Source organism: Brevundimonas sp. AVps31 (genome assembly GCF_058681355.1).
The window spans coordinates 1610997-1665887 of the sequence record NZ_CM178736.1 but is presented as its reverse complement, the minus strand read 5'-3'; the positions used below and the strand labels follow the sequence as shown (position 1 = coordinate 1665887).

The window sequence follows — 54891 nt, the reverse complement described above, 5'->3', positions numbered from 1 at the left end:
GGCCTCGACCCGGCCGCCGTCGTCCGACAGGCGGCCGCGGGCGACGGCGGTGGCGTTGCCCCCCTCGCGGGGTTCGGCATAGCTCCAGTAGATCAGGCGGTCCTGGGCGAAGGTCGGGCCGACAACCACGTCCAGAAGGCCGCCCTGCCCCCGCGCATCGACGCGCGGCAGGCCGGTGACCGGTTCGCCGACCTGCCCCTCGGCGGTGACGATGCGCAGGCGGCCCGGCTTTTCCGTCACCAGCCAGCGGCCGTCCGGCAGCGAGGCCAGCCCCCAGGGATGCTCCAGCCCCGAGGCCACGACCGTATGGGTCAGGGCCGCTTCGGTCCGCACGCCCGGCGCGCGGGTCTGGCCGGCGAAGGCGGGTTGCTGGCGGGCGCCGTTGGCGGCGCGGGTCTCCAGCGGCGCGGCCGCCTGACCGGCGGAAGCGGCGTCATCCTGCCCGTTGGCGCCGCAGGCGGCGGCCAGGGTCAGGGTCGAGACAGTGACGGCGAGGGCGATCAGACGCATGGCGAAACTCCCGGAAAATCAGTCGGCCGCGAAACGGCGCAGCTCTCGTTACAGTTCCCCTGATCGACCGTCACGGCGATGCGGCGGATCGCCCCGTCGCAGACAGTGTTCAAGGCGACTTGATCCCGCCCCGTCTCGCCTTTATAGGCACGCCTCTTCTTCGGCGGACAAACCAGTTCCCGCCGGAACTCGACTGACGGTTCGTCAAACGGGGCTGGGTAGCTCAGCTGGTTAGAGCGGTGGATTCATAACCCACAGGTCGGCGGTTCGAGCCCGCCTCCAGCCACCATCCCTTTGTTTCAGATGAAGTCGCCGTCGCCGGGCGTCCGTCCTGTTCGTGACGCGTCCGCCACACCGCCAGTCCCTTTTCTTATGTGATCGCCGTTTCGCGGATGACGAGGCCGATTTCGGGTTGCGCGCGACCGCGCGAACACGTGGTTTCACCCCCCTGCAGGTCGGATCGGGATCGGCCGGCGGACGCCCGGGGGGAAGCCATGCATCACGCGATGAATACGTCTGAAATCTTTCTGATCGCGATGCTGATCATATTCACCGTGCCCTACCTCGTGTGGCGCGGACTGAAGACCGAGTATTACGCGCCCCTGGTGGTGGTGCAGATCATCGGCGGGATCCTGTTGGGGCCCGGCGTTCTGGGCGCCGCGTTCCCGGCCTATTACGACTTCGTCTTCAACCCGCAGGTCATCACGGCGCTGAACGGCATCGCCTGGTGGGCCGTGATGATCTTTGTCTTCATCGCCGGGATAGAGCTGGATCTGAAGCAGGCTTGGGCGCGCAAGGGCGAGACCAGCGTGACCGCCGGCTTCGCCCTTGTCACACCGCTGGTGTTCGGGGCCGTCGCCGCCGTCGGCATCCTGCAGTTCCCCGGCTGGGTCGGCGAGCGCGGTCAGGACTGGCAGGTGCTGCTGGGCATCGGCATGGCCTGCGCCGTCACCGCGCTTCCGATCCTGGTGCTGTTCCTGGAGAAGCTGGCGGTCCTTCGGCAGCCGCTGGGGCAGCGTATCCTGCGCTACGCCAGCCTCGACGACATCGCCATCTGGGGCGTGCTGGCCCTGATCATCATGGACTGGGAACGGGTCAGCCGGCAGGGCGGCTTCCTCGTCGCCTTCGTGGGGGCGGCCTGGGCCGTGCGCTGGGTCATGAAACGCATCCCCGAGACGGATCGCTGGTACGTCTCGTTGATCTGGCTTGCGGCGTGTGGCTTCGCGGCCGACTGGGCCGGGCTTCACTTCATGGTCGGCGCCTTCCTCGCGGGGGCCGTGATCGACAAGGCGTGGTTCGACGAAGCGCGGATGGACCTGTTCCGAAATCACGTCCTGCTGGCCATCATGCCCGTCTTCTTCCTGTCCACGGGACTGCGGACCCAATGGGATGTCGGCGGCGTGGCGGTGTTCGCCGTGGCGGCCGTGCTGCTGGTCGCCTCGGTGGCGGGCAAGCTGGCGGGCGTCCACATCGCCGGCCGTATCCTGAAGTGGGAGAAGGGCGAGGCCTCGATCATCGGCTGGCTGTTGCAGACCAAGGCCCTGATCATGATCATCTTCGCCAACATCCTGCTCGACAAGCAGATCATCACCAACGAGACCTTCACGGCCCTGCTGCTGATGGCGGTGGCGTCGACGATGCTGACGATCCCGATGGTGACGCCGAAGTTGAAGAAGCTCGCCGGCCTCATCACCCGGGACTGAGCCGTCGGGCGAGACGGAACCGCGAGCGCGCCGCGCCGCTGTGGCCGGGTGCGGTCCTGAACCCGACGGACGGACCCGCGGCGGGCGGTAACTGGCGAGAGGCTTCCTGATGGCGCCGCGATTGAAGGTCTTCACCTGGTCGGACGGCTTTCATTCCCATCCCGTCGCGGTCAGCTCGCGTGCGAAGGCGCTGGCGGCGTGGGGCGTGGAGCAGGACCTGTTCAAGTCCGGCTATGCGCATGAAGTGACCTCCGGTCCCGATTATAAGGCGGCGCTGGCATCGCCGGGAGAGGTCCTGCGTCGGGGCGAGGCGATCGATGTCGGGAAGATCAGTCGCGCGCGAAAGCCTCCGAAACCGAGCGGCCCGACCGCCGCGCAGGCCGCGAAGGTGAAGGCGCTGGAGGCTGACCTCGCGGCGCTGGACCTGGCCTGGCAGGCCGAAGAAGCGGAGCTGGATGAGGCGCGGCGCGTGCTGGAGCAAAACGCCCGGGAGGCGACCGAGCGGCAGGAGGCCGCGCGCGCGGCGCTGCTGCGGAAGCTGGCGGGCGCGCGCAAGGCGGCCGGCGGCTGACCCGGGACAGCGGCCGCTCGACCCGTGACGTAAGGCCGCGATGACACCGCCCGGAGGGGCCCCCTCGCGGCGAGAGGCCCGCTCGGATACCGCCGCTCTCAAATATTCACCCACAAGTGAAGAAATCTCGCGACGCGCTTGATCCTTTTGGCGAACTTATGCGTATCGTGTCGGGCAGCCGACTTTTCCATCAGCACGGTCGGTTGTCAGGCGGTCCGTTCCGAACTCGCGAGCTCCGGGTCGGGCCGCCACCGGGTCAGCTAAGTTCGCAAGCTGACATAGGAACAGCTCCACCGTGATCGGCGTTTGGGGCGCATGACACAGTTCCGATCCCATCCTGTCGAGCGCGCGTTTGAACTGGCCCGGACCGGTTCATGGCGCAGTCGTAGCGAAATCGCGCGCGCCATGGAGAAGGAGGGGTACACGATGGCGGACGTGAACCAGCTGGAAGGCACCTCCCTGACCCGGCAACTGAACGGCCTGTGCCGCGAGGCGCGGGCGCGTCTGGAAGCGGAACACCCCAAGGACGCCGCGGCCTAGGCTTCGAGCGACGGGCCCCGGCGACGGGGCGTCGATCCCGTTCAGGGCCTGGCGCTCGTTTGGGTCGGCCACAGCGGGCGGCGAGAGCCGATGTGCGAAATTTACGACCCGCTGCGGCTTGCGACGACTAACCGTTTGCGGAACCGCCTCCTATATCCGTGACGCATTCCGGAGGCCGTCCCGCAGCCTCCTTCGACCTGCTGGAGCCCTTCCCCATGAAATCCTTCGGATATGCCGCACCGGCGGCCGACAAACCGCTCGCCCCGTTCAGCTTCGAGCGCCGCGAGCCGCTGCCGACCGACGTGGCCATCGACATCCTGTATTGCGGCGTCTGCCACTCGGACCTGCACACCGCGCGCGGCGAGTGGGGCGGCACCCAGTTCCCCTGCTGCCCGGGCCACGAAATCGTCGGCCGCGTGAGCGCGGTGGGCGGCGAGGTGAGCCGCTTCAAGGAAGGCGATCTGGTCGGCGTCGGCTGTATGGTCGACAGCTGCCGGACCTGTCCGTCGTGCGTGGCGGGTGAAGAACAGTACTGCACCGGCACCGGCATGGTCGGCACCTACAACGGCCCGGACAGGCATCTGGGCGGCCACACCTTCGGCGGCTACTCCAAGCATATCGTGGTCGATCAGGACTTCGTGCTGAGCATCGGCCATGACGAGAGCCAGCTGGCCGCCGTCGCGCCCCTGCTGTGCGCCGGCATCACCACCTATTCGCCGCTGCGCCACTGGAAGGTCGGACCGGGCCAGAAGGTCGGCGTCGTCGGCCTGGGCGGACTGGGCCATATGGGGGTCAAGCTGGCCGCCGCGATGGGCGCGGAAGTCTGGGTCTTCACCACCTCGCCGGACAAGGCGGCGGACGCCGAACGTCTGGGCGCCAAGGGCGTCGTCCTGTCGAAGGACAAGGCCGACATGAAGGCGCACATGGGCAGCTTCGACTTCATCCTGAACACCGTCGCGGCGTCGATCAATCTGGACCCCTACGTCAACGCCCTGAAGCGGGACGGGACGATGGTGCTGGTGGGCGTGCCCTCCGAGCCGCATCCGTCGCCGTCGGTCGGGGGGCTGATCTTCGGCCGCCGCGCCATCGCCGGCTCGCTGATCGGCGGCATCGCCGAGACGCAGGAGATGCTGGACTTCTGCCGCGAGCACAACATCGTCTCGGACGTCGAGATCATCCCGATCGACCAGATCGAGACGGCCTATGACCGCATGATCAAGGGCGATGTGAAGTTCCGCTTCTCCATCGACATGGCGTCGCTGGAAGAGCCGGCGGCGTAACCGGGTCGCACCCCGCAACCGGTCAGGGCGACGCTGCGTTTACCGCTCAGGTTCAACGCTGAAAGGGAAAATCCCATGCGCATCCGTATCGCCGGCCTGACCGCCATCGCCGCCCTGTCGCTGGGGGCAGCCGCCTGCACCGAGGCCGAACAGGATCAGGCCCAGGCCGACGCCGAGGTGGTCGGCGAGAAGGCCGGGGACGTAGCCGCCCAGGCGGGCGAGGTCATCGAGGCCGGCGCCATGAAGGCCGCCCAGGCGACCGAAGAGGCCGCGGGCAAGGCCGCCGACAAGCTGGAAGACAATCAGGCGGAGGCCGCCGCGGAGGGCCGTCCGGGCGCGGTCAATCCGACCACGGACCAACGCGTCCCCGCCCCGGCCAACTAGGCGATCAGGCCGGCTCCGCCAGCAGGGCGTCGATCAACGCCCGGGCTTCGGGGCTGGCCCAGTCCGCCTCGCCCGAGAAATGGGCGCGGATCCGCCCCTGACGGTCCAGCAGGATCGTCTGGGGCATCTTGCCCTTGCCCGGCAGTTCGAAGGGCAGCTGGAATTTCGGGTCGCTGTACATCGGCAGCGGCTCGTGGACGTCGATGAAGCTCCTCGCGTCGGCGATGGCGTCGTCCGTGGCGTCGACGTTGATCGGCAGGACCATCACGTCCCGCCCGGCATAGGTTTCCGCCAGGCGGGCCAGGGTCGGCATCTCGGTGCGGCAGGGCGCGCACCACATGGCCCACAGGTTCACCACCACCACCTTGCCGCGGAAGTCGGACAGGCGCGTATCAGCCCCGTCGCGGGTCTTGAAGACATAGGCGGGGGCGGGTTCGAGCGCCGCCGGGGTCTCGAGCCGGGCGATGGAGCCGGTGGCGAAACGGGCCAGTTCGCTTTTCGCGGGCGGTTCCGGCGCAGTCCCTTTGTCGAGCAGGGCCGGATTGGCGTATAGCAACGCCGCGCCGCCGATCGCCCCGATCAGCAGCACGCCCGCAACCGCGCCGATTATCGCCTTCGAGATCTTCATGCCCGACCAGACGCCCTCCGATCCCGTGACCAAAGCCCCGCAGGGGGCCAAAGGTCAAGACATGTGGGGCGGACGCTTCTCGGCAAAACCGGCCGAAATCATGCAGGCGATCAACGTCTCGATCGGTGTGGACCAGCGCTTGTGGGCCCAGGACCTGGCCGGGTCGCGCGCGCATTGCCGCATGCTGGCGGCGCAGGGGATCATCGAACAGGCCGACGCCGACGCCATCCTGGGCGGGCTGGACGCCGTCGAGGACGAGATCCGCGCCGGGACCTTCCCCTTCCGCGACCAGTTCGAGGACATCCACATGAATGTGGAGGCCCGGCTGAACGAGCTGATCGGCGAGCCGTCGGGGCGGCTGCACACGGCGCGCAGCCGCAACGATCAGGTCGCGACCGACTTCCGCCTGTGGGTGCGCGACGCCTGCGACCGGCAGGTGGTGCAGCTGAAGGGCCTGCAGAAGGCCCTGCTGGCGCGCGCCGAGCAGCACGCGGGCGACCTGATGCCGGGCTTCACCCACCTGCAGACCGCCCAGCCGGTGACGCTGGGCCACCATCTGATGGCCTATGTGGAGATGTTCGGGCGCGACGCCTGGCGCTTCGCCGACGCGCGGACCCGGATGAACGAGAACCCGCTGGGCGCGGCGGCCCTGGCCGGGTCGCCCTTCCCCATCGACCGGCATATGACGGCCTCGACCCTGGGCTTCGACCGGCCGATGGCGAACAGCCTCGACGCCGTGTCGGACCGCGATTTCGCGCTGGAAAGCCTGGCCGCAGCCTCGATCTGCGCCGGGCACCTGTCGCGTCTGGCCGAGGAGATCGTGATCTGGATGACGCCGATGTTCGGTTTCGCCAGCCTGCCGGACGACCTGACCACCGGCTCGTCGATCATGCCGCAGAAGCGCAACCCGGACGCCGCCGAACTGGTGCGGGCCAAGACGGGCCGGATCATGGGGTCGCTGGTGGCCCTGTCGACGGTGATGAAGGGCCTGCCGCTGGCCTATTCGAAGGACATGCAGGAAGACAAGCCGCCGGTGTTCGAGGCCTTTGATGCGCTGGATCTGGCCCTGGGAGCCATGACGGCCATGGTCGCGGCCCTGATCCCGAACACGGAAAAGATGGCCGCCGCCGCCGGCGCGGGCTTCTCGACCGCCACCGATCTGGCCGACTGGCTGGTGCGCGAACTGAACCTGCCGTTCCGTCAGGCGCATCACGTCACCGGCGCGGCGGTGAAGCGGGCCGAGGCGCTTGGCGTGGACCTGTCGCAATTGCCGCTGGAAGAATTGCAGAAGCTGCACCCCGGCGTGACGGAAGGGGTGTACAAGGTGCTCACGCCTGAGGCTTCCTGCGCCAGTCGCCAGAGCTTCGGTGGCACCGCGCCGGAACAGGTTCGCGCGCGGATCGCTGAGTGGCGGATGCGTCTGGCGTAAAGGGGTTGAAGATGAAAAAGCTGGTTATCGCGGGCGTCGCCGCCCTGATCGCGGTCTCCGCCGCTGCCTGCGGCCGGATGGCCGATCTGGATGCGCCGCCGGCAAAACGCACGGAGCGTGGCATGCGCAGCGACCGCGCGCCCGGCCTGCCGGAGCCCGCCACGGTGAACCGTCCGAACCGCGAGATGCCCATCGACGGCGGCCCGGGCTCAAACCCCTTTGACGGCGCGGGCAACACCCCGCGCTGATCCTCTCCCCGGGATCCTGACTTGAACCATTTCGACCTGATCGACGGCGAACTCCACGCCGAGGGCGTCGCCCTGTCCGCCATCGCGGAGGCCGTCGGCACGCCGGTCTATGTGTATTCGACCGCGACCCTGACCCGCCACTACAGCCTGCTGCGCGCGGCGCTGGACGACCATCGGGGCGCACTGGGCGACAGCCTGATCGCCTTCGCGGTCAAGGCCAACTCCAACCTCTCGGTGCTGGCGACGCTGGCGAAGCTGGGCTGCGGCGCCGACACGGTGTCGGAGGGCGAAATCCGGCGAGCGCTGGCGGCGGGCGTCCCGGCTGACAGGATCATCTTCTCGGGCGTGGGCAAGACCGACGCCGAACTGGCCTTCGCCATCGAAACCGGCGTGCGCCAGATCAATGTGGAGAGCGGCGCGGAGCTGGATCGACTGATCGCGGTCGCCGCGGACAAGGGCGCATCGCCTTCGATCGCCGTTCGGGTCAATCCGAACATCGGCGCGGGCGGACACGCCAAGATCACCACCGGCGGGGCGACCGACAAGTTCGGCGTGCCGGTCGGGGAGGCGATCGACCTCTATGTCCGCGCCACCGCCTCGCCGCATGTGACACCGGTCGGACTGGCCTGCCACATCGGAAGCCAGATCACCGATCTGGGGCCCATGGAAGCCGCCTTCCGCACCATTCGCGGCGTCACCGGGACCCTGCGAGCCAAAGGCTGCACGGTCACCCGGCTGGACCTCGGCGGCGGACTGGGCGTGCCCTATCACGGCCAGACCGACCTGCCCTCGATCGCCGACTACGCCGCCCTGTGCGCGCGGGTTCTGGACGGGCTGGAGGTCGAGGCGGCCTTCGAGCCGGGTCGTCTGCTGGCCGCCAACGCGGGCGTGCTGGTCAGCCGCGTCATCCAGGTGAACCAGCGCGCGGACGGACGACGGTTCCTCGTTCTCGATGCGGGCATGAACGACCTGATGCGGCCGGCCCTGTACGACGCCTTCCACGATCTGGCGCCGGTGTCGCCGCGCGTGGGCGAGGCCGGGCTTTACGACCTTGTGGGGCCGATCTGCGAGTCGACGGACATCTTTGCGCGGGATCGCCAATTGGCGCCGCTGCAGGCGGGCGATCTGGTCGTCTTCCTGAGCGCCGGCGCCTATGGGGCCGTGCTGTCGAGCGAGTACAACTCGAGGCCGCTGGTGGCGGAAGTGCTGGTCGACGGGGAGCGCTGGGCCGTGGTGCGCCCTCGCCCGAGCTACGACGAGATGTGGGCGCGGGAGCCTATCGCCGCGTGGCTGTCCGCCTAAGGTTCAGATAACGCAGCTTGATTTGACCCATCAGCCTCAAAGGACGAGATTCCTTAACCTCCGCCGGTTACCGCTATCAGACTGCGAGGAGTGGCGTGATGACCTGTACGGGCTGCAAGGACGGGGCCGGTTTCGACCTGGCCATCACCATGGCGTTCCAGCCCATCGTCGATGTGACGACGCGGACGGTCTTCGCCTATGAGGCCCTGGTGCGCGGTCAGGACGGCGGCGGGGCCGGTGCGGTCCTGTCGCAGGTCTCCGCCGACAACCGCTACGCCTTCGACCAGCTGTGCCGCACGACCGCCATCGGTCTGGCGGCCGATCTGGACATGGCCGCCTCAGGTGCGAACCTGTCGATCAACTTCCTGCCGAACGCCGTCTACGAGCCTCGCGCCTGCATCCGGGCGACCCTGGCCGCCGCCATGCGCACGGGCTTTCCGGTGGACCGGATCATCTTCGAGTTCACCGAGGAAGAGGCGCTCGACACCAATCACATCCTCAACATCCTGCGCAGCTACCGGGCCATGGGGTTCAAGACCGCCATCGACGACTTCGGCGCCGGCTTCGCGGGCCTGGGTCTGCTGAGCAAGTTCCAGCCGGACATCGTCAAGCTGGACATGGCGCTGATCCGGGATATCGACACCGACCGGGTCAAGCGGACGATCGTTCGCAACACCCTGACCATGCTGCGCGACCTCGACATCATGCCGGTCTGCGAGGGCGTCGAGACGGTCGGCGAATACGAGGCGCTGAGCGATCTCGGGGTGTCACTGATGCAGGGTTACCTGCTGGCCAAGCCGGCGGTGGAGGCCCTGCCGCCGGTCGCATGGATCAATCCGGTCGACAGCGTCGCCCGTCGGGCCTGACCGGCCCTCAGTCCAGCGCGCACACATCCGGCAGGCCGCGCAGCGCCCCCGCGTGATCCAGCCCGTAGCCGACGAGGAAACGGTTCGGGGCGTCCCAGCCGACGAAGTCGGGCTCGGGCGCGCGCGGCAGGGGCCAGGGCTTTTTGGCGAAGACCACCGTCAGGACCTCCGACGCGCCCTTTTCCTTCGCGATGCGCACGGCCTCGGCCAAGGACAGGCCGGTGTCGAAGACGTCGTCGATGATGAGGACGCGACGGCCCTCGATGGAGCGCTGGAAGTCTGCATAGACGTCGATCTTGCCCCGGCTGTTCTGCTCGTCGCCATAGGAGGCGAGCCACAGGGCGTCGAAGCGGACATTGCGGCCGATGCGCGACAGGGCGCGGGTCAGGTCGGCGGCGAACCACAGGCCGCCGGTCAAAAGCACGGCGGCGACGGTCTCGTCATCGATGACGGGGGCGATCTGTGCGGCGAGGTCGGCGACGATGCGTTGCACCTCCGCTTCCGGGAGCAGCACGGTGGGCGTCGTCGGGGAGGTGTCAGCCATGACCCGCCGATACCGCCCGAGGGGCGTGCGAGTCGAGAGGCCTTGCGTGTCCATCTGTCGAAACCGGGATCGCTTCGACCGGGGCGAGGCCCGACTGCGCCGGGCCGCCGGGGGTCAGGGCAGGCCGGAGGCCGGAGTCTTCCGCGACCGCGACCGCGTGATCGACCGCCGGCGTGTGGGTCGCGGGTGCGTGCGGGGCCGGCGAATGATCACCGGCCGGGGCGCGGGCCGGGGCTGCGTGCGACGGCGCCGGACGGCGCGCGGGCTCGTCCAGAACGAAATTGATGTCGATGCCCTGACCGCGCGCGCCGGGGTCGGGGATGATGGCGGCGAAGCCCTGCACCTTGCCCGGCAGAACCGGGGCGGCGTCGATGCGGACGATGGCGTGGCCGATCTCGGCGCCGTGGGCGTCCAGCAGGGCGATGCGGACCGGCGGGGCGATCCGCTCATTGTCGCGCACATTGCGCAGGGCGCCCGAGACCAGCACCTTGCCCGGGTCGTTGGGCAGGGGCTTGGCGGTCAGGGCCTCGAAATCCAGCCCCGTGGGGTTCACGGTCAGGCCGACGGCGGCGTAGGCGGCGGCGGTGCGGGGGGCCATCTCGACCACCTCGACCCGGAACAGCCAGGCGGCGCCCAGCAGGGCGGCGAAGCCCGAGGCGACCCCCGCCCAGACCACGCCATGGGTCGCGGCGCGGCGCAGACGCCGCTGCTGCTCGGCGCGAGCGCGGAAGGCGCGGGGCAATTCGGGGGCCGGGGTCTCGGCCAGTGATTCGGCGGCGTCGTCGCGACGGCCGAAGCTGACGGGCTCTTCCGCGGCGGTGGCGGTCAGTTCCAGCGGTTCGTCGAGGGTGGCGCGCCAGGTGTGTTTGCAGGTCTTGCAGCGCACGGTCCGGCCGCCGGCCCCGATCGCGTCATCGGGGGTGAAATAGCTGGTGGCGCACGACGGGCAGGTCAGTATCATAGGCGCCGACTGCGAGGCTCTTCGCCCCTCCCCCGTTCGCGGCCCGGCCGCGTCCTGATCCAGAATTGATGTCCGTCCAGCCCCGTCGCGCCGCCGATGCCGCCTCGTCGCCCCCCACCGTCCGCCTGCGCGGCGTGGGTTTCGGCTACGTGGAGACGCCCGACGTGCTGCGGGACGTTAACCTCACCTTGCCTGCCGGCTCTTTCCACTTCCTTACCGGGCCGTCCGGGGCGGGGAAGTCGACGCTTTTGAACCTGCTGACCCTGGCCGAACGGCCACAGTCGGGGACGCTGGCGCTGTTCGGGGAGGACGCCGGTCAGGCGCGGCGGTCGGACCTGCCCGCCTTCCGCCGCCGGATGGGGGTGGTGTTCCAGGACTTCCGCCTGCTGGATCACCTGAGCGCCTGGGAGAATGTCGCCCTGCCGCTGCGGCTGGCGGGGCTGAAGGTCGCCGACTATGCCGACAATGTGCACGAGATGCTGGAGTGGGTCGGGCTGGGCCAGAAGCTGGACGCGCGGCCCGCGGCCCTGTCGGGCGGCGAGAAGCAGCGGCTGGCCATCGCCCGCGCGGTGGTGACGGGGCCGGACCTGATCGTGGCCGATGAGCCGACGGGCAATGTCGATGCGGCCATGGCCGGGCGGCTGCTGAAGCTGTTCCAGTCGCTGAACCGGCTGGGGACCACGGTGCTGATCGCCAGCCATGACGCCGCCCTGGCCGAGCGGTCGGGCGCGACGGTGCTGACGCTGGACAAGGGCCGGATCACGGGAGGGGCGGCATGATCGGACGCTGGTTCCCGCAACGGTCGCCCATCCTGCCGCGCGACACCGGGGGCGAGCCCTGGCTGGCGGCGGTGATCGCCGTGCTGTGCTTCCTCGCCTGTCTGTCGGCGGTCGGGGCGCTGGCGGCGGATCGCGCCGCCCATGGCTGGGCCCGGGCCCTGGGCGCCGAGGCGACAGTGCAGGTGCGACCGCGCGTGGGCGAGACCGGCGACGCCGCCGCCGCCCGCGCCGCCGAGACCCTGGCGGGCGTAACCGGGGTGGACGAGGCCGAGGCCATGGATCGCAAGACGGCGGAAGACCTGCTGCGGCCCTGGGTCGGGGACGCGGTCCTGCCCGACCTGCCCCTGCCCTATCTGGTGACGGTGCGGCTGAACCGGGACGCCCCGGCCAGCGCGGTGACGTTGAGCCGCGAGCTGGCCCGCGCCGGTCTGGACGCCAGCGTGGACGACCACAGCCTGTGGCGCGACGAGGCGGAGCGGTCAGCGGGTCTGATCACCGTTCTGGCGGTGCTGGCCTTCCTGCTGACGGCGGGCGCGGCGGGGGCGGCCGTGGCCTATGCGACGCGCGCCGGGATGGCGGCGCAGGCGGCGGTGATCGCGACCCTGAGCCTGAACGGCGCCTCTGACGAGCGGATCGCCGGCCTGTACCAGCGTCGCTACGGCCTGCTGGCGGCGGGGGCCGGAGCGGCGGGGGCCCTGGCGGCCATGCTGACGTCGTCGGCCCTGCGCCTGCTGGGCGGCAGCGAGGGTCTGTCGCCCGCCTTGCCGGTGGCCTGGAGTGACATTCTGATCCTCTCGCCATGTCCGCTGCTGGCGGCTACGGTGGCGCTTGTCGCGGCGCGCTTCACGGCGCTGGCGCGGCTGAAACGTCGGGGGTAGGCTAAGGGCATGAAGTTTCTGACTTTCATCGCCATTCTGGCGTTGATCTGGTTGATCGGCCTGTTCGTCTTCGCCGAACGGGTGCGCGGCTACACGCCCGCCGAGGAGCCCGCGCGCGCCGACGCCATCGTCGCCCTGACCGGGCCGTCGGCCGAGCGGGTCAATGCCGCCATCCGCCTGCTGGAGCAGGACAAGGGGCAGCGGGTGCTGATCTCGGGCGTGAACCGGGAGGTGCGCCGACAGGAGCTGCGCGCGCTGACGCCGGGCTCGAACCGCCTGTTCAACTGCTGCGTCGACCTGGGCTTCGAGGCGGAAGACACCATCGGCAATGCGCAGGAGATCGCCGCTTGGGCCGACGCCAAGGGCTATGACAGCCTGATCGTGGTGACGTCCGACTATCACATGGCCCGCGCCCTGACCGAGATCCGGGCCGCCGCGCCGGGGGTCGAACTGACGGCCTATGCGGTCGAGACCCCGTCGCTGGACAATTCGCGCTGGTGGCGGGCCGCCGTGACCGCGCGGCGCATGACGCTGGAATATATGAAATACCTCGCCGCCCTCGGCCGCGTCGCCGTGGGCAAGGTGAGCGGCGAAGGCCGCCCGGCCGCCGACGCCGCGACAGAGGCCGCGCCGCAAGAAAAGGCCGCCTGATTTGACCACCGTGCGTTCGCTCGTCTTCGTCGCCTGGCTGTATCTGTCGATGGCCCTGTTCGCGGTGGGCCTGTCCCCCGCCCTGCTGCTGCCCTACCGCCCGGCCATGTGGGTGATCCGCGGCTGGGCCAAATTCGTGCTGTTCGGCCTGCGCTGGATCGCCGGGGTCAAGGTCGAGTTCCGCGGGCTGGAGCACCGTCCCGACGGCGCCACCCTGATGGCGGGCAAGCACCAGAGCATGCTGGACGTGATCGCGCCCTTCGCGGTGCTGCCGGACAACTGTTTCATCATGAAGAAGGAGCTGATGCCCCTGCCCTTCTTCGGCTGGTTCGCGTGGAAGACGAAGATGATCGCCGTGGACCGGTCGGCCCACGCCAAGGCGCTGAAGGACATGGTCAAACAGGCGCGGGCCCGGAACGCCGAGGGCCGCCAGATCCTGATCTTCCCGGAGGGCACCCGCGCCGAGGTCGGCGCCGCCCCGGACTACAAGCCCGGCATCGCCGCCCTGTACCGCGACCTGGACGTGCCCTGCACCCCGATCGCCACCAACTCCGGCGTCCACTGGCCCGCCCACGGCTTCCGCCGCTACGCCGGGACGGTGGTCTATGAGTTCCTGCCGGCCATCCCGGCGGGCCTGAAGCGGGCGGAGTTCATGGCGCGACTGGAAGAGGCCGTGGAGACGGCGAGCACGGCGCTGCTGGTGAAGGCGCCGGGCTGATGTGGCCAAATGGTCGCAAGGGCCGCTGGTGATGATCCGGGGTGGAGCCGCAGGCGTATCCGGGCATTCCGCAGTCTGATCCGAACCCGAGGCGCTCCATGACCCTTCGCTTGTCCCTGTCCGCTGTCGCCCTCACGGCCGTGCTGGCCGCCGCCTCGGGCGCCGCCGCCCAGACCCAGCCCTATGAGAGGGTCGGACCGCAGCAGGACTGGACCGTCGATCTGGGCGTGGGCGTGATCTACAGCCAGGATTCCGCCGGCGACACCGGCGGCCAGACCAACGCCCTGCCCTATATCGCCGCCAACTGGCGCGACCGGGTCTATTTCAGCCCCTTCGAAGGCCTGGGCTGGAATGTGGTCAGCACCGACACCTTCCGCGCGGGCGTCCAGCTGCGGCCCCGGTTCAGCCCGGACGATATCGAAGGCCTGACGCTGGAGCGGCCGGACTTCGGCGCCGACGCCGCCGTCTATGCCTACCAGCGGCTGCCCGGGAACATCGTGATCGGCGGTCGCGTCAGCCGCGACATCAGCGATGTCAGCGAGGGCACGGAGTATCAGGCCTCGATCGGGCATCAGCGGATCACCCCGATCGGCGTGCTGAACGCCAGCGCCTATGTGCGCGGCGGCGACCGCAAGCTGGCGGACGCCTACTATGGCGTCTCGACCGCCGAGGCGACGCTGAACGGCATCAGCGCCTATGCGCCGGACGGCGACCTTCAGGGCGCCGGCGTGAATGCGGTTCTTGTCGCGCCCCTGAACCCGCGCTGGGCGATCGGCGGACTGGTCAACTATGAGCGCCGGCTGGGCGACGTGGCCGATAGCCCCCTGTCGCAGAACGACGACAGCTGGCGGGTCGGGACCTTCATCGCGCGGCGTTTCGGGAGCTAGCGCAGCGTCTCCCACGCCAGGGCGTGCACCTTGTCGCGGCCGAGGGCCGCGACCATCGGCGGGTCTGTGAACAGGCCCGCCACGGCCTTGTGCCGCACATCCAGTCCGCCGGTGAAGGCCCCGAAGGCGGGCATGACCAGTCGCTGTCCGTCCGTTACGAAACAGGGACGGCGCACGCCACGGCCGTAGGCGGCGACGCGGGCGGCGGGGTGCAGGTGGCCGGCGATCTCGCCGACCGCCTGGCCCGGTTGGGGTTCGTGGATCAGGCGCAGGGCGCCGAGGTCCATCGTGGTGACGACGCGGCCCGGCAGGGCGTCCAGCGCGCCTTCCAGCGCCACCAGATCGTGATTGCCCTCCAACCAGACCCAGTCCCGCCCGGTCGCGAGCCGGGCGACGCGCTCGCGATCCTCCGTGGACAGACGACCGATGGCTTTCGAGTCGTGGAAGCTGTCGCCCAGCAGGACGATGCAGGCGGGGTCCAGCGCCTCGATCTCGGCCTCCAGCTTGGCCAGGGTGGCGGGGCTGTCGTAGGGCGGCAGCATCTGGCCGCGCGCGGCGAAGGCCGAGCCTTTCTCGAGGTGCAGGTCCGAGGCGATCAGGGTGCGGTGCTCCGCCACCCACAGGGCGCCCGAGCAGCGCAGCACGCAGGCCTCGCCCGCCACGCGCACCTTCAGCCCGCCGCAGGGATGGCGGAAGGGGGACAGGGTCTGGCGCAGGGCCGCGTTCATGCCGCCCCCTCCAGCTCGGGCGGGGCGTCGGCCATGATCTCGGCGATCAGGGTCTCCTCGGCGAAGTCCATGGCGCTGGCGTCGAGGATCATTTCCGCCGCGCCGCCGCCGACCCGCTCACGCCCGATCTGGACCAGAACGGGCACGCAGAAGGGCGAGGGCCGCTCCAGCGGCTGATGCACGATCTGCCCCTGGATGCGGGAGAGCAGCTGGCCCAGCCGCGCCACGTCCAGCAGGCCCGAGGCGGCGTCCGCCCGGGCGGTGCGCAGCAACAGGTGGTCGGGCTGGTGGCGACGCAGCACGTCGTAGATCAGGTCGGTCGAGAAGGTCACCTGCCGCCCGGTCTTCTCGGCCCCGGGCTGGCGCTGCTCGATCAAGCCGGAGATCAGGGCGCAGTTGCGGAAGGTGCGCTTCATCATGAAGCTCTCCTCCAGCCAGCTTTCGAGGTCGTCACCCAGCATGTCGGCTTCGAACAGGGCGTCGAAATCCAGCCGGTCCATCGGCTTGATCGCCCAGATGGCCAGCGAATAGTCGGTGACGACGAAGCCCAGAGGCCCCGCATTCATCCGGTCCAGCCGCTTGGTCAGCAGCATGGCCAGGGTGGTGTGCGCCAGCCGGCCCTCGAACGGGTAGCAGACCATGAAATGGCGGCTGCCGCGCGGGAAGGTCTCGATCAGCATCTCGCCGGCGCGCGGGATGCGCGACCGCACCTCCTGCAGCTCCAGCCATTCCTGCACATCGGGCGGCAGGACGCGCCAGTGATCGCGATCCTGCACCATGTCGCGCACCCGCTCGGCGAGGGAGGTGCCCAGCGGGAATTTGGAACCGCCGTAGGAGGGGATTTTCGGATCCTTGTCGACCGCCGGACTGACGAGGGCGTCGGTGCCGGTGATGCCCTGGAAGGCCCAGACCTGACCGGCGAAGACGAAGGTGTCGCCGGGCTCCATCTGTTCGAAATACCACTCCTCGGCCTCGCCGATCTTGCGGCCCCCGATCAGGTGCTTGCCGCCGGCGCGGCGCGAGGCGACCTTCACATTCAGATTGGCCGCCGAGACGATGGCGCCGACATTCATGCGATGGCTCTGGGCCAGCTGGGCGTTGCGCACCTTCCACCGACCGTCGGCGGTGCGGACGATGCGGGCGAACCGGTCGTAGGTGCGCAGGGCGTAGCCGCCGGTGGCGACCAGATCGACGACCTCCTCGAAGCTCTCCCAGGTCAGGCCGCGGTAGGGGCCGCAGGCGGAAACCTCCGCATACAGATCATTCAGGTCGAAGGGCTCGGAACAGGCGCAGCCCATGACGTGCTGGGCCAGGGTGTCGAGGGTGCCGATATGGACCGGCTCCCAGTCGAAGGCGTTCTCGGCCACCGCTTCGCGCGCGGCCTGGCATTCCAGCATCTCGAACCGGCTGGCGGGGACCATCAGGGCGCGCGACGGCTCATCCAGCCGGTGATTGGCGCGACCGATCCTCTGCACCAGACGGCTGGCCCCCTTGGGCGCCGCCAGCTGGATGACCAGATCGACATCGCCCCAGTCGATGCCGAGGTCCAGAGTCGAGGTGCAGACCACCGCCCGCAGGTCGCCCCGCGCCATCGCCGCCTCGACCTTGCGCCTCTGCTCGGCGGCGAGGGAGCCGTGGTGCAGGGCGATGGGCAGGCTGTCGTCATTGATGGCCCACAGCTGCTGGAAGACGAACTCGGCCTGCCAGCGGGTGTTGACGAAGATCAGGGTCATGCCCGCGCCGCGGATGGCGTCATAGACCTCGGGCACCGCATGGACGCCGGTATGGCCCGCCCAGGGCACATGGCCCTCGCTGACCAGGATGTCGATCACAGGCGGGGCGCCGGGATCGCCGAGGACGATGGCGACGGGGGCGTCCGGCGCGGGCTTGAGCCACCCCGCGATCATCTCCGGATCATCCACCGTCGCCGACAGCGCCACGCGCCGCATCTCCGGCGCGAACTTCTGCAGCCGGCCCAGACCCAGCGACAGCAGGTCGCCGCGCTTGCCGCTCCAGATGGCGTGGACCTCGTCCAGCACGACGCATTTCAGGTCGGCGAAATAGGCCCGCGCGCCGTCCCAGGCGCAGAACAGGGCCAGTTGTTCGGGCGTGGTCAGCAGGATGTCGGGCGGGAAGTCACGCTGGCGCTGGCGCTTGGACTGTTTGGTGTCGCCGGTGCGGCTTTCGACGTGGATGTTCAGCCCGATCTCGCGGATGGGCGTCATCAGGTTGCGCTCGACGTCAGTGGTCAGGGCCTTGAGCGGCGACAGATAGAGGGTGTGGACGCCGCTACCCGGCCCGTGCGGCGGACGCGGCCCGCGCTCCGCGAGGTCGATCAGCGACGGCAGGAAGCCCGCCAGCGTCTTGCCGCCGCCGGTCGGGGCGACCAGCAGGGCGTGCGATCCGGCTTCGGCCGCCGCCACCATCTCGAGCTGATGCCGTCGCGGCGACCAGCCGCGCGAGGCGAACCAGTCGGCGAAAAGCGGCGGAAGCGTTGCAGGACCGGCGGGTGGCGTCACGTAGGCGATATAACATGTTCCCGTTCCGTTTCACCTGTTTGTCGACTATCTAAAGACCGTGTCCACCGACTCCCTCACCGCCTCCGCAAGCTTAACCGGCGACGAGCCGTGGCTGGCCCTGCCGGCCGCACTCGCCGTGCCGCCGGGCGCGGGGGCCGTGTGCGATGAGGAGGGCGCGCGAAAGATCGGGCGCGGGGCCGCCGAGGGGACCTTCACCACCGGCCCCGTCATGGTCGCCCACGCCAGTTTGACGGCGCGGCGGCTGGGCATTTCGCCGCCACCCCGGTCGAGCGACCTGCTGGACGTGCTGGAGCTGTTCGCCTTTGTGCGGCCCGCGAAATTCTGCGCCCCGTCCCCGACGGGGCTGGCCCTGGCCATGGGGCAGTCGGAGCCCAAGGGGGCGGAGGCTCAGGCCCTGGCCCTGCGCGTGGCCGCCACCGGCCTGCTGAAGGAACTGGCCGACCCGACCTATCCGCAGCGGGAGGACGCCTTCACCCTGAACGAGACCCTGTCGCGGGCGGGCTGGAGCTGGTCGTGGCGGGTGGCGGGCGCCCTGCAGCATCAGCCGCTGCGGGCGCGCGCGCATCGCGGGTCGGGGCTGGATGTGTGGTCGCGACTGGCGGAGTGGGAGGACGAGGCGCCGCGCGGCGAGGCCGGCTCGGCCCCGGTCGATTCCGAGAGCGCCCGCATCCGGCTGGAGAAGCTGTTGCAGGCGTCGGGGCTGGACGAGACCCGGCCGACGCAGTCCGACTATGCCGCCGAGGCCGCCTACGCCTTCTCGCCCCGCAACGAGGAGGGCCGGCCGCGTGTGCTGCTGGCCGAGGCGGGGACCGGGACGGGCAAGACCCTGGGCTATCTGGCGCCCGCCAGCCTGTGGGCCGAGCGCAATCAGGGGGCGGCCTGGGTCTCGACCTACACCCGCGCCCTGCAACGCCAGATCGATCGCGAAAGCGCCGCCCTGTGGCCCGATCCGGTGGAGCGCAAGAAGAAGGCCGTCGTCCGTAAGGGGCGCGAGAACTACCTCTGCCTGCTGAACCTGCAGGACATGGTGCAGGCGTCGCAACTGGGGAACGGCGACCTGATCGGCATGGCGCTGGCGGGGCGGTGGGCGCTGAACTCGCGCGACGGCGACATGACCGGCGGCGACTATCCCGGCTGGCTGCCCGGCCTGTTCGCCACGCCCGTGAGCCAGCAGGCCAGCCCGGCCAATCTGGTGGACCGGCGCGGCGAGTGCGTGCACGCGGCCTGTCCCCACTACCGCACCTGTTTCGTGGAGAAGACCATCCGCGCCAGCCGCAAGGCCGATCTAGTCGTCGCCAACCACGCGCTGGTGATGACCCAGGCGGCGTTCGACGGCGCGCGCTCGGCGCGGGGGCTGAAGTCGGACGGCGAGACGGCGGCGCTGAAGCGCATCGTCTTCGACGAGGGCCACCACCTGTTCGACGCCGCCGACAGCGCCTTCTCCGCCTGCCTGTCCGGGCAGGAGGCGGCCGAGCTGCGTCGCTGGATCCGGGGACCGGAGGGGCGCGGGCGGCGCGGGCGCGGGCTGGAACAGCGGCTGGGCGACCTGTGCGCCGACAACGAGGCGGCGACCAAGGCCCTGAACGACGCCATCCAGGCGGCGGCCCAGTTGCCGGGCGAAGGCGCCTCGGGCCGGATCGCCCCGGCCTCGGGCGAGGTCAATCCGATCGGGCCGATCGAGCGGTTCCTGGTCTCGGCGCTGGAGCAGCTCCGGGCCCGGACGAACGACAGCGGCGGCCCCGGCGGGATCGAGTTCGGGCTGGAATGTTCGCTGCGCCCCGTGACCGATCCGGTGCTGGAGGCCGCGCGGGAGGCCGCGCGGGCGCTGGCGGCGGTCGAGGCGCCGCTGCTGGCCCTGTCGCGGCATCTGGAAGACATTCTGGATGACGAGTCTGTCGAGCTGGACGGGTCGTCGCGGGCGCGGATCGAGGGGGCCCTGCGCGGGCTGGACCGGCGCGGGCGGATGACCCTGCCCGGCTGGCGCTCCATGCTGGCGGCGCTGGACAGTGACACGGGCGAGGCCGATCCGGACTTCGTCGACTGGCTGTCGGCCGAGGCCGCCTTCGGCCGCATCCACGACGTGGCCCTGCGTCGCCACTGGATCGACCCGACGGTGCCGCTGGAGGCCGCCGTGGTCATGCCCTCCCACGGGGTGCTGATCACCAGCGCGACCCTGTCCGATCCGATGTCGGACGATCCGTTCGATCTCGCGCGGATGCGCAGCGGCGCGGCGCGGCTGATCGAGCCGGCGCGGACGCTGAAGGTCGAGAGCCCGTTCGACTATGCGGAGAACAGCCGGGTCATCGTGGTCAACGACCTGATCAAGGACGACACGCGCCAGACGGCGGCGGCGATGCGGGAGCTGTTCCTGGCCGCGGGCGGCGGCGGCGTGGGGCTGTTCACCGCCATCCGGCGGCTGAAGGCGGTCTATGAGCGGCTGGGGCCAGACCTCGCGAAGGCGGGCCTCCCGCTGTACGCCCAGCACGTCGATCCGCTGGAGGTGGGGGCGCTGGTCGATGTGTTCCGGGCCGAGCAGGACAGCTGTTTGCTGGGCACCGATGCGGTGCGGGATGGGGTGGATGTGCCGGGCCGCAGCCTTCGCATCCTCGCCTTCGACCGGGTGCCCTGGCCGCGTCCGGACCTGCTGCACAAGGCGCGGCGCGAGCGGTTCGGCGGGAGTTCCGCCCAGGGGCGGGCCTATGACGACGCCCTGGCCCGCGCCCGCATGGCGCAGGCCTTTGGACGGCTGATCCGGCGGGCCGACGACAAGGGGGTCTTCGTCATGCTGGACGCCGCCTGCCCCACCCGCCTGTTCGCCAGCCTGCCGCCGGGCACGGAGGTGCTGCGCATGGGGCTTGCGGAAGCGGTGGAGCTGGTCGGCGGCTTTCTTTCGAAGTAGGGCGACCGCGCGTTGCGCCACTTCAGCGCGGCCCCGCCCCGAACAGCCCTACTTGAGAGCCGTTTCGTGCGTTAGAGAGGCCTTATGAGCGCACCTGAAAAGCCCTACCGCCATTCCCGCCGCGGCCTGATCGGCCCCTTCCTGATCGCCGGGATCATCCTGGCGGCCTGGACCGGCTGGTGGTTCTATCTGGTGCAGCAGATCGAGACGCGGCTGGAGGCCCAGGTCGCCACCCTGCAGCAGGGCGGCTGGACCATCACCCATGCGGATATGACCACGACCGGCTGGCCGTTCCGGGCGCGGGTGTCGATCCCGCACGCCGACATCGTCGCCCCGTCCGGCCATGGCGTCGCGGCTCCCGAGATCGTGGCCGAGGCCAATGCCTGGAACCCGGACCGCTGGGTCATCCTGGCGCCCGACGGCCTGACCCTGACCCGCGCCGAAAAGGGCAAGGTCGGGGTGCGCGGCGACGCGCTGCGGATGAGCGTCAGCCATCTGCGCGACCGTTTCCCGGACCTGCGGGTCGAGCTGGTGCGCGCGGTCTTCACCGCCCATCGCGACGCCGACCCCTTCCCCATCGCGTCCGCCGAACGGATCCAGCTGGAGACCCGCCCTCACCTGACCGACGGCGCGGCGACGACGGACGAGATGGACGTGCTGTTCAACCTGGTCGATGCGCGCGGCCGTCCCGGCGGGCCGGTCGAGGGCGCGACGCAGGACGGGCGGCTGACGCTGGCGCTGGAAGGCACGGTGCAGCAGGCGACAAAGCTTAAGGGGCCGGACGCGGCGGGCGTGTTCGCCAACTGGAGCCGGGCGGGCGGACGTTTCACCGCCATTCGTGGCGAGCTGACGGCGGGCGAGAGCCGGGCGCGTCTGTCCAGCGAGGCCCTGTCGGCGGACGCCGGGGGTCGCCTGACCGGCGACCTGGCCCTCACCGCCGAGAAGCCCGGCCCGATGATGTCGGGCATGGCGGCCTCACAGTCCGGGGAGGTGAACCGGGCCGGCGCGGCGGGCGCGGCGGCGGCGACCGCCGTCAACGGCGACCGCCCCGTCGATCTGGTGATCCGCTTCCGCGACGGCCGCACCTGGCTGGGGCCGTTCGCCCTGGCCCCGGCGCCGAAGCTGTTCTGATGCTGACCGAACCGCCCGAAGACGCGGCGCGGCTGGCGCTGGATCGCGCGCTGGCCCAGGCCGTGCGGGCGCGGCTGGCGGCGGGCCAACGCCCGACCGTCGACGCCGACGCCATCGCCATCCGCGAGGCCCTGAAGGGGCTGAAGCCCGCGGAGAGCGCCGCCGCCCGCTCCGTGCTGGGTCGGCTGGACGCGGCCAGCGGCCCGCCGCTGGTGGTCTGGGGGCCGGCGTCTCAGGTGCTGGCGGCGGATCGCTACGGTCTGGCGGCGCGACTGGCGGCCAAGCCGGAGGCGGCGCTGAAGGCGGTGCGCGAGGGCCGGCGCGCCCTGATGGACCTGACGCCGTCGAACCCGTGGTTCGGGCGCCTGCTGGCCGAGCCGGACCTGCGCGTGGTCGCCGCCCTGCCCGACCATGGCTCCGGCCTGCCGCGCGCCCTTCTGGTGCAGCGGACCCAACCGGGGCCGACCGGCCATGACCGCACCTTCTGGGCCACTGACAGCGCCCTGCCGAACAGCCGGATCCTCGACGCCCTGTCCGACGCCGGTCTGGCCGCGACACCGCTGATCGAGGCGGGCGGCTTGAAGCTGTTCGTGCTGGCGGGCTATGTGCAGGCGGAGGACGGGCGGCTGAACGGCGCGCCCGGAACCCTGTCCGGCGTCATCGGCGCCGCCCCTCTGTTCTGAGAGCTTCCATGACCGACGCCATCCAGCCCAAGCCCGGCATTCTCGACATCGCGCCCTACGTCGGCGGCAAGTCGAAGATCGACGGCGTGGCCGAACCGATGAAGCTGTCGTCCAACGAGAACGCGCTGGGCGCGGGCCAGAAGGCGCGCGACGCCTATCAGGCGGCGGTCAACAACATCCATGTCTATCCGGACGGCCGGGCCGGCAAGCTGCGCGACGCGGTGGCCGAGCATCACGGTCTGGACGGCGAGCGCCTGATTTTCGGCAATGGCTCGGACGAGGTCTTCGCCCTGCTGAACCAGACCTATCTGCAACCGGGCGACAACATCGTCACCGGCCAGTACGGCTTCCTGGCCTATCGCATCTCGGCCCTGGCCAATCAGGCGTCGGTCAAGCTGGCGCCCGAGCCGGGCTTCAAGGCCGAGGTCGAGGCCATCCTGGAGCAGGTCGATGAGCGGACGAAGATCGTCTACATCTCCAGCCCCTCGAACCCGACCGGCAGCTACAACACCGCCGAGGAGACCCGCCGTCTCCACGCCGCCCTGCCGCCCCACGTGCTGCTGGTGATCGACGAGGCCTATGCCGAGTTCGTCACCGCGCCGGACTGGGAGACCAGCTTCCCGCTGGCCAGGGACGCCGAGAACATCGTCGTCACCCGCACCTTCTCCAAGATCCACGGTCTGGGCGGCCTGCGCATCGGCTTCGGCTATGCGCCGCTGAAGGTCTGCGAGGCGGTTGACCGCATCCGCCTGCCGTTCAACGTCTCGGTCCCGGGCCTCGACGCCGCCGTCGCGGCCCTGGCCGACGCCGCCCACCAGAAGGCCTCGCTGGACCTGGTCGAGGCCTGGCGTCCGCGCCTGACGCAGGCGATCAAGGGCTTCGGCTTCGACGTCTTCCCCAGTGCGGGCAATTTCGTGCTGGTCCGTTTCGCGGATGCGGCCCGGGCGGCGGCGGCCAACGACTATCTGCAGACCAAGGGCATCATCGTCCGCGGCGTCGGCGGCTATGGCCTGCCCGACTGCCTGCGCATCACCGTCGGCACGGAAGACCAGAATCGCGCCGTGCTGGACGCCCTGAGCGAGTTCGCGGCCCAATAATTTTCCCTCTCCCAAAAAGGGAAGGGCGTCAGTTTCGCCTGAAGATCCGGCTGGCCGCCCAGCCGGTGAACATGGCCAGCAGCACGCAGAGCACGCCGTAGCTCCAGGGGCGGCGGTGGGCGAACTCGAAGACGTCGCGCTCGAAGCCAACCTTTTCGACGGTCAGGGTGAGGTTGCTGACCGAGACGGGCTCGCCCTGCTGGAACAGCCAGACCTCGGCGAAATACTGGCCCGTCGGGGCGACGGCGGGCAGTTCGACCTCGGCGCGGAACAGGCCGCGATCGACGAACTGGACCCCCTTGGGGTCGCTGTTGTACAGCGCCGCCGCCTCGCGCAGGCGGATCACGGCGCGGCGGTAGTCGAGATAGTCCTCGCCCAGCCGGCTGACGACCACGTCGCGGACGCCGTAGCGGGTGACGGTGCGGCTTTCCTCCGGCGCGGCGATGCGCAGGTGGTCGACGCCCACGCCCAGACGCCGCAACTGGCCGAAGTCGGCGATGTCCGGCAGGGGCCGGGTCGAGGCGGTCATGTAGAAGCCGGGCGCGCCCTCGAACAGGACCGGGCGGCTGTTCAGCCAGACGCCGGTGTTGCGGGTCTTCTTGACCAGACGCACGGGGCCATCGGGGCCGCGCACCACCACGACCACGTCGGCGGGCTGGTCGGTCGGGTTGAACACCGCGCCGTACAGAACGATGGAGGCGCCGCGGAAGCTGGAGTCGACCATGACCCGCGCATCGGTCATGGCGGCGGCGACGCGGACCTCGCCCGTCGTACCGACCGAGCGCTCGGGCGCGGCGGCTTCGACGGCGGGCGGCGGGGGCGGGAGCTGCATCATTGCGCCACCCCCGGCGCGAAGCTGAACAGGTCCGACGGCCGGACGAACAGCTCCAGCCCCATGTAGATGCCGACCAGCAGAACGATCACGGCCAGCACCGCCCGCAGCTCCTCGGCGCGGAAGCGACCCGACAGGCGGGCGCCGTACTGGGCGCCGACGACGCCGCCCAGCAGCAGGATGGTCGACAGGACGATATCGACGGTCTGGTTGCGGCCGGACTGCAGCACGGTGGTGATGGCCGTCGTGATGATGATCTGGAACAGGCTGGTGCCGACGACCACGCTGGCCTTCATCCGCAGGATGTAGAGCATGGCCGGGACCAGGATGAAGCCGCCGCCGACGCCCATGATGGCGGACAGGATGCCGACGAAGATCCCCAGCCCGAACGGCGGGATGGCGCTGATGTAGAGGCCCGAACGGGGGAAGCGCATACGGAGCGGCAGGCCGTACAGCCACATCGGACGGCGGCGTTCCTTGTGTGGCGTGACCTCGCCCCTAACCCGGCGCAGGATCTGGCCGAGGCTCTCGTTCAGCATCAGGGCGCCGATCGAGCCCAGGAAGATCAGATAGGACAGGGCCACCACCAGATCGGCCTGACCGAGCAGGCGCAGGTAGCGGAACAGCTCGACCCCGGCGAAGGCGCCCAGCACCCCGCCCAGGGCCATGATGCCCCCGATCTTGTAATCGACCTGTTTGCGGGCGGTGTAGTGGATGACCCCGGAGGTCGAGGAGGCGACCACGTGGCTGGCCTGACTGGCGACCGCCACCGACGGCGGGATGCCGAGGAAGATCAGGATCGGAGCCATGAGGAAGCCGCCGCCGATGCCGAAGAGCCCGGAGACGAATCCGACCGTCGCGCCCAGCAGAACCAGGAGCGGCCAGTTCACCGAAACTTCGGCGATCGGCAGATAGATATCCAAAGGACGCGCCTTCGGCTGGAACTGAGGTCAAACGCCCGAAAGGCGACGGTGGAAGTGTCCTGAACGCCTCGGGCCGCCGGCGCAACCCGTTGCGCCTGAAAGGTTAGGCGACCGGCTCGACGGTGAAGCGATCCGCCTCGGCGCGAGCCTTGCCGCGATCGGCGACCGACAGGACATTGCGCAGGCGATCAACCGCCGCCGCGGCGTCGCCGTCACCGGCGCGCGAGGCGATCAGATACCATTTGAAGGCCTCGACGGTGTTCATGCGAACCCCGCCCCCGCCGCTTTCCAGCAGTTTGGCGATGTTGAACTGGCTATCGACCAGACCCTTTTCGGCGGCGCGGGTCAGCCAGCCCATGGCCTCGTCGGTGCTGGCCGATCCGCCGACGCCCTGGAACAGGTACATGCCATAGGCGTGCATCCCGCGAGGGTCGCCGGATTCGGCGGCGCGCTTCATCCAGGCGCGGGCCTCGACCGCATTCGGGGTCACGCCCTTGCCGCCATCCTGATAGAGGCCGGCCAGTTGCAGCTGGGCCGCGGGGTAGCCGAGGGTGGCGGCCTGTTTGAGCAGGTCCAGCCCGGCCGCGTCGTCGCTGTCCAGCTTGATGACGGCCTGCTGGTAAAGATCCGCGCCCCGGGTCAGGTCGGCGGGCGTGGCCTCGACCGTAGCCAGGGCGGCGATGGGTTCGGCGGTCGCGGTGGCGTCGCCCATGCCCGGAATGTGGATGCCCGCGTCGGTCAGCTGGCTGAAGGCCACGGCGCCGGTCGCCGTCAGCACCACGGCGACGGCCGAGGCGCCCAGCGCCTTGCGCACGGCGCTGCCTTCGCGCGACGCCTGCTTGTCCAGACGTTCCTGCAGGCGCGATTTGCCACCCCGCTTCAGGCCGAAACCGCCGCGGGCCGGAGCCTGTTCCGGTTCGGACATGGCCGCACGGGCGGCGTCGATTGCCTGGCGGGTGGAGGCGGCGGCCCGGCCTTGCGCGGCCGCGGCGCGCAGGGCGCGGGGATCGACGAAATCGGTCTCGCCGGCGAAATCATCCGGGCCGGCGTCAAAGCCGTCCGGCGCGGTGGCGGCCAGGGCGTCGGAGACGTCGGCGCCGCCGAAGCTCTGACCGAAGGGCGCCGAAGACGCGGCGGCGGGCGAGGTCGCGAAGACGGGGGTATGCGGGGCGTCCAGTTCATCCGCCAGCGACGCGGTGAACGGTTCGGCCACCGCCTCGCGGCTGCCGAAGGGCGTCGACGCCGGTTCCGGCGCCGTGCGCGGGCCGCGCATGACGGCGTCGAACACCGTGTCGGCCGTCAGGACCTCACGGTCGAGCTCGACCTCGGGTTCGGGCGCGAATTCCGGCTCGGGCGGGGCGAGGTCGGCGGACCAGGCCTGCTGCTCGGCATAGACCGGGTCCGGATCCTCGAACGTCTGGCCCTGGAAGGGCGCATCGGGGAAGGCCGCGTCCGGGAAGGCGGCGGCGCGCCAGTCGGGCTGGACGTCGGCGGCCGCGACGGGCGTCGGCTCCGGGATCGGTTCGGCCTTCGGCGCTTCGGCGCGGCGTTCGATGTTTTCGCGGGCTTCGGCGATCAGGGAGGCGGTGCGCTCCTCCGACATCCGCATGCGCTCGGCCAGTTCGCCCGAGGCGCGGTCGTAGCGTTGCTCGATGCGGCTGGAGCTGTCGGCCAGACGGCGGCCGATATCGTCCAGCGCCTGCTGCGAGCGGCGCTCGGACTGGGCGATCCGCTCGCTGAGGCGGTCGGAGATGCGGGTGATCTCGCCGCCCAGTTTTTCCAGCGCCAGGGCATGACGGTCGTCCGAGGCGGTCAGGCGCTGTTCCAGCCCCTGCTGAAGCCCCTGGGCCAGACGGCCCATGTCGCCCTCGACCTTGCGGGTCAGAGTCTCGCCCAGCTTTTCAACCCGGGCGTCGACGCCGGTTTCGATCCGGCCGACGCGCCCATTCAGGTTTTCGGCGATGCGGAGGACTTCACGGCCCATCGCCTCGACCGCCCCGGCGGAGCGGGTTTCCGAGGTCTTGAGCTGATCGCCGAGCGACACCACCGCCCGCTCGATGCGGTCCATGCGGTTTTCGGACTCGGCTGTGTCGAGCCGCCGCATCATTTCGGTGCGGTTGGCCTCGACCTGACGGCTCAGCGCTTCGGCCAGCTTCTCGAAGCGGGCGGCCTCACGGACGCCCTCGGGCTCGACCCGGGCTTCGGCGGTGCGCAGGCGCTGATCGAGGTGGGCGAAGGAGCGTTCGAGGCCGCGCAGGGCCTCGGTCGTGCGCGACTGCGCCTGATCCAGACGGGCGCCGACCTGGGCCAGCAGGTCCGAACCCGCGCCGGGACCGGCCAGCTTCTCGACCACGTCCATGCGCTGGCGCAGTTCGTTGACGCCGGAGCGCTGGCGCTCCTCGATGTCGTAGAGGCGGCCCGCGAGCGCGCCGAGGCCGGTTTCGACCTTGCCGAAGGTTTCGGCGGTCTTGGGCCCGACCTCGTTCTCGAACTTGCGCAGGCGGCGATGGCCCTCGCGCAGCTCCTCGGCGATGTCATCGAGGCGGCGGCCGTACTGACGACCGTCCTGATCGGCGGCCTCCAGACGACGGACCAGTCCGGCGACAGCCTGGTCCACGCCCTGGATGGCGACGGTCGAGCGGCGCTCGGCGGCTTCCAGACGGGCGGCGATGGCGTCGATCGAGGCGCCCAGACGGTGGGCGTCCTCATCCGCGCCGTAGGCGTCGTCCAGCCGGCGGCTGCGGCCACGGCGTTCGAACATCTCGGCGGCATGCGGTCGGCGCGGCAGGGGGGTGTAGCCCTCGTCCTCGTCGCCGTCCTCCATGATCATGGAATTCAGCCACTCGCCGAGCGTCATGCCCGAGCGACGCGCAAGGTCCTTGGCGATCTCGCGAGCCTTGGGGTCTATCCCCTTCACGCTCCACGGCGCGGCTGCGCTCACTGATTCGTCTCCCGACCTTTCGCTGACGCTAATGCGCCAGATCAGGGGTGTAAACGCGTGGTTAACCCCAATATGTGGGGGCCCCGCCATCTTCCTGTGGAAAGCCCGCTCACGAACCGAACAGATGGGGCCGACGTGGTTAACGGACGGTGAAGATTAACTTCCCGGCAAGGAGTCGCCCCCTTGCGCGAAGCCTTTCCGCGGCTCACCTCACGCGGATGGACATGACCTCCACCCTGGCCCTCGTCGCCGTCACCCTGGCGATCACCGTCTTCGCGGGCTGGCGCGGCGCGCGCCCCTGGGATCCGACCCGGAAGGTGCGGATGGCGCCGTGGCGGTTCATCATGGTGTTGGGCGGCGCGGTGACGGTGCTGCTGCTGGTCCACGTCGGCGCCCTGCTGGGCGTGCCGCAGCGACAGTACTGACGCGGAACCACCGCGCCGCCCGACGCTTCCGTGATCAACCCCGATCACAGGAGACCGCTCATGGGCGACAAGACCCTCACCGCCGCCGAAGCTGAACAGCATTTCTGGGACAGCCTGAAGAAGTCCAACACCGGCCTGCTGGGCCTGGACCGGCCCGGCTACCACGCCCAGCCCATGACCGCCTTCCGTGAGGAGGAGACCGGCACGATCTGGTTCTTCACCCGCGACGACACCGATCTGGCGAAGGATGCGGCCGTGGGCGGCGGGCAGAACGCCATGTTCCACTACGGCTCCAAGGACCAGAACGTCTGGGCCTGTATCCACGGCCAGCTGTCGGTGCACGGGCAGGACCGGGAGATCATCGACCGCCACTGGAACCCGGTGCTGGCCGCCTGGTATCCCGAGGGCAAGGATGACCCGCATCTGACCCTCCTGCGCTTCGACGCCGATGACGGCCGCGTCTGGGTCAACGAAGGCGGTTTCTTCAAATTCGCCTATGAGGTCGCCAAGGCGAACATCACCAAGACCATCCCGGATGCGGGCGGCGTGGCGGATGTGAACCTGCAGTAGGCAGTAGGCGGTAGGCGGTAGGCGGTAGGCGGTAGGCAGTAGGATCACGACAGCAGGCGGAGAGCACAGTCTCCCTATTGCCTACTGCCGATCTGCCTATTGCCTCAGCCCGCGAAGCACCAGGCCAGCACGGCCTTCTGGGCGTGGATGCGGTTCTCCGCCTCGTCCCAGACCAGGGACTTCGGCCCGTCGATGACCGAGTCCGTCACCTCTTCCCCGCGGTGGGCGGGGAGGCAGTGCAGGAAGACGGCGTCGTCGTTGGCCAGCGCCATCAGGGCGTCGTCGACGCCATAGCCGTCAAAGGCTTCCAGGCGGGCCTCATAGTCCTGATCCCCCATCGACACCCAGGTATCGGTGACGACGACGTCGGCGCCGGAAACCGCCTCGCGCGGATCGCTGGTCAGCAGGACATGATCGCTGCCCCGGGCCAGATCGTGCAGGTCGGGATGATATTCGGCCGGGCAGGCGACCTGCAGGCGGAAGCCGAACTTGGGCGCCGCGTGCATGAAGCTGTGGCAGACGTTGTTGCCGTCTCCGACCCAGGCGATGGTCTTGCCCGCCACCGGTCCGAGATGCTCCTCGATCGTCAGCAGGTCGGCCAGGATCTGGCACGGGTGGGAGCGGTCGGTCAGGCCGTTGATGACCGGCACGGTCGCGACGCGGGCGAAGCGCTCGACGTCCTCGTGGTCATTGGCGCGGATCATCACGGCGTCGACCATGCGCGACAGCACCTTGGCGGTGTCCTCGACCGGCTCGCCGCGTCCCAGCTGCATGTCGCCGGCGTTGGCGATGATGCCCGAGCCGCCCAGCTGCCGAATGGCGGCGTCGAAGCTGAACCGGGTGCGGGTCGAGTTCTTCTCGAACACCATGGCCAGGACGCGATCCTTCGCCGGAGCGTCGGCGTCGGGGCGGCCCTGCGGCCAGCCCTTGCGGGCCTGTTTGCGGGCGTGGGCGTCATCGAGGATGGCGCGCAGCTCCTCGGCTTCGAGCCGATAGATGTCCAGGAAGTGACGGACCATTGGGCCCTCCAGATCGGTCAGGGCCTCAGGCCAGTTTGGTCCGCGCGAACTCGCAGGTCTTTTCGAAGCGTTCGACGGCTTCGCGGGCCTCGTCCAGCGTCAGCACCAGCGGCGGCAGGATGCGCACGCAGTTGTCGCCGCCGCCGGCGACCAGAAGCTGGTTCTCGTCCCGGGCCCAGCCCATGAACTCGCGGTTGTTGGGGACCAGTTTGACGCCGATCAGCAGCCCCTTGCCGCGAACATCGGCGATGATGTCCGGGAAGCGCTCCTGCAGGCCGTGCAGCTGCTGCTTCAGATAGCCGGCGATCTCGTTGACGTGGGCCAGGGTTTCCGGCTTCGACAGTTCGCCGAAGGCCGCGCGACCGACGGCCATGGCCAGCGGGTTGCCGCCGAAGGTCGAGCCGTGGACGCCGACGGTCATGCCCTTGGCCGCGTCCGCCGTGGCCAGACAGGCGCCGATGGGGAAGCCGCCGCCCAGCGCCTTGGCGATGGCCATGATGTCCGGGGTCATGCCGGCCCATTCGTGGGCCCACAGCTTGCCGGTCCGGCCCATGCCGCACTGGACCTCGTCGAAGATGATCAGCACGCCGTGCTCGTCGCACAGCTCACGCAGGCCGCGCAGGCATTGCTCGGGCATGGCCCGGCAACCGCCCTCGCCCTGCACCGGCTCGACGATGATGGCCGCCGTGGTCGGGTTGGCGATCGCCGCCTTGATGCCCTCGTGGTCGCCCCAGATCAGCTGGTGGAAGCCTTCCATCTTGGGGCCGAAGCCTTCGGTGTAGGACGGGTTGGCGGCGGCGTTGATCGCGCCGTAGGTGCGACCGTGGAACGAGCCGTCGAAGCCGTAGATGTCGATCCGCTCGGGATTGCCGTTGGCGACGTGATGCTTGCGCGCGGTCTTGATCGCGCACTCGACCGCCTCGGTGCCCGAGTTGGTGAAGAAGACGACATCGGCGAACGACTTGGCGCACAGCTCATCGGCCAGGGCTTCCTGCCCCGGAATGCGGAAGATGTTGGAGACGTGCCACAGCTTCTGGGCCTGCTCGGTCACCGCGGCGACCAGCTTGGGGTGGGCGTGGCCCAGGCCGTTGGTCGAGATGCCGGCGACACAGTCGAGGTATTCCGTGCCGTCCGTGGACCAGAGACGCGCACCCAGACCACGCTCCACTTCCAGCGGCGCACGGTTGTAGACACCCATCAGATGCTCTTGGGACACGGAACAGACCTCCAGAAGAGAGACGGCCCCGGCGCGGGTGCGACGGAGCCGGTGAAAAGGGGTCAGGCCTTGTCGGACGCGAACCCGGCTTAGTCAACACCGCGGCCGCACCCGGCTTACCGATCCTTAAGTTGCCCTGCCCGGCCGCGCGCCCAACTGTGCCGGCGAGTCACAGGAGGCGTGGATGCGGGCGACAGGAATTCTGGCGGCAATGCTGGTCGCGACGACGGTCTCCGCGCCTGCGAAGGCGCAGACGGCGACCGACCGCACACGCTTCGAACCCGGCCCCTGCGCGGTCGAGGTGGCGACCGACGAGCGCATCGCCTGCGGGCTTCTGATCGTGCCGGAAAACCGGTCGCGGGCCGACAGCCGGTTGATCCGCCTGCCCGTCCTGATCTTCCGCAGTCGGGCCGAGGCGCCCGCCCACGATCCGGTGATTTTCCTGACCGGCGGACCGGGCAACAGCGCCCTGGCCGGCCAGAGGTCCGGGCGCGGCAACCCCTTCCTTGAGGAGCGGGATCAGGTGCTGCTGGAACCTCGCGGCGGCAAGCTGACCGAGGCGGCCCTGGAATGCCCGGCGATCAATGCGCTGAAGGGCGAGATCGCTTCCGGCGCCATAGGGCGCGCAGAGGCCGACGCGCGGCTGACGGCGGCGGCGGTCGACTGCCGGGCCGCTCTGGTCGCGCGCGGGGCGGACCTGAACGGCTACACCTCCGCCGAGGCCGCCGACGACATCGAAGCGCTGCGCGTGGCGCTGGGCTACGACAAGGTGAACCTTTACGCCCTGTCCTACGGCACGCGGCTGGCGCTGACGGCGGCGCGGCGGCACCCGGGCGCGGTGCGGAGCCTTGTGCTGGATTCCGTCCTGCCGCCCGAGGTGGGCTATGACGAGACGGCGTCCGCCAACACCTGGCGGGCATTGAACTCTGTCTTCGACGGCTGTTCGGCGGACCCGGCCTGCGCCGCCGCCTGGCCCCGGGTCGGGGAGGATTTTCGAACCCTGGCCGCAGGACCGGACGGGCCGAAGGTCGTCGCGGCGATCACCAATGCCCTGCAGGACCCGCGTCGGATCGCCCTGATCCCCCGCGCCATTGGCGCAGCGGCGGCGGGGCGGCGCGAAGAGTTGTCCGGATGGATCGCGAGCGACGGCGGCGCCTCGACCTTCACCTGGGGCCTGAGGCTGTCGGTCTGGTGCGCGGAGGAGGCGCCGTTCGAGACGGCGGAGCGGATCGAGGACCAGACCGCGGCGCATTGGGGGCTGGCGAGCGCCGACCCCCGCACGGCGTCCGTCGCCATGTGCCGGGCCTGGAATGTGACCCCGGCCGACCCGGTCGAGAACACAGCGGTCGCGTCGGACATTCCGACCCTGATCTTCGGCGGCGAATACGACCCGACCACACCGCCGGACTGGGGCCGTCGCCTGCTGGCGCGGATGCCGAACGCGACCTTTGTCCTGATGCCGGGACTGTCGCACGGAGCCAGTTTCAATCGCTGCGCCGGGATGATGGCGGTCGCCTTCGTCCACGATCCGGCCGCGACGCCCGACACGGTCTGCGCCAGCCGGATGCGCGGCGCCGACTTCAGCCTGAGCGCCGCGCCCCGTCCGACGGAGTAGGCCGGAGGCTCAGCTCTTCAGACGCCAGCCCGACTTGAACACGGCCCAGCAGGCCCACGACATCAGCAGGGTCAGGACCGCGCTCATGGCGACGCCGATCCAGAGGCTGCCCTCGGCGTGGCCGATGAAGCCCGAGCGGAAGCCGTCGATCATGTAGAAGATCGGGTTGAAGTGGCTGATGGTCGCGAAGGGCTCGGGCAGGTTGTCGACCAGATAGAAGGTGCCGGACAGGAAGGTCATCGGCATGATGAGGAAGTTCTGGACCGCCGCCAGCTGGTCGAACTTTTCAGCCCACAGACCGGCGAAGACGCCCAGCATCCCCATCAGCAGCGAGGCGGTCAGGCCGAACCACAGGATGGTCAGCACATTGGTGACGCCCAGTTTGGCGAACGGCATGACACAGAGGGCGGTGACCAGGCCGACGGCGATGCCGCGGGTGGCGGCGCCGAGGGAGAAGCCGATGGTCAGCTCCAGCGGGCTGAGCGGCGGGGTCAGGAAGTCGGTCGCCGTGCCCATGATCTTGGCCTGGATCAGGCTGGACGAGGCATTGGCGAAGGCGTTGTTCAGGATCGCCATCATGATCAGGCCGGGCGCCACGAACTCCGGGAAGGGCGTGCCGTCGATGGGCGGCCGCGAGTCCTTCAGGGCGACCACGAAGACCAGCATATAGAGCAGGGTCGTCACGACCGGCGCGGCCACGGTCTGGGCGCCGACCTTCCAGAAGCGCCGAACCTCCTTGAGATACAGGGTCTTCACGCCCTCCCAGTTGACGCCGTTGTAGCGGCGCGGCTGCGGGAGCCCGGACGGGCGCGTGGAGGCGAGATCGGTCATGGGTGCGCAGATGCGGCGGCGGGCGGCGCGACGCAAGGGGCAGGGAGTGAAGAGTGAGTGGTGAGCAGTGAATCGTGGCCCAACTGAAAGGCGCGCTGTCCACCCGCGGCGTCGCGCCCAACCTCCTGCTCACTCCTCACCACTCGCTTTTCACGCTGAGAGGTCTCACAGCCGCGACAATTTTAACCATACCAGATGTAGTTCCTGTGGACGGACCAATTCCCACATATTGCGCCTTTTAAGAGGTAGTTTACGATTAGGAGTAGGTCGAGACCCCCGCAGGGCGGTCCCGGCGCCAAATATTGAATCCTCGGAGGGCGATCATGACCGCAGGCTGGACTGAAGACCGCGTCGGCGCGTTGAAAAAGCTTTGGCTTGAAGGCCAGTCGGCCAGCCAGATCGCCAAGCAACTGGGCGGCGGCGTGACCCGCAACGCCGTCATCGGCAAGGTGCACCGCCTGGGCCTGTCGGGCCGCGCCGCGCCGTCGCAACCGGCCCGCGCCACCTTCCGCCCGTCGCGTCCGCGCCCCGCCGCGCCACCGACCCAGGCGCCGTCGGCCCCGCGCCGCATCGAGGCCGCCCAACCGCGCGCCGTGACGCCGGTCGCCCCGACCACGGCCCAGATCCCCGACCTGCCGGGCACCGCCACGGTCATGACCCTGGGCGCCCACATGTGCAAATGGCCGATCGGCGACCCGTCGTCGTCGGAGTTCAGCTTCTGCGGCCGTCGCGCCTCGGAAGGCGTCTACTGCATGGAGCACGCCCGGGTCGCCTATCAGCCGCAGGTCCGCAAGGGCGCCAAGGACGGCGCTTCGGAACTGGCCCGCAGCCTGCGCCGCTACATCTGACAAGAGCGCTATCGCTCGCGACGCGGTCGCTCGCTGCTTGAGCGCGGCCGCGTCGTTGCATTTCTGGCGCTCGATCCGGCCCTCGCCGGTGGCGCCCAAAGAAATGTCACGAATGGCCCCTACAGGGGCCGCCGTCCGCCCGACGCCGCCCGCCGCGGCTTCGGGAATGGGGCGGGGCTGCGGTTATCCGGGTTGACGCAGCCCCTCACCTTTTGATGGCATTGGCTCCGGCGTCAGGCCGTTGAGCACCGCGCGATGCAAGCGATTAGTGGTTAGTGGTTAGTGGCTGCACCGAGCCGCCGTATCGACCCGCGTCCGGATCGCACGATCGCCACGGCATCGAGCCACTAGCCACTCGTCGCCGCGATGCCCGCAGCACCCCGACCGCCCGCGCCTAGTTCAGAACCCGCCGCTCACCCGGGACATCCAGGCTGAAGGCCGGGATCGCCGCTTCGAACATGCGGCCCAGGTCGTCGACCATGGAATAGCCGCCGACCATGGAGCCCGACGGCGTGCCCAGCGGGCAGCCCGAGGCGTAGGAATAGCTGTCGCCCGGCTGGATGGTGGGCTGTTCGCCGACCACGCCGGGACCGCGCACCTCCTCGACATGCCCTCTCGCGTCGGTGATTTCCCAGCGGCGCGCGACCAGTTGCACCGGCGAGGCCGACAGGTTCACGATTTCGACCTGGTAGGCCCAGACCCATCGGCCCGCAGCGGGGTCGGACTGGCCGGCCAGGAAGCTGGGCCGGACGCGCACCACGATGCCGTCGGTTTCAGCTTGATAGGCAGGGCTGTCGTGCATCCGCGCATGGTCCCCGAACCCCCGCCGCCGTCAAGAGCGGGCTCTGGCGAGAGAGGAGAGACAGGCCGCGAATTCGTGTAAGCGGAGGGCATGACGTCTTTCATTGCTCCCCGTCCGGGCATCCTGCCCGCCCAGTCCATCGAAGCCCTGATCGCCGGTGGCGCGATCGCTTCCGACACCCCCTTCGACGCCGATCAGGTGCAGCCGGCCAGCCTGGACCTGCGGCTGTCATCCGTCGCGTGGCGGGTGCGCGCCTCCTTCCTGCCCGGCCAGCGCAAGGTCGAGGACCGGATCGCCGACGTGGCCATGCACACGATCGATCTTTCCGCCGGCTATGTGCTGGAGAAGGGCTGTGTCTACATCGCGAAGCTGCAGGAGCGGCTGAGCCTGCCCCAAGGCCTGATCGCCAGAGCCAACCCCAAGAGCTCGACCGGTCGCGTGGATGTTTTCGTGCGCCTGCTGACCGATCGCGGCGGCAGCTTCGATGATGTGGACGAGGGCTATGAGGGGCCGCTGTATCTGGAGATCGCGCCCCAGACCTTCTCCATCCTCGTCCGCCCGGGCACGCGCCTGAACCAGTTGCGCCTCAAGGCCGGCGAGCCGCCGAAACTGGAGACCCGCTCGGTCGGCGTCGAGCTGTCGGGCGGCGAGAACGGCATCGTCGGCTTCCGCGGCCGTCGCCATGCCGGGGTGGTCGATCTGGACCACATCGACGGCCACGACCCCAAGGATTTCTGGGAGCCCCTGACCCTGCGCCATGGCGAACTGCTGCTGGACCCGGGCGAGTTCTACATTCTCGCGTCCTCGGACGACGTCGAAATCCCCGTCGATCAGGCCGCCGAAATGACGCCGATCGACCCGTCGGTCGGCGAGTTCCGCGTCCACTATGCCGGCTTCTTCGATCCGGGCTTCGGCACGGACGAGGCGCACGGGGCGGGCTCCAAGGGCGTGCTCGAGGTTCGCACCCACGACACGCCCTTCCTGCTGGAGCACGGCCAGATCGTCGCCCGGCTGGTCTATGAGCCGCTGACGGAACGCCCGTCGCGCCTCTATGGCGAGAGCGGCAGCCACTATCAGAGCCAGGGGCTGAAGCTGTCGAAACACTTCAGGCCGTGGGGCTAGTCCTCCCCGTTCGCATTGCGAATGGGGAGGTGGCGCGCCGCGAATACGCGGCGTGACGGAGGGGGCGGCGCAGGCTTCTGAAAGCCATCCGCCAATCCCTTCACGCTTGCGCCGCCCCCTCCGTCTCGCCCGCGACGCGGTCGAGCCACCTCCCCATCGCGGACCGCGACGGGGAGGATATGATCAGCTCAGCTTGTCCGCCTTCCTGAGTCCCGGGAACATGGCCGACCAGGCGCCCGTGGCCACCAGGGCGCCGACGCCGCCGAAGCAGGCGGCTCCCACGGCGCCGAGGATCCGGACCATCAGGCCGGAATAGGCCTCGCCCAGCTCGTTCGACGCGCCGATGAACAGCATGGAGACCGAGCTGACCCGGCCGCGCATGTGGTCGGGCGTGGCCAGCTGGATCAGGGTCTGGCGGATGTTGACGCTGATCATGTCCGCGCCGCCGCCGATGAACAGGGCGAGGCCCGACAGCCAGACGATTTTCGACAGGCCGAAGGTCAGGGTGCACAGGCCGAACACGGCCACCGCCGCGAACATCCAGCGCCCCCCGTGCTTCACGATGGGATAGCGGCTCAGATAGATGGCCACGGCCATGGCGCCGACGCCGAACGAGGCGCGCAGCAGGCCGAAGCCCTCGGGCCCGACATGCAGGATGTCGCGCGCGAAGATCGGCGTCAGCAGGGCGACCCCGGCCAGCAGGACCACGACCAGATCCAGCGAGATGGCGCCCAGCACGATCTTGGTCTGCCAGACATAGGCCAGCCCTTCCTTGACCGACTCCAGCGGCGTCAGCTTGCCTTCCACGGGCGCGGGCTTGCCGCCGGTCCGGATCAGGATGAAGGCGGCCACGGCCAGCAGGAACATCCCCAGCGACACCGCATAGGCCAGCGGCACGTTCACGCCGACGATGACGCCGCCCAGCGCCGGCCCGGCGATGGCGCCCGTCTGGAAGGCGATGGACTGGGCCGCGATGGCGGGCGGCAGGGCCTTGCGGCCGACGACCATGGGCAGGAAGGCTTGGCTGGCGGGCGCGAGGAAGGCGCGCGCCGCGCCGAAGACGGCGGCGACGGCCAGCAGGCCCCACAGCGGCGGCGCCCCGTGAAGCGCCATGGCCAGGAAGGAGGCCGCGCAGGAGGCCTCGACGAGGATGGAGATCCAGACGGTCTTCTTGCGATCGCGCCGGTCGGCCATGGCGCCGGCGGGCAGGGTGAAGGCGAGCAGCGGCAGGAACTGGCACAGGCCGACCAAGCCCAGATAAAGGCTGGCTTCCTCGATCGGATGGTCACGTCGCGCAATTTCATAGACCTGCCACAGCAGGGCCGACGACTGGATCTGGATCGCCAGCACGGCGACCACGCGGCCGAACCACAGCAGGCGGAAATCGCGGATGCCCCACGGGCTGGACGGGCCACCATCCTGAGGCGGTTGCGGTGGCGCGGGGGGAACGGGGGGCGTCGGCGAGCCGGCGTCGAGGCTTTCAACAGTCACGTGCGTCGATCAACTTTCGGGTAGGGGGAGCCGTCCCGGTGGAAATAGCGATCCGCCCCCTCGGGCAGGACCATGTCGATATCGGGGTAGTCGCAGGCGTCGGTTTTCGGCGAGCGCGTACCGACTTCCAGCAGAACGGCCTCGCTGTCCGTGCGGTTCTCGATCTTGTGGCCGTTGGGCACGCCCGCGGGAAAGCCCGCGCAGTCGCCGGCCCGCAGGACGGTCTCTCCGTCCTGTTCGACCAGCACGACTTCGCCAGAGAGCACGGTCACGAACTCGTCCTCCGACGCATGCCAGTGACGCTGGCTGGACCAGGCGCCGGCCGGAAGACGCAGCAGGTTGACGCCGAACTGGCTCAGCCCCGCCGCATCGCCCAGCTTCCAGCGCCGCCGCGGCTTGCACGGATCGGCGAATTCCTCGGGATAGGTCGTCCCGTGCCCGACGGGCGCTGTGTCGATGTCAATCTTCGGCATGGCCAAGCCTTCTCCGCATCGTCGGGACCACGTAAAGCAAGGATCCATGAGCCATGCATCAACTCCGGTTATCGATCCTGTCGAACTGACCCGCGATCTGATCCGCATTCCGTCCGTCACCCCCGCCGATGAGGGCGCGATGGATGTGCTGGAACGGACGCTGACGGCGCTGGGCTTCAGCTGTCGCCGGCTGGCGTTCGGCGACCCCGACGGCGAGGGCGCGAACGCCCGGATCGAGAACCTGTACGCCCGCCGCGGGACGGCGTCGCCCAACCTCTGCTTCGCCGGGCACACCGATGTGGTGCCGACCGGCGCAGCCGAGGCCTGGACCTCCGGCCCGTTCGCGGCCGAGGTGAAGGACGGGGTGCTGTACGGGCGTGGCGCGGTGGACATGAAGGGCGGCATCGCCGCCTGGGTCGCGGCGGTGTCGAAGGTGCTGGCGGACGGCGACGTCCCCGGCTCCCTCTCCTTCCTGATCACCGGCGACGAAGAGGGCCCCGCCCTGCACGGGACGAAGAAGGTGGTCGAGGCCCTGATGGCCGAGGGCGAGGTGATCGACGCCTGCGTGGTCGGGGAGCCGTCGTCGCAGCAGCGGCTGGGCGACATGATCAAGATTGGACGGCGTGGCTCGTTGAACACCTGGATCACGGTGCACGGCAAGCAGGGGCACGTGGCCTATCCCGATCGCGCGGCCAATCCGGTGCCGGTGCTGGCGCGACTGGCGACGCGACTGGCGGACCACCGGCTGGACGAGGGCTACGAAGCCTTCCAGCCTTCGAACCTTGAGCTGACCACGCTGGACGTCGGCAATACCGCCACCAACCTGATCCCGGCGGACGCCCGGGGGCGGCTGAACATCCGGTTCAACCCGTCGCACACGGGTGAAAGCCTGATGGCCTGGCTGAACGCCGAGGCCGGCAAGGCCCAGGCCGAAAGCGGACTGCGAATCGACGTCGAGCACATGCATTCGGGCGACGCCTTCCTGACCCAGGCGGGCGTGTTCGTGCAGGCGGTGCAGGATGCGGTCGAGGCCGAGCTGGGCGTTCGCCCCGAAGCCTCGACCACCGGCGGCACCTCGGACGCCCGCTTCATCCGCGCCCTGTGCCCGGTGCTGGAACTGGGACTGGTCGGCCAGACCATGCACCAGATTGACGAGCGCGTGCCGACAGCGGAGCTGGAGGCGCTGGCCGGGACCTATGAGCGGGTGATCCGGACCTATTTCGCCCGAGTCTAGTTGAGCCGACCTTCCAGTTTGGCGATACGGCGGTCCATGTCATCCACGACCGCTTCCAGCCGCGCCTTCTCGGACGCCATGTCGACGGGCGTGCCGTCGTCGTAGTGGATCTGCGCGCCCTTGCTGATCAGGTCGAGGCGGTAGATGGCCGTCACGCGCTGCGCCCGGAAGCGCTCCAGTTCGCTGTTGTCGCCCATCTCAGCGCGCCGCCACGACGATGATCTCGACCCGGTAGTCCGGGGCGGCCAGCCGGGATTCGCCGGTGGCGCGGGCGGGCGGGTTGTCGCGATCCACCCAGGCGTCCCAGACGCTGTTCATGGCCTCGAAATCGGCGATGTCAGCCAGCCAGATGGTGGCGGACAGGATCTTCGACTTGCTGCTGCCGGCCTCGGCCAGAAGGCTGTCGATCTCGGCCAGGGCGGTGCGGGTCTGGGCGACGACATCCTCGCCGGGTTCGCCGACCTGACCGGCCAGCCAGATGGTGTCGCCGTGGATGACGGCCTGGCTCATGCGGCCGTCGGATTGCAGTCGGGTGATCATGGTCTCAGTCGCGTTCAAGGAAACGGAGCGCGCTCAGTACATGGGTTTTGACGCCGAGCGGCAGCACCTTTTCGTTCACATCAAACGCGGGCGAATGGTTGGGAGCGGCCTGCGCCGGATCGATCCCGTCCGGTGTCCCGCCCAGATGATAGAAGACGCCCGGCACCGCCTGCGACAGGTAGGAGAAGTCCTCGGCCACGGTGGTCGGCGGGGTGGCCGGATTGACGTTCCCCTCGCCCGCCGCCTCGGTCAGGACCGGGGCCAGCCAAGCGGACAGGTCCTCGTTGTTGAACACCAGGGCCGCGTTCTGGCGCACCGTGAACTCGGCCGTCGCGCCATAGTTTTCGGCGACATTGTCGATGGCCACGCCGGCGCGCCGGACCAGATCGTCGCGCTGGGCGATGTCGAAGGTGCGCAGGGTGCCCGACAGGGTCGCGGTGTCCGGAATGATGTTGTAGCGCACGCCCGCGTCGAGGGTGGAGATGGTGAAGACCGTCGGGGTGGTGGTCGGGTCGATGGTGCGGGCGGTCAGGGTGTTGATCGTCTGCACGATGTCGGCCGAGGCCGCGATCACGTCCACCCCCTTCCACGGCCAGGCGCCGTGGGTCTGGCGGCCGTGCAGGACGATGTCCACCCGATCCGAGGCGGCCATGAAGCCGCGCGGGCGATAGAAGACGGTCCCCGCCCGGCCCGGCACGACGTGCAGGCCGAAGATGGCGTCGGGGCGAGGATTGGCCAGGGCGCCCTCCTCGATCATCAGGGCTGCGCCGCCCTTGGGCTCTCCCGGAGGCGCGCCTTCCTCGGCGGGCTGGAAGATGAAGACGACGGTCCCGGCGATGTCGTCCTTCATGCCGGCCAGAACCTCGGCGGCGCCCATCAGCATGGCGATGTGGGCGTCGTGGCCGCAGGCGTGGGCCACCGGCACCGGATTGCCCATATAGGTTCCGGTCGCGGTGGAGGCGAAGGGCAGGCCCGTGGCCTCCAGCACCGGCAGGGCGTCCATGTCGGCGCGCAGGGCGACCGTCTTGCCGGGACGCCCGCCGCGCAGGATGCCGACCACCCCGGTCCGCCCGACCCCGGTGCGGACCTCCAGCCCCAGCGACCGCAGATGTTCGGCGACGAGGGCGGCGGTGCGGGTCTCGGAGAAGCCGAGTTCGGGATGGGCGTGGAGGTCGCGACGCCAGGCGACGACCCGGGGCGTTCCGGCCTCGACGGCGGCCTCAACCCGGGCCAACGGAACCTGGGCCATGGCCTGCCCGGCCACGAGGGCCAGCCCGAGCGCGAATGACGAGGCGGCGAGCAAACAACGGACGGCCATGGCGTTCTCCGGGAGGTGAGGCACCGTGACAGCCCCCGCGCCCCTTGCGCAAGACCGGCCCTCTCTCGATCTGGAAGGCATGGCCCTGAAGACCGCGAAGACGAACTGGCAGGACGTGGTGCTGGTGTGCCGCAAATGTCAGCGCAAGCTGGACGGCGAGGGCTTCGGCCCGGATGGCGACAGGTCTTTGAAGAAGGCGCTGCGGAAGACGTTGAACGCCGGCAAGGGCCGCAAGGCGCAGGTGCTGGTCATGGAGACGGACTGCTTCGACATCTGCCCGAAGAACGCCGTGGTGGCGGTGCGGGCGGGTCGGCGCGCATCGCCGATGCTGATCGTGCCGAAGGGCGCGGACCTGAGCGAGGTGCGCGCGACGCTGGATCTCGAAAGCGACCGACCCGGGACGCCGCTGAGAGTGGTCAGTCAGGGGTGACCTGAACGGGCAGACCGCCTAGGCTTGCGGCCGTGAATCTCCGCTCTCCCGCCTTTGGAATGTTGTTCGCGGTCAGCCTGATCGCGGCGGGCGGCAATATGGCCCTGCAATCCGTGCTGCCGAATATCGGTCGCACCTTCCGTCTGAGTGACACGCTCGTCTCCGGCGCCTTCGCCATCTCGGCCCTGATGTGGACCCTCGCCTCCCCCTTCTGGGCGCGCCTGTCTGACCGGATGGGGCGCAAGAAGGTGATGATGATCGGCCTGACCGGCTTCATCCTTTCAATGACCGGCTTCGGTCTGGCGACGACGTCAGGACTGAGGGGGTGGCTGGGCTTCGGCCTGGCCTTCGCCCTGATGGCGGTGGCGCGCACCATCTATGGCGTGTTCGGCTCCGCCGCGCCGATCGCGTCGCAGGCCTATGTCGCCGACCGCACCACCGCCGGGCAGAGGACGCAGGCCATGTCCATGCTGGCCTCGGCGCAGGGGCTGGGCACCGTGATCGGGCCGACGCTGGCGCCGCTGTTCGTGCTGCCGCTCGTCGGGCTGGCGGGACCGATGTACGCCTTCGCCCTGATGGGGGCGGTCATCCTCTTCGTGGTCTGGCGCAAGCTGCCGTCCGGCGATGTGGTGCGCACCCCCTCCCCCAGTGGCCGCCGCGATGAGGCCGGCAAGGGGCTGTGGAAGGACCCGCGCGTCCGCGATTACCTGCTGTACGGCCTGCTGCTGACCGGGGCGCAGGCGATCAATATTTCGGTGCTGGGCTTCCACGTCATTGATGAGATGGCGGCGACCGGCACGGCCCAGGAAGCGTCTCATCCCTTCATCGCCCTGGCGATGTTCGCCGGAGCAGCCGCGACCCTGCTGGCGCAATGGGGGCTGATCCCCCTGCTGAAGCTGCAACCGCGTGACCTGATCCGCTGGGGGGCCGGGCTGGCGCTGGCCGGCAATGTCCTGAGCATCGCCGCGCCCGGCTACTATGGCGTGGTGATGGGATACGCGGTGGTGTCGATGGGCCTGGGCTTCGCCCGGCCCGGGTTCACCGCCGGATCGTCCCTGTCGGTCGGCGCGTCCGAACAGGGCGCTGTGGCGGGTCTGATGATGGCGCTGGCGGGGCTGAGCTTCCTGTTCCCGCCGGTGATCGGGGTGGCGCTCTACGAGCTGTCCGAGCCCGCGCCCTTCATCGCCAACGCCGTGCTGCTGGTGGCCGCACTAGTGCTGTGTTTCACCAGCGCCCGGCTGCGTCGGGGACCGCCGGACCTGCCTGACCGGGACGAGACGCCGTCGCTGGAAACCCCGCCCGCCTCGCAACCCGGGCCGGAAGGCAACCGCTGAGACCACAGGCGCCCTTTTCCCGCCCGCAAAGCCGTGTCAGACGAAGGCCATGGACACCGCCAAGATCGAAAAGCGCATCGGCATCCGCGCCTCCACGGACGCCATCTGGGAGGTCATCTCCAACCTGCCCGGCTGGGACGGCTGGAACCCGATCGAGACCGGCCTGAAGGGGACCATCGCCTTCGGCGGCGAGATCACCCTGACAGAGGCCGTCGAAGGTCTGCCCGAGCGCGCGGCCGTCGCCCGGGTCGGCGAGTGGCAGCCCTATGCCCAGCTGGTGTGGATGGAGAGCCGCGGCCTGTGGTTCCGCTCGATCCGCTATTTCGAGATCGAGGAGCTGGAGCCCGGCAGCTGCATCGCCGCCAACGGCTTCGTGTTCAGCGGGCTCCGCGGCGAGATGTTCTTCGACAAGAACCGCAAGCATCTGCGTCATGCGGTCGATGCGGTGGCCGACGCCTGGAAGGCGGCGGCGGAAGGCCAGGCGTAAGCGGGGTTCGCCCCTCCGGCTGGTCCCTGGTCAGCCGCCCTTGGCCATCGTGTCCTGGATGCTGATGATCGCCGGCGTCAGGATGACGATGAACAGCACCGGCAGGAAGAACAGGATCATCGGCACGGTCAGCTTGGCCGGAAGCGCCGCGGCCTTCTTCTCGGCCGCGGACAGGCGCATCTCGCGATTTTCCTTGGCCATCGTCCGCAGGGCGGAGCCCAGCGGGGTGCCGTAGGTTTCGGCCTGGGTCATGGCGGTGGCGACCGACTTCACGCCCGGGTGGTTGGTCCGTTTCGCCAGCCCATCATAGGCCAGGCGGCGATCCGGCAGATAGCTGAGCTCGGCCGACAGCAGGGTCAGCTCCTCGGCCAGATCGATGGAGGAGCCGCCGATTTCCTGACTGACTTTCTGGATCGCGGCCTCGATGGACATGCCCGCCTCGACGCAGATCAGCAGCAGGTCGAGCGCGTCCGGGAAGGCCTGCATGATCGAGGTGCGGCGCTTGGAGATGCGGTTGGCGAGGAAGATGTTCGGGCCATAGAAGCCGATCACGGCGGCGACCATGCAGATGGTCACCCGCATCATGACGGCCAGGCCGAAATCGTTGAACACGAACAGGTAGAAGACCGACACCGCCAGGAAGAGGAACGGCATCGAGAAGCGGAAGAAGTAGAAGGTCGTCAGCGGCTTGGGACCGCGATAGCCGGCCTGGGCCATCTTTTCGGCGACCTTGGGGTCTTCCAGCAGCTGGGTCAGGTTCAGGCGTTCGACGACGCGCTTCTTGAAGCCGTCATCGGTGTGGCGCAGTCCACCCGGACCGGCGGCGATGGCCTGACGCGAGCGGCGCTTCAGCTCCTCGCGGCGAACCGCGACGGCCTTCATCCGCCCCTCCAGCTTCGCGCCGCCGGTGAACGAACCGAGCAGGGTGACGATGGTGGCGAACACCAGCACCCCGACAAGGATGCTCAGGATGTTGGCGGGTTCGGTGAAGAAGGGAATGAGGCCCGGCATCTCTGGTCCTCAGAACTTGAACGAGATCATCTTCTTCATCACGAAGACGCCGAAGCTCATCATGATGATCGCCACCAGAAGCATGAACTGGCCTCTGGGATCGGTGAAGAGTTTGGCCATGTAGGCCGGGGTGGTCATGCTGACGAGGATCATGACCGCGGGCGGCAGGGAGCCGATGATGCCCGCCGAGGCGGTGGCTTCGGACGACAGCGCCTTGATCTTCTCGCCCATCATCTTCCGCGCCCGCAGCACGGTGGTCAGGTTGGACAGGGCCTCGGCCAGGTTGCCGCCGGTCTTCTGCTGGATGGCGATGACGATGGCGAAGAATTTCAGCTCCGGCGTCGGCATGCGCTCGTACATCTTGTCCAGCGCCTGGGGCAGGGTCAGGCCCACGCCCATGCCCTCGACCAGCTTCTGGAACTCCGGCCCCAGCGGCGCCGGGCTTTCGCGGGCGATGATCTTGAAACAGTCGTGGACCGGCAGGCCGGACTTGATGCCGCGCACGATGACATCGACGGCGTCGGCGAAATGGCTGGAGAATTTCTTCATCCGGCGCTTGCCGAGGAAGCCGACGATCCAGCGCGGCAGGCCCAGGCCGAACACGACGGCGGCGCCCAGGCTGATGAGCAGGTTGAGGCCGAACATCAGGGGCAGCAGGAAGGCGAAGACGCCCAGCACCGCGCTGATGATCCAGAAGGTCCGCACCGTCGTCGACAGACCCGCCTGCTTCAGCTTGGCGGCCAGGCTGACCCGCGCCTTGCGTTCGGCCCGCTCCGATTCCTGGAGCTGGGTCATGATCTGCTTGCGACGGGCCTCAGGCGTGTTGGCGGCGGCCTTCTTGGCGGCGGCGGCGGTCTGTTTGGGCGCGCCGAAGCTCTGGGCGCGCTTGACCGCGGCGTCGGTGGAATCGCCCCCGCCGACGAAGGCCCAGCCCAGTCCGCCGATGGTGATGAAGGCCAGAACGGCGGCGAGGATCGGAAGCATCGGCGTTATTCCGCCGCGTCCAGGGCTTCGGCCAGTTCGCGCTCCAGTCCGTAGTAGCGGGCGCGGTCCCAGAAGCGCGGGCGGGCGATGCCGGTCGAGCGGTGACGGCCGACGATCTTGCCGTTCTCGTCCTCGCCGGTGATTTCGTAGACGAACAGGTCCTGGGTGACGATCACGTCGCCTTCCAGGCCGACCACCTCGGTGATGTGGGTGATGCGACGCGAGCCGTCGCGCAGGCGGGCGGCCTGGACGATGACGTCGACCGAGCCGACGATCATCTCGCGGATGGTCTTGGACGGCAGGCCGTAGCCGCCCATCGTGATCATCGACTCCATCCGGCTGATGGCCTCGCGCGGGGAGTTGGCGTGCAGCGTGCCCATGGAGCCGTCGTGGCCGGTGTTCATCGCCTGCAGCAGGTCGAAGGCCTCGGGGCCGCGCACCTCGCCGACGATGATCCGCTCCGGACGCATCCGCAGACAGTTCTTCACCAGATCCCGCATCGTGATCATGCCCTGCCCCTCGAGGTTGGGCGGGCGGGTTTCGAGGCGGACCACGTGCGGCTGCTGCAGCTGCAGTTCGGCGGCGTCCTCGCAGGTGATGACGCGCTCGGTGGGGTCGATGAAGGCGGTCAGGGTGTTCAGCAGGGTGGTCTTGCCCGAGCCCGTACCGCCCGAGATGACCAGATTGCATCGTGACGCGCCGATGACGCCGAGCACGCGCGCGCCCTCGGGACTGATGGAGGCGTACTCCACCAGATTCTTCATCGTCAGCTTGTCTTTCTTGAACTTCCGGATCGTCAGCGTCGGGCCATCAATCGCCAGCGGCGGGGCGATGACGTTGACGCGCGACCCGTCGGGAAGACGGGCGTCGCAGATCGGGGAGCTTTCGTCGACGCGGCGGCCGACCTGCGACACGATCCGCTGACAGATGTTCATCAGCTGGGCGTTGTCGCGGAAGCGGACGTTGGTCAGCTGAACCTTGCCGCTAACCTCGATGAAGACCCGGCCGGCGCCGTTGACCATGATGTCGGCGATGTCGTCGCGGGCCAGAAGCGGCTCAAGCGGGCCGTAGCCGAGGACGTCGTTGACGATGTCCTGAACCAGATGCTCCTGCTCGGCGACGGACATGGAGACGTTCTTGATCGCCACCAGTTCGGCGACGATGTCGCGGATTTCCTCGGACGCCGCCTTGGTGTCGAGCTGGGCCAGCTGGGCCAGGTCGATGGTGTTCATCAGGGCGTTGAAGATCGTCGTCTTGGTCGCGTGATAGTAATCCGACTGTTCGCGGACGATCTCGGCGACCTGCTGGGCCTTCTTCAGCTGTTCGAAGCCGGGCGTGGCCTTGGGGCCGGGGCCGTTCGCCGTCGGCGCAGGCGTGGCGGGTTTCGGACGGGCGGCGAGCGCATCGAGGCGATCGGCGGCTTCCGACGCCGGGCGGGCGGCGGCCTGGGCGCGCGGGGCCTCAAGGACATCCGCGCCGCCGTCAGCGCCGCCGAAGGCGAAGGCCTGGGTCTGCACGCCCTGTTGCGGCTGGAAGCCGGGCTCGGGCGACGCATAGGCGGGCGCAGGCTGGGCCGCCGCCGGCGCCGGGCGCGGCGCGGCCGGGGCGGGACTGCCGGGCTGACCTGTGCGCTTGCCGAACACGGTCTAGGACTTCTTCCTGAACAGGCCCGAGAACATGGACTTGCCCCCCGCAGCGGCCTTGCCCGCCTTGGGGCCGGCCAGCAGCGGGATCTCGCGGCGCGAAACGATCTGGGCCAGGGTCTGGAAGGCCTCGGCGGCCTTGGACTTGGCCCCGGCGTCGAGGATCATCTGGCCGTTATTGGCCGCCGCGCCGAAGGTCTTGGCGTCGAAGGGGATGATCAGGCTGGGGTGGATGCCCAGCGCATTGCCGAACTCCTTGGCCGGGATTTCCGGGCGCCCGGGCACGCCGACCTGATTGAGAACCAGACGCGGCGGAGCGTCGTTGGGACGGCCCTGTTTGATCAGATCGATCATGTTCTTGGCGTTGCGCAGGGAGGCGAGATCGGGCGTGGCCACGACGACCACCTCGTCGGCGCTGATCAGGGTGCGGCGCATCCACGAGGACCAGGTGTGCGGCAGGTCCAGCACCACGAACGGCGCGGTGGAGCGGATCTGGGTCGTCACCTCCTCGAAGGCTTCCGGGCTGATATCCCAGTCGGTGTCGAGGGTGGCGGGCGCGGCGAACAGGCTCAGCTTGTCGGTGCAACGGACCATCATGCGGTCCAGCAGGACGGGATCCAGCCGATCCGGCTGCGACAGGGCGTCGGCCACGCCGCTGAGGGGGTCCTGGTTGAAGTCCAGCCCGGCGGTGCCGAACGGCAGGTCGTAGTCGACGATGACGGTGTTGGCGCCGATCCGCTCGGACATCGCATAGGCGGTGTTGTGCGCGACAGAGCTGGAGCCCGCGCCGCCGCGCGCGCCGACGAAGGCGATGGAGCGGCCGACGAAGGGCTGGGCCGGGTCGGCGAACAGGCCGCCGATGGCCGCGATCAGTTGCAACGGTTGCAGCGGGGCGACCAGATACTCGCTGACTCCGCGACGCATCAGCTCGCGGAACAGCAGGATGTCGTTGGTGGCGCCGATGACGACCACCTTGGTGCCCGCGTCGCAGACCTCGGCCAGCTGGTCCACTTCCCAAAGCAGGGTCTGCGGGTCCTTCAGGCATTCGACGATGATCAGCGGCGGCGTGGGCTCGTGCTGATAGGCCTCGACGGCGGCGGCGACGCCGCCGACGCGGATCTGGGTGGTGGCGCGCGACAGGCGGCGATCCTGCCCGGCGCGCTCGGCGGCGGCCAGGGTGTCCTGCCGCTCGGCGAAGACGTGGATGGCGATGCGCGGGACCGAGACCTCGGCGGTGTGGCCGGAGGCGATGGGCGGCGAGAAGGCGGCCTGGGCGCCGGCGACGAGGTCACCGACCGGATTGAACTCTTGCGCGTGCGCCATCGGCTCCGGCAGGGCGGGCCGCGCCGCCTGAGGCGCGGCGGGAGCCTGAACCGCCGGGGCCGTAAACTGCAGTGGCGTGCGGGCGGCGGCGTCGTCTTCCGCGAAGGCGCCGTCAGCGGGGAAGACGCCGACAGCGGAGCCCGCGGGCGCACCCGGAGCCCCTTGGGCGACGTAGCCCATGTCGAGATCGAACTCGTCGTCCTCGAAGTCGTCGAATGCGCGCGGGGCGAAGGCGTTGCTCATGGGGACTAGTCCACGGCCCGGGCGATGGCGCCCTCGACCAGGGTCTCTTGCGGGGCCGCCGTCATCTCGCCCTTGCGATAATTATCGAAGACGATGGCGGCGCGGCCCGGATCGGCGGGCGTCATGACGCGGGCGCCGACGATGTCGCGCGGATCGGCGATCTGGGCGGCGATGTTGGCGTTGATGGCGCAGCCGAGCCCCAGCGAGGACTGGTTCGAATAGCGGCCACCCATGTCGCGGCGCTCGGTCGCGCAGTTCGGGATCACGGCGCGGACGGTCTCGAACCCGGCCAGAACCGGGGCGCGGGGATCGGGGGCGTCGTAGCCGATGACCTCGATGTTCTGGCCCGGAATGCCGGCGGCTTCGAGCGCCGACCGGACGGCCCAGGTCTGACGCGAGGCCACGGGATCATCACCCGACGGCCCCTGGATCTGGATACGGCCCGTGCCGGAACCGGCGTAGCGACCGGCGAGATCGTTCAGCGCGGAAATCTGGGTCGACGACAGGCCCTGGTCGTGAACCGCCAGCGCGATCCGGTCGAGGCCCGGCTCCACCCGCAGGGCGTAGCGCGACAGGGGGGTCATCGGCGGCGGTTCGGACGCGCCGGTCGAGGCGCAGCCGGCCAGAAGGGCCGCGGCGGACAGGGAGAGGAGCAGGGAACGCATCACGGGAGCCCTCATTCGATCACATAGCCGACCGGGCCGTTCCAGCCGGTCCCGGCGGTGACGGTCGAGCCGCCGCGGGGCGCGTAGTGCTGGTCCAGCTGGCCGAACAGCAGGGTCTGGGCGTCATTGGCGATCTGCAGGCCGTCGGCGGGCGTCTGCATCGTACCAGCCGCCGTCGGCGAGACGATGTAGGCCTCGACGATGATGACCAGTTCCGTCTCGCCGGAGATGTAGTCTCGCGACCGAAACAGGGCGCCGAGCACCGGCAGGTCGCCCAGTGCGGGCAGGGAGTCGAGGTTCTGGCGAGTGTCCTCGCGCAGCAGGCCGGCGATCATCAGCGATCCGCCCGACGGCAGCTCGACGGTGTTCGAGGCGCGGCGCACGTTGAGGCCGGGAATGACCAGGCTGCGATCCGCGCCGCCGCCCAGGGTGAAGGCGCCGACCTGGGTCAGTTCGGACACTTCGGTCGACAGCTGCAGCGAGATGCGGCCGGGCGAAAGGACGATGGGGCGGACGGCCAGGCGGACGCCGTAGGGCTTGAACTGCACCGTGACTTTGGTGCCGTTTTCCGAGGTCTCCTGACCCACGGGCACCGGGAACTCACCGCCCGCCAGGAACTCGGCGGACTCGCCGTTGGCGGTGGTGATGTTGGGCTCGGCCAGGATGCGGACCAGACCGGCGCGTTCGAAGGCGCGCAGGGCGGCGTTGGTGCTGGAGCCGTCGCCGGCGTTGTCCTGATAGCGGATGATGCCGCCGCCCAGCTGGTTGCCGTTGACCGCAAAGCTGGCGCCCTGCGTCAGCGACAGGCCATTGCCGACGCTGGCCAGAACAGCGGTGGCGTCAAAGCCGAGTTGCTTGATGGCGGTGCGCTGCACCTCGACAATGCGGGCGCGCACCATGATCTGATCGGAACCGGCGATGGTCATCATGTTGATGACCTTCTCGGGCGCCGAGACGAAGGCGCGGGCGACCTGGCTGGCGCGATCCGCCTCGCCGGGGCTGTAGACGGTGCCGGTCAGAATGACGCTGTCATTGACCGCCTCGGCATGAATGTTCACGCCGGGCATGACGCGGCTCAGCGTGTCCTGCAGGGCCGAGACGCCCGCGTCGACGCGGACCCGCAGCGACAGGATGGTGCGCCCGGCGTTGTCCAGCACGACGGCGTCGGTCTCTCCCGGTTGCAGGCCGATGATGGTGATGCGGCGCGGCGAGTGCAGCATGGCCTCGGCGACCAGCGGGTTCGGCACGATCACGTCGCGGGCGTCGGCGGGCAGGTCCACCGCCATCGACGAGCCGCGCGGCAGGCTGATGAGCTGGGACTGTGAGCCCATGGAGACGGCGGCGCGGCTCTGCGCCTGCGCCGGGGCGACCGGAGAGGTTGCGACCACGGTCAGGCCCACGAGGGCGACGGCGATGAAGCGCTTCATTGGACCACCACGACTTCAGGGGCGCCACCGCGATAGACGCGGACCGCGGCGCTCTGGCGCGCGGGGGTGGCGGTGCGGCCCGAGGGACCGCCGGTGTCGGCATAGGAGCGCAGGATCAGGCTCAGCTCGCCTTCCGACTTGGCGAGCGCGAGGGCCTCGGCGTCGCGCGGCCCCAGCTCGAGCGTGGCGGTGGCCCCGATGACGGTCTGGGCGTCGTCGCCCGCGCGGGTCGACTGGTCGATGGCCAGGACCTTGATGTTTTGCATCACGGTGGACGACGTGAATTTCGAGCGGTCGCCCTCGGACGTGCCGACGTTGGACAGATTGGTCTCGCGCGTCAGGACCACGTCGACGCGGTCCCCCGGCAGGATGAAGCCGCCGGCGGCGGTCTCGACCGTCACGCGGATCGCCATGGCGCGCATGCCCGGCTCAAGGTAGGCGGCCATGTAGCCGCTGTCGCCGGCGCGCACGATCTTGCGCATCACGATGGGTTCGCCGGCCAGAATGGGTTCACGGACCACCGAGCCGATGTAGTCAGCCTTGGCGCCGCCGGTGGCGAGATTGGTGGCGGCGCGGGTCACCGAGGCGACGGCGCCCTCGGGCTTTTCGTCGGCCTTCCCGGACGGATCAGGCGTGGCGGCGGCGGGGATCGGAACGGAGCCGTCGGTGATGAAGACCGGATTGACCTCCTCGACCGGCCAGTCCTTCCACTCCATGTCGCCGTCGGTCAGACGCTGACCGGGCTGGAGATCCTTGGCGGCGACCAGGACCTTGGCCATCGGCCTCGCCTCGACCGGCGCGGCGGTGGCGACGGCGGCGGGCTGGCCCGAGGGCGAACCCATGGCGCGAACGACCAGCGCCAGGCCGATGGCGGCCACGGCGGCGATGCAGATCACGATGATACGGGCAGGCTTCATCGACGGTCTCCGGCAGGGCCTTTGCAGACGCGTGAACCGGTCCTTCGGCCCCCTACCGTTAACGACCATGCCGGGCGCGGGTTAACGCGGGCCTAAGTCGCCTGCCCCGGCCGTCTTATCCGGCGATGAAGGCCGCGAGCAGGGGCGATGAGGGGAAGGCCATCAGGGCGCCGGCGCAGATGGCGACGCCGTAGGGGATGTCCCCCTTCGGCTCCATCAGATGTACGAGCCAACCCGGCGCGCCGAGCAGATAGGGGCGTGAATGGAAGCGGGCGAACAGCAGGATCAGGCAGAAGACGCCGCCCATCATCCCGGTCCACAGCAGGAACATGCCGGAGCCTTGCAGGCCCAGCCAGAGGCAGGCCGCCGCGATGACCTTGGCGTCTCCCCCGCCGACCCAGCGCAGGGCGAACATGCCCATGCCGACAAACAGCGCCAGCAGGGCGACGCCCAGATGCACGGCGATCATTTCAAGCGGCAGGCCAACGGCCAGGGCCGCGGGCAAGAAACCGACAAGCAACGCCAGCGAGATCCAGTTGGGGATCTTCATGGTCGTCAGATCCTTCATCCCCGCGATGATGAGGAGGGCGGGCATGACGCCCAGCGGGAGGAGAGACACGGTGTCCATAACGACCTTCTCGCATGCACGCGGTTAAGACCCCGTTGCCCCGGGCAGAGAAAAAGGCCGGAGCGTTTCCGCTCCGGCCTTTCCTTTCCGCAAGCGCGGCGGAGATGTTTAGCCGGTGGCGCCGGCGTTCATGCCATCGACGACGGCGGTGAACTTGGCCTTGATGGTGGTGCCGAGGGCGGTCACGGCGGAAATGATCACGACAGCGATGAGGGCGGCGATCAGGCCGTACTCGATGGCGGTGGCGCCCGACTCGTCGGACATGAACTTCGAAACGAACTTGGTCATCTGGTTTTCCCTTTCCCCCGCGGGGTCGACTGTTGAGGCAGTCGGGGAAAGCCGGTCGCCCGCCTTGCCCCTGAAACAAGGACACCCTGCACAGCCGAGGTTAAGCTTGGGCATACGGACATGACTACCGGGCCGTTTACCGTATCCTTCGTGCACGGCGCTCGACATGGCAAAAGGGCCGGGGCGATGTCGCCCCGGCCCTTCGCCGGTTTCAAGACGGAACGTTCAGCCTTAGCCGGTAGCGCCGGCGTTCATGCCGGTGACGACGGCGTTGAACTTGGTCTTGATGGTCGTGCCGAGCGCGGTCACGGCCGAGATGATGACGACGGCGATCAGGGCGGCGATCAGGCCGTATTCAATGGCGGTGGCGCCCGACTCGTCGGACATGAACTTCGAAACGAACTTGGTCATGATCTTTGATCCTTATGGACAGGGGTTGTGCGAGCTAACTGACGCGGGGGGAGCCGGCAGCCCGCTTGACCCCCAAAACGCAGGATGGTTATCGCCCATATCGGTTAAGACCCGGTCTTCGGTCTTGGTTACTGTCGGGTTTACTTTGAAAAACTGCAGCAACGCTCACGAAAGTCAGAGGTCACGCGCGCCGGAACGGCCTCCCGGCGCCGGCCCGGGCGGCGATTTCAGACTTTCTTGAGGATTGCGGGGCCAGTGTCCGGCTCACGCTCACGCGCGCGCCCGTTCACTGGAAGTCGTCGCCATGACCCACCCGATCCGTCTTGCCGCCCTTGTGGCGGCTGTCGCCGTCCTGGCCGCGCCCGCCGTAGTCTCGGCCCAGTCGTCGAGCCTGAATGTCGAGATCGACCAGGCCCGCCGGGTACAGCTGCGCGCGCCGGCCGGCTCGGTCATCGTCGGCAATCCGCAGATCGCGGATGTGACGGTGGTCGACGCCAACACCCTGTACATCACGGGCAAGGGCTATGGCGTGACCGAGGTCGTCGCCGTGGACGCCACCGGCCGTCCGGTCTTCCAGAGCCAGATCGTGGTCACCGCCGGGGACGGCGGCGGGCGCGTGCGGGTGTGGCGCGGCGCACAGGCGACCGAGATGGCCTGCGCCAGTTCCTGCTCGCCCTCGGTGCGCAGCACCGGCGGCGCCGACGCCGCTCCGACCCCCTGAGACCCGGTGTCTTCGATCAACCGTCTGACGAGGCGACAGGCGCGCGAGGGTTCGTCGGCGGTCGAGTTCGCCATGGTCGCCCTGCCCTTCTGCCTGATGATCTTCGCCATCCTCGAGCTGGGTCTGGTGTTCGTGACGGACTCCGTCCTGGAGAACGCCACCATCGAGACCGGCCGTCTGGTCCGCACCGGACAGGCGAGCGCGCGGAGCATGACAGCCGTC

General features: G+C 69.4%; 56 protein-coding genes and 1 tRNA gene (2 of these 57 running past the window's edge). 29 read left to right on the top strand and 28 right to left on the bottom strand.

Going from position 1 to position 54891, the window contains the following annotated elements; genetic code table 11:
* A protein-coding gene (locus tag ACW174_RS08010) for a PQQ-dependent sugar dehydrogenase (RefSeq protein WP_492017121.1) crosses the window boundary here: on the bottom strand, positions 1–510 show its start. 723 nt of this gene lie to the left of the window's left edge; the window shows 510 of its 1233 coding nt (coding positions 1–510); it begins with the start codon at positions 508–510; the stop codon falls past the left edge of the window.
* Between the two features lie 212 nt (positions 511–722).
* Between ACW174_RS08010 and ACW174_RS08005 the strand changes: the two genes are divergently transcribed.
* The 5 genes from ACW174_RS08005 (at position 723) to ACW174_RS07985 (ending at position 4988) form a co-directional block, all read left to right on the top strand.
* A tRNA-Met gene (locus tag ACW174_RS08005) sits at positions 723–799 on the top strand.
* Between the two features lie 205 nt (positions 800–1004).
* Positions 1005–2213, top strand: coding sequence for a cation:proton antiporter (locus ACW174_RS08000; RefSeq protein ID WP_492017120.1), 1209 nt, complete (start codon positions 1005–1007; stop codon positions 2211–2213).
* A gap of 121 nt (positions 2214–2334) precedes the next feature.
* Positions 2335–2784: a hypothetical protein gene (locus ACW174_RS07995; protein ID WP_492017119.1), complete on the top strand. Its 450-nt coding sequence runs from the start codon at positions 2335–2337 to the stop codon at positions 2782–2784.
* A gap of 755 nt (positions 2785–3539) precedes the next feature.
* Positions 3540–4604 (top strand): NAD(P)-dependent alcohol dehydrogenase, encoded by a 1065-nt coding sequence (locus ACW174_RS07990; protein WP_492017118.1) that lies wholly within the window; start codon positions 3540–3542, stop codon positions 4602–4604.
* Positions 4605–4679: 75 nt separating this feature from the next.
* On the top strand, positions 4680–4988 hold the full coding sequence (locus ACW174_RS07985; RefSeq protein ID WP_492017117.1) for a hypothetical protein: 309 nt from the start codon (positions 4680–4682) through the stop codon (positions 4986–4988).
* A 4-nt stretch (positions 4989–4992) separates the two neighbouring features.
* On the opposite strand, the gene ACW174_RS07980 is transcribed toward ACW174_RS07985, so the two are convergent.
* The gene (locus tag ACW174_RS07980) at positions 4993–5616 is read right to left on the bottom strand and encodes a TlpA family protein disulfide reductase (protein WP_492017116.1); all 624 of its coding nucleotides are present in this window, start codon (positions 5614–5616) and stop codon (positions 4993–4995) included.
* Here ACW174_RS07980 and argH point away from each other — a divergent pair.
* From argH to ACW174_RS07960, 4 genes are all read left to right on the top strand, one after another.
* Entirely contained in the window at positions 5615–7045 is a 1431-nt protein-coding gene (argH, locus tag ACW174_RS07975) for an argininosuccinate lyase (protein WP_492017115.1), read from the top strand. The genes ACW174_RS07980 and argH overlap by 2 nt on opposite strands.
* Positions 7046–7056: 11 nt before the next feature.
* Positions 7057–7293 carry a hypothetical protein gene (locus tag ACW174_RS07970; protein WP_492017114.1) on the top strand — a complete coding sequence of 79 codons (237 nt, stop codon included), beginning with the start codon at positions 7057–7059 and terminating at the stop codon, positions 7291–7293.
* Positions 7294–7314: 21 nt separating this feature from the next.
* On the top strand, positions 7315–8595 hold the full coding sequence (lysA, locus tag ACW174_RS07965) for a diaminopimelate decarboxylase (RefSeq protein WP_492017113.1): 1281 nt from the start codon (positions 7315–7317) through the stop codon (positions 8593–8595).
* A gap of 98 nt (positions 8596–8693) precedes the next feature.
* Positions 8694–9461, top strand: a complete 768-nt coding sequence (locus ACW174_RS07960; protein ID WP_492017112.1) for an EAL domain-containing protein — start codon at positions 8694–8696, stop codon at positions 9459–9461.
* Between the two features lie 7 nt (positions 9462–9468).
* Here the strand turns inward: ACW174_RS07960 and ACW174_RS07955 are convergent, their stop codons facing one another.
* Both ACW174_RS07955 and ACW174_RS07950 read right to left on the bottom strand, forming a co-directional pair.
* On the bottom strand, positions 9469–10005 hold the full coding sequence (locus tag ACW174_RS07955; RefSeq protein WP_492017111.1) for a phosphoribosyltransferase: 537 nt from the start codon (positions 10003–10005) through the stop codon (positions 9469–9471).
* Positions 9998–10966, bottom strand: coding sequence for an MJ0042-type zinc finger domain-containing protein (locus tag ACW174_RS07950; RefSeq protein ID WP_492017110.1), 969 nt, complete (start codon positions 10964–10966; stop codon positions 9998–10000). Before ACW174_RS07950 ends, ACW174_RS07955 begins: the two co-directional genes overlap by 8 nt.
* A 68-nt stretch (positions 10967–11034) precedes the next feature.
* On the opposite strand from ACW174_RS07950, the gene ACW174_RS07945 reads away from it, so the two are divergent.
* The 5 genes from ACW174_RS07945 (at position 11035) to ACW174_RS07925 (ending at position 14879) form a co-directional block, all read left to right on the top strand.
* Positions 11035–11745 (top strand): cell division ATP-binding protein FtsE, encoded by a 711-nt coding sequence (locus ACW174_RS07945; protein WP_492017109.1) that lies wholly within the window; start codon positions 11035–11037, stop codon positions 11743–11745.
* Positions 11742–12623: a cell division protein FtsX gene (locus tag ACW174_RS07940; protein ID WP_492017108.1), complete on the top strand. Its 882-nt coding sequence runs from the start codon at positions 11742–11744 to the stop codon at positions 12621–12623. Before ACW174_RS07945 ends, ACW174_RS07940 begins: the two co-directional genes overlap by 4 nt.
* Positions 12624–12632: 9 nt before the next feature.
* A complete protein-coding gene (locus ACW174_RS07935) occupies positions 12633–13274 on the top strand; it encodes a YdcF family protein (RefSeq protein ID WP_492017107.1) in 642 nt (213 codons plus the stop codon).
* Position 13275: 1 nt separating this feature from the next.
* Positions 13276–13992 (top strand): lysophospholipid acyltransferase family protein, encoded by a 717-nt coding sequence (locus ACW174_RS07930; protein ID WP_492017106.1) that lies wholly within the window; start codon positions 13276–13278, stop codon positions 13990–13992.
* Positions 13993–14090: 98 nt separating this feature from the next.
* Entirely contained in the window at positions 14091–14879 is a 789-nt protein-coding gene (locus ACW174_RS07925; RefSeq protein ID WP_492017105.1) for a MipA/OmpV family protein, read from the top strand.
* Here the strand turns inward: ACW174_RS07925 and pdeM are convergent.
* Both pdeM and ACW174_RS07915 read right to left on the bottom strand, forming a co-directional pair.
* The gene (gene pdeM, locus ACW174_RS07920; protein WP_492017104.1) at positions 14876–15607 is read right to left on the bottom strand and encodes a ligase-associated DNA damage response endonuclease PdeM; all 732 of its coding nucleotides are present in this window, start codon (positions 15605–15607) and stop codon (positions 14876–14878) included. The two genes, ACW174_RS07925 and pdeM, sit on opposite strands and share 4 nt — an antisense overlap.
* Entirely contained in the window at positions 15604–18126 is a 2523-nt protein-coding gene (locus ACW174_RS07915; RefSeq protein WP_492017103.1) for a ligase-associated DNA damage response DEXH box helicase, read from the bottom strand. The genes pdeM and ACW174_RS07915 overlap by 4 nt, the downstream gene beginning before the upstream one ends.
* Positions 18127–18355: 229 nt before the next feature.
* On the opposite strand from ACW174_RS07915, the gene ACW174_RS07910 reads away from it, so the two are divergent.
* From ACW174_RS07910 to hisC, 4 genes are all read left to right on the top strand, one after another.
* The gene (locus tag ACW174_RS07910; RefSeq protein WP_492017252.1) at positions 18356–21046 is read left to right on the top strand and encodes an ATP-dependent DNA helicase; all 2691 of its coding nucleotides are present in this window, start codon (positions 18356–18358) and stop codon (positions 21044–21046) included.
* A gap of 84 nt (positions 21047–21130) precedes the next feature.
* Complete coding sequence (locus ACW174_RS07905) at positions 21131–22177, top strand: DUF2125 domain-containing protein (RefSeq protein WP_492017102.1); 1047 nt, start codon at positions 21131–21133, stop codon at positions 22175–22177.
* Positions 22177–22860, top strand: a complete 684-nt coding sequence (locus tag ACW174_RS07900; protein ID WP_492017101.1) for a hypothetical protein — start codon at positions 22177–22179, stop codon at positions 22858–22860. The genes ACW174_RS07905 and ACW174_RS07900 overlap by 1 nt, the downstream gene beginning before the upstream one ends.
* 8 nt (positions 22861–22868) lie before the next feature.
* Complete coding sequence (hisC, locus tag ACW174_RS07895) at positions 22869–23957, top strand: histidinol-phosphate transaminase (protein ID WP_492017100.1); 1089 nt, start codon at positions 22869–22871, stop codon at positions 23955–23957.
* Positions 23958–23985: 28 nt separating this feature from the next.
* Here the strand turns inward: hisC and ACW174_RS07890 are convergent, their stop codons facing one another.
* From ACW174_RS07890 to ACW174_RS07880, 3 genes are all read right to left on the bottom strand, one after another.
* Complete coding sequence (locus ACW174_RS07890) at positions 23986–24792, bottom strand: TIGR02186 family protein (RefSeq protein ID WP_492017099.1); 807 nt, start codon at positions 24790–24792, stop codon at positions 23986–23988.
* Entirely contained in the window at positions 24789–25712 is a 924-nt protein-coding gene (locus ACW174_RS07885) for a sulfite exporter TauE/SafE family protein (protein WP_492017098.1), read from the bottom strand. The genes ACW174_RS07890 and ACW174_RS07885 overlap by 4 nt, the downstream gene beginning before the upstream one ends.
* A 103-nt stretch (positions 25713–25815) precedes the next feature.
* On the bottom strand, positions 25816–28653 hold the full coding sequence (locus tag ACW174_RS07880) for an SEL1-like repeat protein (protein WP_492017097.1): 2838 nt from the start codon (positions 28651–28653) through the stop codon (positions 25816–25818).
* Between the two features lie 224 nt (positions 28654–28877).
* Between ACW174_RS07880 and ACW174_RS07875 the strand changes: the two genes are divergently transcribed.
* Both ACW174_RS07875 and ACW174_RS07870 read left to right on the top strand, forming a co-directional pair.
* Complete coding sequence (locus tag ACW174_RS07875) at positions 28878–29078, top strand: hypothetical protein (protein ID WP_492017096.1); 201 nt, start codon at positions 28878–28880, stop codon at positions 29076–29078.
* A 60-nt stretch (positions 29079–29138) separates the two neighbouring features.
* The gene (locus tag ACW174_RS07870; protein WP_492017095.1) at positions 29139–29648 is read left to right on the top strand and encodes a pyridoxamine 5'-phosphate oxidase family protein; all 510 of its coding nucleotides are present in this window, start codon (positions 29139–29141) and stop codon (positions 29646–29648) included.
* 104 nt (positions 29649–29752) lie between these two features.
* Here ACW174_RS07870 and argF read toward each other — a convergent pair whose 3' ends face one another.
* Both argF and ACW174_RS07860 read right to left on the bottom strand, forming a co-directional pair.
* Positions 29753–30667, bottom strand: a complete 915-nt coding sequence (gene argF, locus ACW174_RS07865; RefSeq protein ID WP_492017094.1) for an ornithine carbamoyltransferase — start codon at positions 30665–30667, stop codon at positions 29753–29755.
* Between the two features lie 25 nt (positions 30668–30692).
* Positions 30693–31865 (bottom strand): aspartate aminotransferase family protein, encoded by a 1173-nt coding sequence (locus ACW174_RS07860; protein ID WP_492017093.1) that lies wholly within the window; start codon positions 31863–31865, stop codon positions 30693–30695.
* 202 nt (positions 31866–32067) lie between these two features.
* On the opposite strand from ACW174_RS07860, the gene ACW174_RS07855 reads away from it, so the two are divergent.
* Positions 32068–33498, top strand: coding sequence for an alpha/beta fold hydrolase (locus ACW174_RS07855; protein WP_492017092.1), 1431 nt, complete (start codon positions 32068–32070; stop codon positions 33496–33498).
* Between the two features lie 9 nt (positions 33499–33507).
* On the opposite strand, the gene ACW174_RS07850 is transcribed toward ACW174_RS07855, so the two are convergent.
* Positions 33508–34329, bottom strand: a complete 822-nt coding sequence (locus tag ACW174_RS07850) for an ABC transporter permease (RefSeq protein ID WP_492017091.1) — start codon at positions 34327–34329, stop codon at positions 33508–33510.
* 323 nt (positions 34330–34652) lie between these two features.
* On the opposite strand from ACW174_RS07850, the gene gcrA reads away from it, so the two are divergent.
* The gene (gene gcrA, locus ACW174_RS07845) at positions 34653–35177 is read left to right on the top strand and encodes a cell cycle sigma 70 cofactor GcrA (RefSeq protein WP_492017090.1); all 525 of its coding nucleotides are present in this window, start codon (positions 34653–34655) and stop codon (positions 35175–35177) included.
* A gap of 394 nt (positions 35178–35571) precedes the next feature.
* On the opposite strand, the gene apaG is transcribed toward gcrA, so the two are convergent.
* On the bottom strand, positions 35572–35979 hold the full coding sequence (apaG, locus tag ACW174_RS07840) for a Co2+/Mg2+ efflux protein ApaG (protein ID WP_492017089.1): 408 nt from the start codon (positions 35977–35979) through the stop codon (positions 35572–35574).
* A gap of 90 nt (positions 35980–36069) precedes the next feature.
* Here apaG and ACW174_RS07835 point away from each other — a divergent pair, with 90 nt between their 5' ends.
* Complete coding sequence (locus ACW174_RS07835; protein ID WP_492017088.1) at positions 36070–37101, top strand: 2'-deoxycytidine 5'-triphosphate deaminase; 1032 nt, start codon at positions 36070–36072, stop codon at positions 37099–37101.
* Between the two features lie 183 nt (positions 37102–37284).
* On the opposite strand, the gene ACW174_RS07830 is transcribed toward ACW174_RS07835, so the two are convergent.
* Positions 37285–38493, bottom strand: coding sequence for an MFS transporter (locus tag ACW174_RS07830; RefSeq protein WP_492017251.1), 1209 nt, complete (start codon positions 38491–38493; stop codon positions 37285–37287).
* A gap of 95 nt (positions 38494–38588) precedes the next feature.
* The gene (locus ACW174_RS07825) at positions 38589–39065 is read right to left on the bottom strand and encodes a cupin domain-containing protein (RefSeq protein WP_492017087.1); all 477 of its coding nucleotides are present in this window, start codon (positions 39063–39065) and stop codon (positions 38589–38591) included.
* A 46-nt stretch (positions 39066–39111) separates the two neighbouring features.
* On the opposite strand from ACW174_RS07825, the gene dapE reads away from it, so the two are divergent.
* On the top strand, positions 39112–40299 hold the full coding sequence (dapE, locus tag ACW174_RS07820) for a succinyl-diaminopimelate desuccinylase (protein ID WP_492017086.1): 1188 nt from the start codon (positions 39112–39114) through the stop codon (positions 40297–40299).
* Here dapE and ACW174_RS07815 read toward each other — a convergent pair.
* The 3 genes from ACW174_RS07815 to ACW174_RS07805 are packed head-to-tail and all read right to left on the bottom strand — an operon-like array spanning position 40296 to position 42157.
* Positions 40296–40496 (bottom strand): hypothetical protein, encoded by a 201-nt coding sequence (locus tag ACW174_RS07815; protein WP_492017085.1) that lies wholly within the window; start codon positions 40494–40496, stop codon positions 40296–40298. The genes dapE and ACW174_RS07815 overlap by 4 nt on opposite strands.
* 1 nt (position 40497) lies before the next feature.
* On the bottom strand, positions 40498–40839 hold the full coding sequence (locus tag ACW174_RS07810) for a RidA family protein (protein ID WP_492017084.1): 342 nt from the start codon (positions 40837–40839) through the stop codon (positions 40498–40500).
* Positions 40840–40843: 4 nt separating this feature from the next.
* Positions 40844–42157 carry an amidohydrolase gene (locus tag ACW174_RS07805; RefSeq protein WP_492017083.1) on the bottom strand — a complete coding sequence of 438 codons (1314 nt, stop codon included), beginning with the start codon at positions 42155–42157 and terminating at the stop codon, positions 40844–40846.
* Positions 42158–42182: 25 nt separating this feature from the next.
* On the opposite strand from ACW174_RS07805, the gene ACW174_RS07800 reads away from it, so the two are divergent.
* From ACW174_RS07800 to ACW174_RS07790, 3 genes are read left to right on the top strand one after another with little or no spacing between them, the layout of a single operon-like run.
* Positions 42183–42587 carry a hypothetical protein gene (locus tag ACW174_RS07800; protein ID WP_492017082.1) on the top strand — a complete coding sequence of 135 codons (405 nt, stop codon included), beginning with the start codon at positions 42183–42185 and terminating at the stop codon, positions 42585–42587.
* 32 nt (positions 42588–42619) lie between these two features.
* Positions 42620–43921 (top strand): MFS transporter, encoded by a 1302-nt coding sequence (locus tag ACW174_RS07795; RefSeq protein WP_492017081.1) that lies wholly within the window; start codon positions 42620–42622, stop codon positions 43919–43921.
* A 49-nt stretch (positions 43922–43970) separates the two neighbouring features.
* Positions 43971–44408 (top strand): SRPBCC domain-containing protein, encoded by a 438-nt coding sequence (locus ACW174_RS07790; protein ID WP_492017080.1) that lies wholly within the window; start codon positions 43971–43973, stop codon positions 44406–44408.
* Positions 44409–44438: 30 nt separating this feature from the next.
* On the opposite strand, the gene ACW174_RS07785 is transcribed toward ACW174_RS07790, so the two are convergent.
* From ACW174_RS07785 to ACW174_RS07740, 10 genes are all read right to left on the bottom strand, one after another.
* The gene (locus tag ACW174_RS07785; RefSeq protein WP_492017079.1) at positions 44439–45419 is read right to left on the bottom strand and encodes a type II secretion system F family protein; all 981 of its coding nucleotides are present in this window, start codon (positions 45417–45419) and stop codon (positions 44439–44441) included.
* A gap of 9 nt (positions 45420–45428) precedes the next feature.
* A complete protein-coding gene (locus ACW174_RS07780) occupies positions 45429–46403 on the bottom strand; it encodes a type II secretion system F family protein (RefSeq protein WP_492017078.1) in 975 nt (324 codons plus the stop codon).
* A gap of 5 nt (positions 46404–46408) precedes the next feature.
* Positions 46409–48046, bottom strand: a complete 1638-nt coding sequence (locus ACW174_RS07775) for a TadA family conjugal transfer-associated ATPase (protein ID WP_492017077.1) — start codon at positions 48044–48046, stop codon at positions 46409–46411.
* A gap of 3 nt (positions 48047–48049) precedes the next feature.
* A complete protein-coding gene (locus ACW174_RS07770; protein WP_492017076.1) occupies positions 48050–49612 on the bottom strand; it encodes a CpaE/TadZ family protein in 1563 nt (520 codons plus the stop codon).
* Between the two features lie 5 nt (positions 49613–49617).
* A complete protein-coding gene (locus ACW174_RS07765; RefSeq protein WP_492017075.1) occupies positions 49618–50277 on the bottom strand; it encodes a CpaD family pilus assembly protein in 660 nt (219 codons plus the stop codon).
* Positions 50278–50288: 11 nt separating this feature from the next.
* Positions 50289–51704 carry a type II and III secretion system protein family protein gene (locus tag ACW174_RS07760; protein ID WP_492017074.1) on the bottom strand — a complete coding sequence of 472 codons (1416 nt, stop codon included), beginning with the start codon at positions 51702–51704 and terminating at the stop codon, positions 50289–50291.
* A complete protein-coding gene (gene cpaB, locus ACW174_RS07755; RefSeq protein WP_492017073.1) occupies positions 51701–52621 on the bottom strand; it encodes a Flp pilus assembly protein CpaB in 921 nt (306 codons plus the stop codon). Before cpaB ends, ACW174_RS07760 begins: the two co-directional genes overlap by 4 nt.
* A gap of 115 nt (positions 52622–52736) precedes the next feature.
* On the bottom strand, positions 52737–53249 hold the full coding sequence (locus ACW174_RS07750; protein WP_492017072.1) for an A24 family peptidase: 513 nt from the start codon (positions 53247–53249) through the stop codon (positions 52737–52739).
* Positions 53250–53357: 108 nt separating this feature from the next.
* A complete protein-coding gene (locus ACW174_RS07745; protein WP_492017071.1) occupies positions 53358–53537 on the bottom strand; it encodes a Flp family type IVb pilin in 180 nt (59 codons plus the stop codon).
* Positions 53538–53768: 231 nt separating this feature from the next.
* Positions 53769–53948 (bottom strand): Flp family type IVb pilin, encoded by a 180-nt coding sequence (locus ACW174_RS07740; RefSeq protein WP_492017070.1) that lies wholly within the window; start codon positions 53946–53948, stop codon positions 53769–53771.
* 304 nt (positions 53949–54252) lie between these two features.
* Between ACW174_RS07740 and ACW174_RS07735 the strand changes: the two genes are divergently transcribed.
* Together ACW174_RS07735 and ACW174_RS07730 are read left to right on the top strand one after the other, a co-directional pair.
* Positions 54253–54669, top strand: a complete 417-nt coding sequence (locus ACW174_RS07735) for a pilus assembly protein N-terminal domain-containing protein (RefSeq protein WP_492017069.1) — start codon at positions 54253–54255, stop codon at positions 54667–54669.
* 6 nt (positions 54670–54675) lie between these two features.
* On the top strand, positions 54676–54891 hold the beginning of the coding sequence (locus ACW174_RS07730) for a TadE/TadG family type IV pilus assembly protein (protein ID WP_492017068.1). The gene runs 303 nt beyond the window's last position; 216 of the gene's 519 nt are visible here — the first part of the coding sequence; the start codon lies at positions 54676–54678; the stop codon falls past the right edge of the window.

Excerpts from the sequence above, each read along its gene's own strand:
- ACW174_RS07955 (WP_492017111.1), bottom strand. The coding sequence starts at position 10,005 with ATGGCTGACACCTCCCCGACGACGCCCACCGTGCTGCTCCCGGAAGCG.
- ACW174_RS07980 (WP_492017116.1), bottom strand. The coding sequence starts at position 5,616 with ATGAAGATCTCGAAGGCGATAATCGGCGCGGTTGCGGGCGTGCTGCTG.
- ACW174_RS07925 (WP_492017105.1), top strand. The coding sequence starts at position 14,091 with ATGACCCTTCGCTTGTCCCTGTCCGCTGTCGCCCTCACGGCCGTGCTG.
- ACW174_RS07760 (WP_492017074.1), bottom strand. The coding sequence starts at position 51,704 with ATGAAGCGCTTCATCGCCGTCGCCCTCGTGGGCCTGACCGTGGTCGCA.
- apaG (WP_492017089.1), bottom strand. The coding sequence starts at position 35,979 with ATGCACGACAGCCCTGCCTATCAAGCTGAAACCGACGGCATCGTGGTG.
- dapE (WP_492017086.1), top strand. The coding sequence starts at position 39,112 with ATGAGCCATGCATCAACTCCGGTTATCGATCCTGTCGAACTGACCCGC.
- ACW174_RS07750 (WP_492017072.1), bottom strand. The coding sequence starts at position 53,249 with ATGGACACCGTGTCTCTCCTCCCGCTGGGCGTCATGCCCGCCCTCCTC.
- ACW174_RS07850 (WP_492017091.1), bottom strand. The coding sequence starts at position 34,329 with ATGACCGATCTCGCCTCCACGCGCCCGTCCGGGCTCCCGCAGCCGCGC.
- ACW174_RS07970 (WP_492017114.1), top strand. The coding sequence starts at position 7,057 with ATGAAAAAGCTGGTTATCGCGGGCGTCGCCGCCCTGATCGCGGTCTCC.
- ACW174_RS07905 (WP_492017102.1), top strand. The coding sequence starts at position 21,131 with ATGAGCGCACCTGAAAAGCCCTACCGCCATTCCCGCCGCGGCCTGATC.
- ACW174_RS07735 (WP_492017069.1), top strand. The coding sequence starts at position 54,253 with ATGACCCACCCGATCCGTCTTGCCGCCCTTGTGGCGGCTGTCGCCGTC.
- ACW174_RS07825 (WP_492017087.1), bottom strand. The coding sequence starts at position 39,065 with ATGCCGAAGATTGACATCGACACAGCGCCCGTCGGGCACGGGACGACC.
- ACW174_RS07985 (WP_492017117.1), top strand. The coding sequence starts at position 4,680 with ATGCGCATCCGTATCGCCGGCCTGACCGCCATCGCCGCCCTGTCGCTG.
- ACW174_RS07935 (WP_492017107.1), top strand. The coding sequence starts at position 12,633 with ATGAAGTTTCTGACTTTCATCGCCATTCTGGCGTTGATCTGGTTGATC.
- ACW174_RS08000 (WP_492017120.1), top strand. The coding sequence starts at position 1,005 with ATGCATCACGCGATGAATACGTCTGAAATCTTTCTGATCGCGATGCTG.
- cpaB (WP_492017073.1), bottom strand. The coding sequence starts at position 52,621 with ATGAAGCCTGCCCGTATCATCGTGATCTGCATCGCCGCCGTGGCCGCC.
- ACW174_RS07890 (WP_492017099.1), bottom strand. The coding sequence starts at position 24,792 with ATGATGCAGCTCCCGCCCCCGCCGCCCGCCGTCGAAGCCGCCGCGCCC.
- ACW174_RS07870 (WP_492017095.1), top strand. The coding sequence starts at position 29,139 with ATGGGCGACAAGACCCTCACCGCCGCCGAAGCTGAACAGCATTTCTGG.
- ACW174_RS07810 (WP_492017084.1), bottom strand. The coding sequence starts at position 40,839 with ATGATCACCCGACTGCAATCCGACGGCCGCATGAGCCAGGCCGTCATC.
- ACW174_RS07790 (WP_492017080.1), top strand. The coding sequence starts at position 43,971 with ATGGACACCGCCAAGATCGAAAAGCGCATCGGCATCCGCGCCTCCACG.
- ACW174_RS07785 (WP_492017079.1), bottom strand. The coding sequence starts at position 45,419 with ATGCCGGGCCTCATTCCCTTCTTCACCGAACCCGCCAACATCCTGAGC.
- ACW174_RS07940 (WP_492017108.1), top strand. The coding sequence starts at position 11,742 with ATGATCGGACGCTGGTTCCCGCAACGGTCGCCCATCCTGCCGCGCGAC.
- ACW174_RS07910 (WP_492017252.1), top strand. The coding sequence starts at position 18,356 with ATGGTCGCCCACGCCAGTTTGACGGCGCGGCGGCTGGGCATTTCGCCG.
- ACW174_RS07780 (WP_492017078.1), bottom strand. The coding sequence starts at position 46,403 with ATGCTTCCGATCCTCGCCGCCGTTCTGGCCTTCATCACCATCGGCGGA.
- ACW174_RS07875 (WP_492017096.1), top strand. The coding sequence starts at position 28,878 with ATGACCTCCACCCTGGCCCTCGTCGCCGTCACCCTGGCGATCACCGTC.
- ACW174_RS07765 (WP_492017075.1), bottom strand. The coding sequence starts at position 50,277 with ATGCGTTCCCTGCTCCTCTCCCTGTCCGCCGCGGCCCTTCTGGCCGGC.
- ACW174_RS07855 (WP_492017092.1), top strand. The coding sequence starts at position 32,068 with ATGCGGGCGACAGGAATTCTGGCGGCAATGCTGGTCGCGACGACGGTC.
- ACW174_RS07950 (WP_492017110.1), bottom strand. The coding sequence starts at position 10,966 with ATGATACTGACCTGCCCGTCGTGCGCCACCAGCTATTTCACCCCCGAT.
- ACW174_RS07805 (WP_492017083.1), bottom strand. The coding sequence starts at position 42,157 with ATGGCCGTCCGTTGTTTGCTCGCCGCCTCGTCATTCGCGCTCGGGCTG.
- ACW174_RS07860 (WP_492017093.1), bottom strand. The coding sequence starts at position 31,865 with ATGGGTGTCTACAACCGTGCGCCGCTGGAAGTGGAGCGTGGTCTGGGT.
- ACW174_RS07945 (WP_492017109.1), top strand. The coding sequence starts at position 11,035 with ATGTCCGTCCAGCCCCGTCGCGCCGCCGATGCCGCCTCGTCGCCCCCC.
- ACW174_RS07740 (WP_492017070.1), bottom strand. The coding sequence starts at position 53,948 with ATGACCAAGTTCGTTTCGAAGTTCATGTCCGACGAGTCGGGCGCCACC.
- ACW174_RS07900 (WP_492017101.1), top strand. The coding sequence starts at position 22,177 with ATGCTGACCGAACCGCCCGAAGACGCGGCGCGGCTGGCGCTGGATCGC.
- ACW174_RS07815 (WP_492017085.1), bottom strand. The coding sequence starts at position 40,496 with ATGGGCGACAACAGCGAACTGGAGCGCTTCCGGGCGCAGCGCGTGACG.
- gcrA (WP_492017090.1), top strand. The coding sequence starts at position 34,653 with ATGACCGCAGGCTGGACTGAAGACCGCGTCGGCGCGTTGAAAAAGCTT.
- hisC (WP_492017100.1), top strand. The coding sequence starts at position 22,869 with ATGACCGACGCCATCCAGCCCAAGCCCGGCATTCTCGACATCGCGCCC.
- ACW174_RS07745 (WP_492017071.1), bottom strand. The coding sequence starts at position 53,537 with ATGACCAAGTTCGTTTCGAAGTTCATGTCCGACGAGTCGGGCGCCACC.
- ACW174_RS07770 (WP_492017076.1), bottom strand. The coding sequence starts at position 49,612 with ATGAGCAACGCCTTCGCCCCGCGCGCATTCGACGACTTCGAGGACGAC.
- ACW174_RS07960 (WP_492017112.1), top strand. The coding sequence starts at position 8,694 with ATGACCTGTACGGGCTGCAAGGACGGGGCCGGTTTCGACCTGGCCATC.
- argF (WP_492017094.1), bottom strand. The coding sequence starts at position 30,667 with ATGGTCCGTCACTTCCTGGACATCTATCGGCTCGAAGCCGAGGAGCTG.
- ACW174_RS07990 (WP_492017118.1), top strand. The coding sequence starts at position 3,540 with ATGAAATCCTTCGGATATGCCGCACCGGCGGCCGACAAACCGCTCGCC.
- argH (WP_492017115.1), top strand. The coding sequence starts at position 5,615 with ATGCCCGACCAGACGCCCTCCGATCCCGTGACCAAAGCCCCGCAGGGG.
- pdeM (WP_492017104.1), bottom strand. The coding sequence starts at position 15,607 with ATGAACGCGGCCCTGCGCCAGACCCTGTCCCCCTTCCGCCATCCCTGC.
- ACW174_RS07835 (WP_492017088.1), top strand. The coding sequence starts at position 36,070 with ATGACGTCTTTCATTGCTCCCCGTCCGGGCATCCTGCCCGCCCAGTCC.